Source organism: Arthrobacter sp. ISL-72 (assembly GCF_018613755.1).
Lineage (GTDB): Bacteria > Actinomycetota > Actinomycetes > Actinomycetales > Micrococcaceae > Arthrobacter.
This window is the reverse complement of the sequence record NZ_JAGGPP010000022.1, coordinates 55,696-110,449: the sequence shown is the minus strand read 5'-3', so window position 1 is coordinate 110,449 and position 54,754 is coordinate 55,696. Positions and strand designations below refer to the sequence as shown.

Genomic DNA, 54,754 nt, shown 5'->3' with positions numbered 1-54,754 from the left:
GCCACCCGTTTGGGGGTGTCCAGGAGCCCGCCGCGGTCCGGGTCTTCCCCGATGGCCAGCAGGATTTCCCTGACGGCCGCCTCGATCCGCGGGCGGTCGACCTTGGTCGCGGAGCTCTTGCCTGCGTGCCCGGAGTGGCTCGCAGCGGAGTGACCGGCGGTGGCGGAAACGTCGTCGTCGTCGAAATGATTCACAGAAGAAGCTTAGCCGTGCTGCGGTCCGTCGGCGCCGACGTCCGTAACACCGCCGTTGAAGGCCTCCTGGCTGCCGACGCCCTGCGGGTGCGGCGGCTGGGCGTCCAGCGGCTCTTCCAGCCGGGCTTCGGTGGCTTCTTCCTGGGCCTCCCGTTCGGCCCGCTCCTGCCGGGATTCCACCGGGCCGGCGGTCTGCACGGGGCGGGTTTCCTTGGAGAGCCAGACTTCACGGAAGTCGCGCTTGCGGATGTCCTGGAAGACCTGCGCGATTTCCGCCTGGTTCAGCGTTTCCCGCTCCAAGAGTTCCAGGGCCAGGGAATCCAGGATGTCGCGGTTTTCGGTGAGGATCGCGTAGGCCTCGTCGTGGGCCTGGTCGATCAGGCGGCGCACTTCCTCGTCAACGATGTACGCGATCTGGTCAGAGTAGTTGCGCTCGTGGCCGGCGTCGCGGCCCAGGAACGGCTCGCCGCCGCCCTGGCCGAGGCGGACGGCACCGACGCGTTCGCTCATGCCGAACTCCGTAACCATCTTGCGGGCCGTTGCGGTGGCCTTCTCGATGTCGTTGGAGGCACCGGTAGAGGGATCGTGGAAGACGATTTCCTCGGCGACGCGGCCGCCCATGGCGTAGGCCATCTGGTCCAGCAGTTCGTTGCGGGTGATGGAGTACTTGTCGTTCTCCGGGACCACCATGGTGTAGCCCAGGGCGCGGCCGCGGGGCAGGATGGTGATCTTGGTGACCGGGGCCGAGTTCCGCAGAGCGGCGGCCACCAGGGCGTGCCCGCCTTCGTGGTAGGCCGTGATCTTGCGCTCGTGCTCCTTCATGACGCGGCTGCGCTTCTGCGGGCCGGCCATGACGCGGTCGATGGCTTCGTCGAGGGCGCGGTCGTCAATCAGGTTGGCATTGGAACGGGCCGTCAGCAGTGCGGCTTCGTTCAGAACGTTCGCAAGGTCTGCACCGGTGTAGCCCGGGGTCTTCTTGGCAACGGCCTTCAGGTCGACGCCTGGTGCCATCGGCTTGCCCTTGGCGTGTACCTGCAGGATCTGGTCGCGGCCCACGAGGTCCGGGGCTTCAACGGTGATCTGGCGGTCGAAGCGGCCCGGGCGCAGCAGCGCCGGGTCCAGTACGTCGGGGCGGTTGGTAGCGGCGATCAGGATGACGTTGGTCTTGACGTCGAAGCCGTCCATCTCCACCAGCAACTGGTTGAGCGTCTGCTCGCGTTCGTCGTTGCCGCCGCCGATGCCGGCACCGCGGTGACGGCCGACGGCGTCGATCTCGTCCACGAAGATGATCGCGGGCGAACTGGCCTTGGCCTGTTCGAAGAGGTCGCGGACGCGTGACGCACCCACACCGACGAACATTTCGACAAAGTCCGAACCCGAGATGGAGAAGAAGGGCACTCCCGCTTCACCGGCGACGGCGCGGGCCAGCAGGGTCTTACCGGTACCGGGAGGGCCGTAGAGCAGCACGCCCTTGGGGATTTTGGCGCCCACGGCCTGGAACTTGGACGGCTCCTGGAGGAATTCCTTGATTTCCTGGAGCTCTTCCACGGCCTCGTCCGCGCCGGCGACGTCGCCGAAGGTCACCTGGGGCATGTCCTTGTTGACCAGCTTGGCCTTGGACTTGCCGAACTGCATGATCTTGGAGCCGCCGCCCTGCATGCGGGAGAGCAGGAACCAGAAGAGGACGCCCAGCAGCAATACGGGAATCAGGAGGGAGAACAGCCCGGAGAACCAGTTGTTTTCGATCGGCTGGTCGGTGTAGCCGTTCGAGGGGTTGGCGTCGGTGACGGCCTTGACCACGTCTGCGGCGCGGGCATTGACGAAGAAGAACTGGACGTTCTTGCCCTTGTCCTGGCCGTCGATGACGAGGTTGTCCTTGAGAATCAGGTCCACGCGGTTCTCCGCGTCGAAGATCTTGGCCTGCTCCACCTTGCCGCTGTCGGCGAGGAGCTCGAGGCCCGGCTTCGTGTCGATCCGGGTCGAACCGCCGGGAGCGAGCGTGGCAAAGGCCAGCAGAAGCATTCCGACCACAACAACGATCCAGATACCCGGGCCCTTGAAGAAACTCTTAGCTTTCATCTGATCGGGGGCTGGCCCCGTCCCTCCTGGTAGTGCTGCACGGCGACTGGTCTGCGCGCGTGTGGTGCTGCGTCAGCTTCTAGCTATACACCGTTCCGAGTGAATCACGCACGATGCAGGTCAAAAGTTCCCTCTAGGCGTAGCGGTGCAGGGCCGCCGCCCCTCTCGGGCGCGGCCTGTTCCGGGAGGGATCCCGCGGTGATGCCTATTCGTAGACGTGGGGCGCCAGCGTGCCCACGAAGTCCAGATTGCGGTACTTTTCGGCGTAGTCCAGGCCGTAACCCACCACGAATTCGTTGGGGATGTCGTAGCCGACGTATTTGACGTCGATTTCCACTTTGGCTGCCGTGGGCTTGCGGAAAGCGGTGCAGATTTCCACGGAGGCGGTGCCGCGGGATTCCAGGTTGGTCTTGAGCCAGGAAAGGGTCAGTCCGGAATCGATGATGTCCTCAACGATCAGCACGTCCTTGCCCATCAGGTCCGTGTCGAGGTCCTTGAGGATTCGCACCACACCGGACGACTGTGTGCCGGAACCGTAGGAGGACACTGCCATCCAGTCCATGGAAACGTGGCTGTGAAGTGCACGTGCGAGGTCGGCCATGACCATGACCGCGCCTTTCAGAACGCCGACGATGAGGAGCTCCCGGCCCTCGTAGTCCTTGTCGATCTCTGCAGCGAGCTCGGTAATCCGCTGCTGGATCTGGTCCTTGGTGTAGAGAACGTGCTTGAGGTCTGCCTGGACGTCGTTTGAATCCACCAATGGCTCCTGTGTAGATGCGGGTGCGACTATTTGCGGGGCGGCTTTTGCGGCCGGAATACTAGCTTCCCACAGCGCGCGGCTTCGCGGGGACCGCCGTCGGAAGCATCCTGGGCCGTGCCCGGCTGATTCCGGCCTTCGCCGGCAAGGATTTGCGCGAGGGAAAGCCGGTAGGCGTTCACTCCGCCGGGAAGTTCAACGGGCCCCGCGGAACCGCGCCTACGCAGCAGCGCCTCCGCGGCGAGCAGCCGCTGGTAGCTAGGTTGCTGGCCCCCGACGGCGGCGACGGCCTTTGCGATGACCCGGAACCGGATGGCGGGGGCCAGGTCGCCCAGCTCTGTTTCGGGCAGGCTGATTTCTTCCCCTGACTGCTCCGCCAGCTGCGCGTACGTGCTGTTCGCCACCTCGTCGAGGTAATCCGCGTCCAGCTGCAGGATGGCGGCCGTCCTGGCCAGGGACTCCGCGACGCCGGGGCCGAGTTTTTCCTCCAGCATGGGAAGCACCTCCACCCGTGTCCGGGACCGGGCAAAGGACGGATCGGAGTTGCTCGGGTCGTGCCACGGATCCAGGCCCTCGGCCGCGCAGATCTCCAGGGTGTCGGCACGGCGGAGACTTAGGAAGGGCCGGAGCAGGAGTCCGCGGACCGGGCGCATCCCTGCCAGCGAGCGTGTCCCTGAACCCCTTGCCAGGCCGAGCAGCACCTGTTCCGCCTGGTCATCGAGGGTGTGGCCGAGGAGGATCGCTCCGGCGCCGGCCTGGGCGGCGGCGTCTTCCAGGGCTGCGTGTCGGGCGTCCCGCGCGGCGGCTTCCGGGCCGATTCCAGTGGATGCGACGTCAACCTGCCGCACTTCCACGGGGTGGAGCCCCAGGTCGCGGAGGATAACGGCGGTTTGGGCGGCCACCCCGGCGGAACCGGGCTGCAGCTGGTGATCGACGACGACGGCACCCACCGATACGGGGTGGCCGTCCACGTGGCCCCGGCGGCCGAAGTAGGAGGCAACGGCCGCGAGGGCCAGCGAATCCGGGCCCCCGCTGCAGGCGACGATAAGCCGTTCGGGGTAGCCGGCCCCGGCGAGGGCGTTCTGCAACATTTTGCGCGCCTTGCCGACGACGGGAGACAGCCGGCCGGGCCGCCGTCGTCCTGTTTGAACCTGCCCTGCGGGAACCTGGGCCAACTAGAGTCCCATCCGCTCGAGCCACAGCTTCGCGTCATGGATTTCCGGTTCCGTGGGGAGGTTCCCGGCGGATTCCCAGACCCGGTTGAAGCCGTCCATGCCGACCGCTTCCACCACGGCCCGCACGAACTTGGCGCCGTCGGTGTATTGCCGCATCTTGGCATCGAGGCCCAGCAGGTTGCGGATGAACTTCTCCACCACGCCGCGATCCTTGCCGCGGGCGTTGAAGCGCTGCCGGATGGTCTTGACCGACGGAACGATGCTGGAGTCGACTGCGTCCATCACCACATTCGCGTGCCCCTCGAGCAGGCTCATCACGGCGGTCAGGTGCGAGAGCGAAGCCTTTTCCTCCGGGTCCTGCAGCAAGTCCAGGATCGCCCCGCGTCCCGGAGCCGCTCCGGTGGCCGTGCGGTCCTTGAGCGAGCGGGCCGCAGCCGATGCGCGTTCGAGGAGGGAGTCGACGTTGCCCAGCAGGTGCCCGCTGAGGTTGTCGATTTCGTTGAGCATGTGGTGGCGCAGCCACGGTGCGGCGGCAAACTGCACCCGGTGGGTCTGTTCGTGCAGGCACACCCACAGCCGGAAGTCCTCGGGCGCCACACTGAGCTCACGCTCCACCTGGACGATGTTCGGCGCAACCAGCAGCAGCCGTCCGGCCGGCGGCGCGTCGGAGTCTTCGGCGAGCGCCGAGAAGGGATCGTACTGGCCCAGCACCTTGCTGGAAAGGAAGGCGAGCACCGCACCGAGCTGGCTTCCGGTGATGGCTCCGCTGACGGCAGCAGCACCGGGGCTCATGGTTCCGCGGCGGCCTTGCAGCATCTTTTCCATGGCCGGTTTCAGCATGACGGCAAAGCTTTGGGTGTTGGCCCTCGCCCAGGAGGCACGGTCCACCACCAGCACCGAGGAATCACGGAGGTCCCGCGCCGCCTCCAGCCCGGTGATGTCATGGACGTGCGGCACGGAAATGTCCGCCATGAGGCGCAGGTTCTCCACAGCCGACCCGATCTCGGCGGACCCCAGCGAAGGTCCCCCCGGAGCCAAACGGGCGGCCGTTGATGCCGCGAGCTCCCAGTTGATCAATGCCTGGGCCGGTGCTGATGAATCGCCTGCAGTTGACTCCATAGCGTCCATCAGATCACAGCCTGCCGGGGTTGCGCCTTAAGTTCGCTGACCGGCGAACCGGCTGCAACGCACAGGGGAGGCACAGGATCGGGACAGAAGAATGCAAATGTTCCGGGCCAGAGTTGGTACAGAAGTCCACACGACCGAGGAGAGTCCGATGATTGCGTACCGACCGATCCCGCCGCTGAACCTGGGCAGGAGCAACAGCTGGAAGTCCGTCCTGTCCGCCGTCGTCATGGCGGCGCTTTTGGGAACCACTGCCTTTGGCGCCACGGAGTCAGCCACGGGGGCCGGAGTTCAGCTGAGTTCCGCCGCCGATGCCGGCTCCGGAGGTGCTGCCGGGGATGCCTTCAGGGATACCACCGGGGATACTGCCGGGGATGCCGCCTAGCGGCAGCCGCAGGATGCCAGGACCGACGCCGTGCGGTCCAGCGCCGCCCTGTTTCCCGCCGCGCCCGGCTCCAGTCGGTTCCCTATAAAGGAGAACACCAGAAGGCGGCCGTCGGCGTCCACAACATAGCCGCTCAGCGCAATCACGGAGTTCAGGGTCCCGGTCTTCGCCCGCACCAGCCCGGCACCGCCCTCGGTGGACGGATCGGTGTACCTGCTGCCCAGCGTGCCGGTGAGGCCGGCGACCGGAAAACCGCCGATGGCGGCCCGCAGGACGGGTTCGGTGCCCGACGTGATGGCCCGGACGATCTCCGCCAACTGCCCGGCCGAGACCTGGTTGCCCAGCGACAGGCCGGAGACGTCATCTACACGCAGGCCGTCGGTGGAGATCCCCGTGTCCTGCACCTGCCGGTACACCACGGCCGTGGCGCCGTCGTTGCTGCCGGGGCCCCCGGCGGCGACGGCTGCCATCCGTCCCAGCACCTCGGCGAGGTAGTTGTCCGAGGTCTCAAGCATCAGGTCCACCTGCTGGCCGAGGGTGGCGGACTGGACTTCGGCGAGCATCTGGCCGGGTATGACGGCGGCGGGGGCCTGGCTGGCGCCGTCGGCCGGCTTTTCGGTTGATTCTCCCGCCGGCTTTTGGGCGGCCTGCTTTTCAGGCGCGGGCGCCTTGCCGCGCACGACGCCGGGAGTGACGGTCAGCCCGGCAGCGGCGCCGGCCGCGGTGAGCTGGGCGGAGAAGGCCTCGGCCGCGCTCATGGCGGCGTCCTGCGGCCGCGGACCCGTGGTGACGGCGGGGTCGTACCGCGCCGAGTTGAGCGCGAGCGGGAACAGGGGTGCGGTCTCGCCGGCGGCCACGTCCTCCGGATTCCACGTCGGGTTCAACGCCGGGCCGGAGAACAAGGAGTCATCCAGCTGAACGCGGAGCGGACCCTTGACGCCCTTTTCCTGCAGGGACTGCACCGTGAGCCGGGCAAGGGTGGCCAGCCCGGCATGGCCCATCACGGTGTCCCGGGACGACTCCCCGGCACCAAGCAGGACGTCGCCGCCGCCGGTCAGCACGATTGACCCCGGCTCTGTGCCAGCCACCACCGTGGTGCTGAAGCGCCGGTCCGGGCCGATGGCGCGGACGGCTGCGGCAGCAGTAAGAAGCTTCATGTTGGAGGCGGGCACCCTGCTTTTCGCGCCCTCCCGGTCAAAAAGCACCTGACCGGTGGCGGCGTCCTGCACGACGCCCGTAAAGGTCCCGCCGCCGTCGGTCTTCAAGGTGGCGCTTAGCTGGGCGGCGAGCGTATCCGGCCACGGGACGGGCGCCGAGTCCTTCAGCGGCGAGATTCCCTGCGGGAGCGAAAGGTCGCGCGGAACCTGCTGCCAGGCGGGGACGGCTTGCTCGGTGAGTTCCTGATCCGGCCGTTGTCCGGTGAACGCGGGGACGGCGATGTTGGCCACGGGGACGGCGAGGGCAACGACCAGAATGGTCAGCAGGACCAAGGGCAGTTGCCGCCTGATAACGGCGAACCAGGGGTGGCTGGCCGCGCGGCTCATCATGCGTTTCATGCTGCTGTTGGTCCTTATAGTCCTGAAATGTCCCCACTAGTTCATGAAACCTGGGCCTATCGCTATATCCTCAATAGTAGTCGGCGGCACCGACACTCCTTTAGTCGTACGTCAAGTGTGCCGCGAACACCCCTGAATTCGAGGAGCATTCCATGAAGCATGACGTGACCATCGAGATCCCCAAGGGATCGCGCGTCAAGTACGAAGTCGATCACGAGACCGGCCGCGTCCGCCTGGACCGCGTCCTGTTCACCTCGATGCAGTACCCCACCCACTACGGTTTCTTCGAGAACACGCTCGGCGAAGACGGCGACCCGCTGGATGCACTGGTGCTCCTGCAGGACTTCGATCTGCACCCGGGCGTCATCGTTGAAGCCCGCCCCATCGGCGTCTTCAACATGACGGACGACGGCGGCGGAGACGCCAAGGTCCTCTGCGTGCCCACTGACGCCCGTTTCGACCACATCAAAGAGGTCAGCGACGTCAGCGAATTCCTGATCAAGGAAATCGAGCACTTCTTCACCCGCTACAAGGACCTGGAGCCGGGCAAGTGGGTCAAGGCCGAAGGCTGGGGCGACCGCGCCGCCGCCGAGGCCGAGCTGGAAGCCTCCATCAAGCGCTACGTTCCGGCAGCGCACTAAGTCCCACCCCACGCCAAGCGCGAACGGACACTTGAGGCCCCCGTCCGAGGGGCCTCAAGTGTCCGTTCGGCGTTTCCAGCGGTATGTCAGGAATCCGTGAAATGGTTGGGGAAATGAACGCCGTTCCCGCTTTTGCTCCGCCCTGCGGCCCCGTCACCGGATGGCACGACGGCGGCGTTGAGCGCGCCACCGGGATTCCCTACGCAACCGCGGGCCGGTTCCAGCCGCCGGTACCTGTGCCCGACTGGACCGAAGCGCTTGAGGCAACCTCCCTCTCCCCGGCTTGCCCGCAGGGTCCGATGCCCTTCCTGGATGACATCCTGGGAACCCGCTACGGGGAACTCCCCGGCAGCGAGGACTGCCAGCGGCTCTCCATCACCGTTCCGGCCGGCCTCGACGACGGCGAGCGGGTTCCGGTCATGGTCTGGCTGCACGGCGGCTCCTATACTTCTGGTTCCGGCGACCTCGCAATCTTCGATCCCAGCGCCCTGGTAGCCGAGAACCGCGTCATCGTCGTCTCCGTAACGTACCGCCTGGGGCTCTTCGGGTATCTCGCTACCGGAACCGGGCGGCCCGCAAACCTCGGCCTGCTTGACCAGCTCGAGGCGTTCCGCTGGGTGCAGCGCAACATCGCCGCTTTCGGGGGCGACCCGGGCCGGGTCACTGCCTTCGGCCAGTCAGCAGGAGGCGACGCCGTCGCCCACCTCATGGCGACGCCGGAGGCGCCGTCACTGTTCCAGCGCGCCATCATCCAGAGTGCACCTCTTGGTATTTCCCGCGGGCGCGAGAAGATGAGCATCGCGATGGGCATCGCAGCGGAAGAAGTCACGGAGGACACCCCTGCGATGGACGTGGTGGCCGTTGAAGGGCGTGTTTCGCAGGTGGCCCGCAAGTTCGGACTCGTGGCCGCCATGCCCTTCGGCACGCAGTACGGACACCCGCCCTTGCCGCCGGAGTCCGGTATCGAGGCCGCCTGGAACGCCACGGCTCCGGGAATCGAGGTCCTCATCGGCCACACGTCCGACGAAGCGCGCATGTTCCTGCCCGGCAACCCCCTCGCCTCCCGGCTGGCGAAAATACCGGTTCTCGGCAACGCGGCAATAAGGGGCATCTGCTGGGCCGTGACTGAGGCGGTCTACGGCAGGTCAGCCCGGAGGTTCGCCCGCCGGCATGCCCAGGCCGGCGGCAAGGCGTACGGCTACGTGTTGTCCTGGGCGGCGCCGGGAAACTTCTTCGGAGCGGCGCACACGGTTGATCTGCCCCTGCTGTTCGGAAACCAGCGGACCTGGGCCGCCGCCGGGCTCGTTGAGGGTGCCACGTGGGACGAGATCAATGCCCAGGGCCGCGCGCTCCGTGCCTTTTGGGCCAGGTTCGCCCGTGGAGAAGGCCTTGAAAGCCGCGGTGAACTCCCCGGCACACTCCGGTACCGCGCGGCCTGACGCCCCTCCCTTGCCCTCGCCCTCACCCTTCCCCTCCCCCTCGAGTTTTTGTCCAGATAATGGCCGCAAAAGCGCGTCGAAGTCCCTTCATCTGGACAAAAACTCCTTGGGACGGCCGCACTTTAGCCGCCGAGGGACCAGTTGCTGATTTCCTCCAGGTCCTCGCCGTGGCTCCGGGTGTGGTTGTGGGCTTTCATGCGCCGGTCCTGCAAAGACTGGCGGAGCAGGGAGTGCCGCTCCGCCAGGCCCGGAACCCTGTCGATGGCGTCGATGGCCAGCTGGAAGCGGTCAATCCCGTTGAGCATGGCCATGTCGAACGGCGTGGTGGTGGTGCCCTCTTCCTTGTAGCCGCGGACGTGCAGGCCCTCCTGGTTGGTGCGCCGGTAGGCCAGCCGGTGAATCAGCGACGGGTACCCGTGGTAGGCGAAGATGATCGGCCTGTCCGCGGTGAAAATGCCGTCGAAGTCCCGTGAGGTCAGGCCATGGGGATGCTCGCTGGAATCCTGCAGCCGCATCAGGTCCACCACGTTGACCACGCGGATCTTCAGCCCCGGCGCCCCTTCGCGCAGCAGTTCGGCGGCCGCGACGGTCTCCACCGTGGGCACGTCGCCCGCGCAGGCAAGCACCACGTCCGGCTCTTCCCCCGGCACTTCCGAGCCCGCGAATTCCCAGATCCCCAGTCCCCGCTGGCAGTGGTGGGCGGCGTCGGCCGGACCCAGCCAGGTGGGTGAGGGCTGCTTGCCGCTGACCACGATGTTGACGTAATCGCGGGAATCCAGGCAGTGCTCCATCACGGACAGCAGCGTGTTCGCATCCGGCGGCAGATAGACGCGGATCACCTCCGCCTTCTTGTTCACCGCATGGTCGATGAAGCCCGGGTCCTGATGCGAAAATCCGTTGTGGTCCTGCTGCCAGACGTGCGAGGACAGGATGTAGTTCAGCGAAGCCACGGGCCGGCGCCAAGGAAGCGTCCGGTGCACCTTGAGCCATTTGGCGTGCTGGTTAAACATCGAGTCGACAATGTGGATGAATGCCTCGTAGCAGCTGAACACGCCGTGGCGCCCGGTCAGGAGGTAGCCTTCCAGCCAGCCCTGGCACAGGTGCTCACTGAGGACCTCCATCACCCGGCCGGCGCGGGCGAGGTGCTCGTCGACGTCGTCGATCCGGTACTGCCACACCTTGTCGGTGACGTCATAGACGTCCTGCAGGCGGTTCGACGCGGTCTCATCGGGGCCGAAAAGGCGGAAGGTCTCGGGGTTCTGCGAAATGACGTCGCGCATCCAGCCGCCCAGCGTGATCATGGCGCTGACCCGCTCCACCCCCGGCCGTGGAACCTCGACGGCGTGCTTACGGTAGTCGGGCAGTTTAAGGTCGCGTAGAAGTATGCCGCCGTTGGCATACGGCGTCGCGCTCATCCGGAGCTCCCCGGCCGGAGCGTTATCGGCGACGTCGGGCCGGAGCCGGCCCTGGTCGTCGAAAAGTTCGCCCGGCCGGTAGGACCGGAGCCACTGTTCGAGTTGGGCGAGGTGCTCAGGGTTGGTACGGACTTCCCCGAGCGGCACCTGATGGCTCCGCCAGGTGCCCTCCACCTGCTTGCCGTCCACCTCTCTGGGCCCCGTCCAGCCCTTGGGTGACCGCAGCACGATCATGGGCCACCGGGCAGCGCCTGCATTGTCCGCCGACGGCCCGCCCGAGCCGCGGCGCTCCGCCTGGATCGCAGGGATTTCCTCCAGGCATTCGTCCAGGGCTGCTGCGAACTCCCGGTGCGCGGACAGCGTGTCGTCGGGATCGGCCACCGTGACGAAATGCGGTTTGTGGCCGTAACCGCGCAGCAGCTGTTCCAGCTGGGCTTCCGGCATCCGGGCCAGGACAGTGGGATTGGCGATCTTGTAGCCGTTCAGGTGCAGAATGGGCAGCACTGCGCCGTCGGCCACCGGATCAAGGAAGTTGTGTGAATGCCAGCTGGCCGCGAGAGGCCCCGTTTCCGCCTCGCCGTCACCGATCACGACGGCGGTGATCAGCTTCGGATTGTCGAAGACGGACCCGTAGGCGTGGGCCAGCGAATACCCGAGTTCGCCGCCCTCATTGATGGAACCCGGGCTCTCCGGTGCGGCGTGGCTGGGGATCCCGCCCGGGTAGGAAAACTGGCGGAAGAGCACCGCCAGCCCTGGTTCGTCGTCGCCGACATTGCTGTAAATCCCGGAGTAGGTGCCTTCCAGCCAGGCGTTGGCCACCACTGCGGGTCCGCCGTGGCCCGGACCTGCGATGAACAGCATTTCCTGCCGGTCCCGGCGGATGACCCGGTTGAGGTGGGCGTACACAAAGTTCAGCCCGGGAGTGGTGCCCCAGTGACCCAGAAGCCTGGACTTGGTGTCTTCAGCGCGGAGCGGCTCACGCAGCAGCGGGTTGGAGCGAAGGTAGATCTGGCCTACCGAGAGGTAGTTTGCCGCGCGCCACCACCGGTCCACAAGCGTCAGATCGGCGTCGTCCGTTTCCCGGGCCCGGGCACCGCCGGTTCTCGTCTTAGCGGCTGTTTGGCTGCTTTGGGCGTTGGCCATGGCTGTCCTCCGGTTGCGTCAGTGCCGCCGTCGGCAGCGTCCTCCCCCATCGCAACATCTTTCGCCTGAGGTGCACAAGGCATGGGCTGCACTCCCCATCGCTGGAAAAATCGCCACAGGGTAGGGTCAGTCTGGTTTTGATTCGGCGCTGGACAAGGGGAAATCACCGTGGCAGGACTGTACGGAGCGGATATTGCGCAACTCAGATCACTTGCGAATGACTTCCAGCGGGCTTCCCAGGTACTGCAGCTTCAGGGTAAGTCCCTGACGAACCTCATCGGCTCGTCGACGGCGTGGACGGGGAACGACGCGAGGGCCTTCAAGGAAGAATGGAACGCATCGCACCGCAAATCCCTGCTGGCCGCCTCCCAGCTTCTGGAAAAGGGTTCCAAGGAACTGCGGGCGAACGCCGACGACCAGGAACGTGCCAGCACGGGCGGCAGTGCCGGTGGCACCGGCGGCAGCGGCGGCACCAGCGAGGACGGCAACTGGCTCAAGGACGCGTTCGACTGGGGAGCGGCCGGTGGGGGCATGTTCTTCAAGATCAAGGACGCAGTCGGAATGCTCAACAACTGGCAGGGACTCCTGGCCAGCAAAAAGATTCTTGACTCAACAGGGACCTTCCTGAAGCCCGCCTTCAAGCTGGCCGACGACTTCACGGGCGCCACGAAGCTGCTGGGCAAGTGGGGTCGGCTCGCAGGCCCCGCACTCGCTCCGTTCGCCATCGCCGGCGGCATCAGTGACATGTTCAACCCGGAACACGAGGGCTGGCGCGGAACCGGGGACCGGATTGGCGGCGGCCTCGGGGTGATCGCCGGCGGCGGCTCACTTCTCATGGCCGCCGGTCTCCTGACCAACCCGGTCGGCATTGGTATCGTGGTGACCGCAGGCCTGGTGGCCGGCGGCTGGGCCCTGGGCAACATGATTGCCGACAGCGAGTGGGGCCAGGCTGCCGGGAAGTGGATCGGAAACACGGCCAGCGATGCTTGGAACGGGACCAAGGAACTCGCAAGCACTGCATGGAACGGAGCCAAAGACGCCGTGAGCGACACCTGGAATGGCGCCAAGGAAGTCTTCAGCAATCCCGTTAAGAGCCTAGGAGGGCTTTTCTCATGACCGAAAGCATCATCTCAAGATTGACCCAGCATGATGTGGAGTGCGCCAAAACCGTGCTCAGCCGCGGTCAGGAGGAAACTTTCAACCTCCCTACGCTGACCGACGAGGAAATAGTCGCCCTGGACGGCATCGACCAGCACCAGGCCGTCGAGCTGCCCTGGCTGTCCCGGCACCCGGACCAGAAGGAACTCCTGTGCAACGTGGCGCTGCGCAGCCTCCTGTCGAAGGGGTTCGCCTTCCCGCTGGTCGCCGAAGGGGACACCGTGCCGTCGAAGCTCGGAGCAACCGAAGAGATCACCGGCATCATGGCCCTTCGCCGGCTCGGAGAACGGGTCGTCACGGTGGAATTGACCAAGGAAACCGACAAAGTCTGGCTGTACGGCTACGTGCATGACGACAAGGTGCTGGAGGAGCTGGTGGATTCCAGCGGATCGCACACTTTCACTGTTGTGGACCGTTCAGATTTCCCGGCCAGGATCATGGAACTGGCGAATGCGGCCAAGGTGCAGTCCGCCGACGAGGCCACTCGGACCTTGAGCGGGCCGGAGTTCGAAAAACTCGCCCCGCAGGTCCTGGGCAGCACCCTCGGGGTGACCGTGATCAGGGCAATCAGCCTGACTGTAAGCACCTTCAGCGCGCTGACCATCTATGCTTCCGCCGATGAGCTGCACGGGCTGACAGCGCACGATGAAAACGGCGAGGCGCGGCTGGAGCTGACAAAGATCTCCGGCCGGACCGCCGAGGAAAAGGTCCGCGCGCTGGTGGATCTGGGTGTTTGAGATGGATGCCAAACTGATCGAAAGTGTCCGCAAAAGGACCACGCGGCTGGGCAACGGCGCGTCCGTGGTCAAAGCCAGCGCCTGGCAGCAGCTAGGAGCATGGTGCGTGGATTTCGGCGTCGTCGTTATATTGGCGGCCGTGGCCTACTTTGTGGTTGCCGGTTCCGATTCGGGCACCATGGGTAAAGCTGTAACCGCCGCCATCGCCGCGTGGCTGGTGACACCGTGGCTATACGGCTTCTGCTGTGCGGGCGGCCGGTCACTGGGTGCAGTGGCCGCGGGTACACGCATTGCCCGGTTCTCGTCCGGGGAAAAACCCGGGTTCTGGGGGTCCGGATGGGTCATGTTTTCCCTGACGGTGCTGTTTCCGATGGTGGGCCTGTTCCTGCTTCTCGCTGCGGCAGGAGGATCCAGTCCCACCATGGATGGTCCCAAGGCCCGCCACATCACTGTTGACCAGCGGTTCCCAGCGGTTCCCGCACCCGTCCGCTAAACATGCCGTGAACTCAACGCAGAAAAAATCCGGCAGCAGCACCGGACTAATCGACGCCGTCAACGGTCGCGCCGTCCGCATTCACCCGCCGTCGGGCGCCTACTACGTGCCGAAGACTGGCTGGGCGCACTTCTGGGGCAGGTGTCTGGACGCCCTGGTTGTCATCGTTGTGGCCGTCATCTTGATGACCGTGCTCAATTCTCTGGTCCAGAACCTGGCGCTGGGTTCGCTCTCCCTGACCCTGCTTCTGAGCGATGGGCTGTTCTTCGCGTCCCTGGCCGGAATCTGGTTCGTGGTCCTCTTTGTCTACGGCATGTTCTGCGGGACGGTGGGCAGCGCCGGTGATGCTGCTGCCGGTATGAGGTCCGTCAGGATCGCGGACGGCACGACGTCGGGAGCCTGGCTCGGCGGGTGGCGCGCCGTCTGCTGGTCCTTCGCGCCGCTGTACCTCCTGATGGCTTTCGCCTCCGCGCTCAGTGGAGGCAGCGGGGACACCTTTGACGAAAAGTTCACGGCGGTAGATCTCCGCTCCGGTGTTGGCCGGGGCGCCGCTCCGATCCGGGATCCGGAGCCGGCTGCCAGTTGAGCACCGGGTAGTCTGTGATCCAGAATGTTCACGCTGACCATCAACCAAACGGACAGCCGGCGCGACGGTGACCGGGTGCCGCAGTTGCTCAAGGACCTGCGGCACATACCCGCGTGCCTCGATTTCGACCGCTCCGTGGAGGACGAGGTCCAGGGCATCGTGGACTGTCCGCACCAAGCGGTGGAGGCAGCCCTGGTCGCTCTCCGGTCCGGCAGTTGGTTCGTGGGAATCGGTGTAGGGCCGGTGAACGAACCGCTGCCCAACCAGGTCAAGGACGCCACCGGGCACGGCCTGATTTACGCCCGCCGGGCTGTAGACCGGCTGCGGAACGGCAAGGAGCGCGTCCCCGTTGCGGTTGACGGTCCGCTGGCCGATCTCGCCGCGGAATCAGAGGCCATCCTGAAGCTTCTCGGCCACATCGTCCATGGCCGCAGCGCTGCTGAGTGGCGCGTGCTGGATCTGCTGACGCCCGGCGTGCGCGGGCAGCAAAAGGCTGTCGCCCACGAACTCGGCATCACCACCCAGGCGGTCAGCAAGGCGGTGGCCAGGGCGCAGTGGAACGAGGAGCATGCGGCCCGCCCGGCCGCGGCCCGGCTGCTGCAGCTAATCCTCGAGGTCCGTTAGAAGATGCCGGAGCCCCGCGTTGGACCCGGGTTAGAGGAGGCTGCGGAGAACGTGCGCGGCGCCGTCATTGTGAACTGACATGGTGACTTCGTCCGCGGCGGCGATCACCTCATCGGGGGCCTGGCCCATGGCGACGCCCCGGCCGGCCCAGGTGAGCATCTCGATGTCGTTGCGGCCGTCGCCGATGGCCACGGTCAGGTGCGACTCGATGCTCAGGTGCCCGCGAAGGTGCTCGAGGGCGCTGGCCTTGGTGACGCCTTCGGCGGCGATGTCCAGCCACGCGGTCCAGCCCACGGAATACGTGACGCCGGCCAGGCCGATGTGCTTGATGGCCTCGTTGAAGTCTTCGGAGGTGTTCTCGGAGCTGAAAACCACTACGCGCACGGCGGTGGACTCAAGCATGGTCTGGAAGTCCACACCGATGGCCTCCACGCCGAAGCTGGCATCCTGGAAACGCTCGGTGGAGAGGAAGTTGCCGTCCTCGTCCTCCAGCGCGTACTTGGCCATGGGAAGCCGCTTGCGGAGGGCGCGCAGTGCAGGGCCCGGATCGAACGTGGCCTTGCGGATAACTTCGTAGCCGTCGGGCCGGGCCGGATCCAGCCGGAGGGTCACGCCGCCGTTGCAGCAGACCGCGTAGCCCGTGTCGATCCCGATCTGTTCGATGATGGGCAGGGTGGCATTCAGGGAGCGGCCGGTCGCAATCAGGACCTCGTGGCCTGCGGCGACAACCGCCTGCGCCGCCTCACGGACGGGCGCCGACATGTGCCCGTCATGGTTCACCAGGGTGCCGTCGACATCCAGTGCCACCATGAGCTTCCGGGTTGTGCTGGTCTTGCCGTTGTTTCGCCGGTCATCGTTGCCAGCGACTGAGGTTTCAGTCAATGTAGTCATCCACCTAGTAGACCAGACACGTCCGGGGCCCGCTAGGATCCGCGCCACAGCCGCCATGAAATTGTGGTAAACACCCACAGCTTGTCCACAGTGTGAGTGTTTACCGGCCGGCCACCCGGGGCTGCCCGCCGGCTTCCTAGGCTTGTTCGCGTTTCGAGCCCTTCGGCGTTCGGATGCGCGAACTAGCCCGGGTTTGGTTGTTTCCTGGAATTCCCTGGGTTCCGTGGGTGCAGTCCTGCCGCCATGAGCTTGCGACGGAGGCGGTCCGGGTTATCCACATCGGCCCAGCTCCAGCGGACGAAGCCGTGCCCCAGCGCGCGGATCCGGTCTTCGCGCAATTTCTCGCGGTACACGGCCTCCTCCGCAGTTATCCCGCCGCGCACTGCCGGGTCCACGTACTTCCCCTTGCCGTCAAACTCTCCCACCACGCCCTGCGCCGGCCACCAGAAATCGCCCCTGCCAATGATGCCGGCCCGGTCGTGGAACGCGTGCTGAAGTTCCGGTTGCGGGAAGCCCAGGAATTCGATAGCGGCACGGCTGTACGACTCGCCCACGGACTCAACGAGCGGACTGGCGAGCGCAGCCACCAGCCCGGCACGGCTCCGGAATGAGGCATAGGGCTGCTCGGCGATACCCGCAGCAATCTCCCGCACCGCGAGGAGATTGGCGTTTGCGGCAAGGGCGCCCTCGGCAAACAATTTCCGTGCCAGGCCGTCGGCAACCGCCAAGGCACTGCTCAGGTTTCCGGACACCATGACGTCCATCGCGGTCTGGATGAGGCCTGTGCAGCGGAATTCGCCGTGCAGCACGGGCTCAGTCGCCGTCTTGAGGCAATACCGGAGAGGATAGGAACGTTTCTCCCGCGCCTCCCTGGCAGAGCCATCCGCTCCCAGCACCAGAAATGGTGAACGTCGTATTCCGCTGCGTCCAGGCAAGGTAGTGGCCAGTTCAACACAAGTCGGCGTCCTGAGAATGGGCAGGCCACTGAACAGCGCAGCCGTCTCCCCGCACAACACGGCACCCCTCACCGACCGGGCAACCGCCGTCGTCGACCAAGCGAAGCGCACGGACGGGCGGGCCAAAAGCCAGTCCTCAGTCCGGACGTAGAAGCCGCGGCGGAGGCGCACCAACTTTCCAGCGCTGAACTCGCGATGGATGAAGTCGGTGCCGCGCTGCGTACGCAGAATGGCGGCGGTATCGATCAGTCCAGGCGGGATTTCCATGCCAACAGAATGAAACGCCGGGCAGCGGGCGGTGACCAGGGAGCCGGGCTATGTGGATAGTGCCCTTTGTAGAGGAGTGCTCGCGGGGAGGGCCTGCACCGCCGAGCGGTGGAATCCTGGGCTTGTCCGCGGATCCGGCCCGTGAAGGGAAGGATCCGCGAACAGGCCCGGGAAGCTACAGGACCGGCAGCACTTCCAGCCCGCCGAGGTACTTCTGCAGGGCCCTGGGGACGTTGACCGAGCCGTCCTCGTTCTGGTGGTGCTCAAGGATGGCCACGATCCAGCGGGTTGTTGCCAGCGTGCCGTTGAGGGTGGCGACGGCGCGGGTCCCCTTGGGTGCGCCGTCCTCGTTCAGCACGCGCTCACGGATGTTCAGGCGGCGCGCCTGGAACGTGGTGCAGTTCGAGGTGGAGGTCAGCTCACGGTACGCACCCTGCGTGGGCACCCAGGCCTCGCAGTCGAACTTGCGGGCAGCCGAGTTGCCAAGGTCGCCGGCAGCGGTGTCGATCACGCGGTAAGGCAGCTCGCACTTGGCCAGCATCTCCTCTTCCCACGCGAGCAGGCGCTCATGCTCGGCGGCAGCCTCTTCCACCGTGGTGTAGATGAACATTTCCACCTTGTTGAACTGGTGGACACGGATGATGCCGCGGGTGTCCTTGCCGTGCGACCCGGCCTCGCGGCGGTAGCAGGAGCTCTGGCCCGCGTAGCGGATGGGGCCGGCGGACAGGTCCAGAATCTCGTCCGCGTGGTACCCGGCCAGGGGCACTTCAGAGGTGCCCACAAGGTAAAGGTCGTCTTCGGCGAGACGGTAGATCTCGGCGTCGTGCTTGACGTCGAAACCGGTGCCCTGCATCGTTTCCGGACGGACCAGCGTGGGGGTGATCATGGGGATGAAGCCGGCGTCGATGGCCTGCTCCATGGCCATCTGCAGGAGCGCCATTTCGAGCCGGGCGCCCACGCCGCGGAGGAAGTAGAAGCGGGCTCCGGACACCTTGGCGCCGCGCTCCATGTCGATGGCGCCGATCAGCTCACCGATTTCCAGGTGGTCCTTCGGCTCAAAATTGGGGAATTCGCGGGGTTCGCCGACGGTCTTGACCACGATGTAGTCGTCTTCGCCGCCTTCCGGCACGCCGTCCTCGATGAGGTTGGGGATCCCCCGGAGCAGCTCCTCCTGCTGAGCCTGCGCAACGTCGGCTTCAGCAGAGGCGGCCTTGACCGATGCTGCCAGGACCTTGACCTCGGCCAGCAGTGCCTGCTTTTCCTCGCCCTTCGCCTGGGCCACCTTCTTGCCGAACACGTTCTGTTCGGCGCGCAGGTTTTCGAAGCGGATCAGGGCCGACCGCCTGGAAGCGTCTGCCGAGATGATCGCATCCACCAGGGACTCGTCGGCGCCGCGGGCGCGCTGGCTGGCACGGAACTTGTCCGGATTTTCGCTGAGGTCTTTTACGTCGATCACCAGACAAGAGTATCGAATCCGCCCGCCATGACGCGGTGGCGCTGCGCGTCGCCGCCGGATACTCGCCGCGGGATAGTGTTGGAGCACCATGAACGATTGGCTGCTGTACCTCATCCTTGCTGCGGCCCTGGCTTTCGCGGTCTCCAGCTGGTGGGGCGTGCGGAGGCTCAAGGCGCTCCATACACGCAGTGCAGTCCAGGAGGACACCTACCATCCGGGCCTGGGGCGGCAGCGGGTTGCCGTGGTGATGAATCCGGTCAAGGCCAAATCCTCGGAAGCCCGCGCCCTGATCCAGCGGGCGTGCCTGCGCGCCGGCTGGGAAGCCCCGCTCTTTTTTGAAACAACCGCCGAGGATCCCGGATATTCGCAGTCCAACGCGGCACTCGCGAGCGGGGCCGACGTCGTTCTGGCGTGCGGCGGGGACGGCACCTTTCGGGTGGTGGCTGAGAAGCTGGCCCACACGGATGTGGCGATGGGCCTGATCCCGCTGGGCACCGGGAACCTGCTGGCCAGGAACATCCACCTGGACGTCAACGACCTGAACGGCAGCATCCAAACGGCCCTGTTCGGGCACCAGCGGCACATTGACACCGCCCGGATGGGTATCAGGAACTCGCGGACGGGTGCGTCGTCAGAGCATGTGTTCCTGGTGATTGCCGGCATGGGAATGGACGCCGAAGTGGTGGGCGACACGAACGACGGACTGAAGAAGGCCGTGGGCTGGCTTGCCTACACCGAGGCCGGGGTGAGGCACCTGCCCGGCCGGCGCAAGAAGGTGAGCATCTCCCTGGACGACCAGCCGGAACAGTCCCGGAAAATCCGGAGTGTGCTGTTCGCGAACTGCGGCCTGATCCCGGGGGGCATCGATTTCATTCCCCAGGCGATGGTGGACGACGGCATGCTGGACGTCGTGGTGATGAGCCCGCGCAGCGCCATCGGATGGATTGCTATGTACGCCAAGATCATGTTCAAGCACAAGAGGAACCTGCCTGTGATGAGCTACTACCGCTCCGGCAAGATCGTCATCAAGTGCGTCGAGCCGGTGGCCACCCAGATCGACGGCGATCCCTCCGGGGCGGCGACCGACGTCACCGTCCAGGTGGAGCCGGGATCGCTGTTGGTGCGGGTGGCGGAAAGTTAAGCGCTGGCCTTTTTCTCTTCGGCCTCGGCTGCAGCCTTTGCCGCAGCGCGGGCCTCGGACTGCTCGCGGATCATGGCTTGTTCCTCTTCGAAGCGCAGGCGGTCCGCCCGGTCTGCATCGTCGCCGTCCCAGTCCTGGTTATCGTCCTTCGGTTTGGGGTTGACTATCATTCCCTGGCCGTCGTTATCACTGCTGGATCCTGACATGACCCGCTCCTTCCGGTAGAGGTCTTCCCCAATGGATCAGGCAAGCATACGCACTGCTGTGCAGGCGGGGAAGTACCCGGAAGGGCATTTGCCTAAGCTGTGCGCGAACCCTGCGGGGCATGAACGGGCTCGACTGATGCCCCTTTCAGTATCCGTGCCACCCATTCATGTGCAGCCTGGAATGCTTGGTCGGAGGTGTGCGGTTCCACGTCGGGACTCTGTTTATCTGCTCGCGGATAGGACCCCAAGAAGCGTGTGGCGGGGCTGATCCGGTGCAGTCCGGCAAGCGCGTCGGCTACGCGGGCGTCCTCCACGTGGCCATCGGCGTCGATGCTGAAGAAATAGTGGCCCAGATACTGCCCGGTGGGGCGGGATTCGATGCGGCTGAGGTTTACGCCGCGGGTGGCGAACTGGTCCAGGATTTCCATCAGCGCGCCAGGGCGGTCCTCGGGCAGCGGAACCACCACTGTGGTTTTGTCGGCTCCGGTGGGGTGCGGCAGCGCTCCGGGCCGGCTGACCAGGACAAACCGGGTGACGGCGCCGGGGTTGTCCCCGATGTTCTCAGCGAGCACGCGGAGTCCCTGCTGCTGGGTGGCCACAATCGGTGCACAGATGGCGGCGTCGTAATGGGCGCCTTCCTCATGCAGCAAGCCCATGGCACCCGCAGCGGTTGAGGACGCCGGAATGTATTCCACCTGGGGCATGTTCGCTTCAACCCAGAGCCTGCACTGCGCCCAGGCGTGGCCGTGGGTGGAGATGCGGCGGATACCGGCAATGTCCACGCCGGGACGGGCAACGAGGACAAAGCTGATGGGCACCAGCGCCTCGCGGACAATCCTCAACTCCTGGCCCGAGGCTATGGCGTCCAGCGTGGCCGTGACCCCGCCCTCTACCGAATTCTCGATGGGCACCATGGCGGCATCGGCGGATCCGTTCCGGACTTTGTCCAGCGCCGTGTTCACGTTGGAGGAGGGGAGGCGGACTGCGTCCACGGCGCCCGGCACCTGCATCAGCGCGGCCTCGGTGAAAGTGCCTTCCGGGCCAAGGAAGGTGTAGGTGGCGGGTGAGGCGGGCATGGACGGTCCTTGTGATCATGTCAGTGGCCGTCCGGGCGGGCGGCTTGGAATGCGGGCGGCGTGGAAAGCGGCTGCTGGGAGGGCAGCCGGTATGGGTACTACAGGATGACCGGCTTAAGGCCGTTGTCCGAGACGAGCGGCATCCCCGACTCGAGCCACTGGTCCATTCCTCCGGCCACATTCGTCGCAGAATATCCCTGCCCCGCCAGCCATTGGGCAGCCCGGAAGGAACGGCCGCCGGTGCGGCAGATGACATACAGGTCCTCGTCCGGATCCAGCTCCTCGAGCCTTCCCGGCAGCTGGTCCAGCGGAATGTGCAGCGCACCTTCGGCATGCCCGGCCGCCCACTCGTAGTCCTCGCGCACGTCAAGGATCTTGGCGTCGGCGGGAACGTCGGTCACGGTCACGGTTTCGAAGTCGCTCATGGAAGTCCTCTCCGGAAAATGAAGGTCTGGTTCCAGCGTATCCTCCGCCGCGGCCCGGCATCGCGAATCCAGGGCACGTTACGCTTCAAGGGGACCGCAAAGGAGAATCGTCGATGGCAGCCCAACAGCCCACCATCCTGGCCACGTCCGGCGGGTACAAGGCAGGCCTGCGTTCACGGCTGGAGTTTGACGCACTGCTTCACCACGCCGTCGAACTTTCCGGTGTCACCGGGCGGGCGCCGCGTGTGACCCATATCGGGACGGCAGGAGGTGACCAGCGCTGGTTCAATGCGGAATTGGATCAGGCGGCGAAGGCGGCCGGCTTCGATTTCAGCCATCTCAACCTGTTCACCATGCCCAGCATCGACGATCCGGAAGCGCACCTCCTGAAGCAGGACGTGGTGTGGGTCAACGGGGGTTCGGTGGTGAACCTGCTGGCGGTGTGGCGCGCGCACGGCCTGGACGAAATCCTGCGGCGGGCCTGGGAACACGGGGTGGTCCTCAACGGCGTTTCGGCAGGATCCATCTGCTGGTACCAGGGCGGCACAACGGACTCGTTCGGCCCGCAGCTGCGTCCCGTGACCAATGCGCTGGGCTTCCTGCCCTACGGCAACGGCGTCCACTACGACTCGGAGAACCAGCGACGGCCGCTGGTGCAGCGGTTAGTAGCTGACGGCACGCTGGGTGAAACCCACTGCACGGACGACGGCGTTGGGCTGGTTTACTTTGGCACCGCCCTTGTGGAGGCGGTCAGCGAGGTTCGCGGCAAGGCCGCGTACCGTGTCACCCGCCGGACGGCCGGAGGGGCCGGCGGCGCCGCTCCACAGGCCCTCGAAGAGCGGCTGGAGCCTCGTTTCCTTGGCTGAGATCCACGAACTGTCCGCTGTCGGGCTGCGGAATGCCCTTCGGTCCGGCGAGGTCTCCGCGCGCGAGGTCGCCCGGCATTTCCTCGCCCGGATCGAAGCCCGGAACCCGGGCCTCGGCGCCTTCATCACAGTGACGGCCGAACAGGCACTGGCCGAGGCCGCGAGCGCCGACGCCCGGCATGCCGGGCATGCCAGGTCGGCCGGTCATACCGAACAGCTCCCGCTGCTGCACGGCCTGCCGGTGGCGTTCAAGGATCTGACGGACGTTGCCGGTGTGGTCACCACCCATGGCAGCGCGGCCCTGGACCGGAAGCCCGCTCCCGTGGACGGCGCCCTCGCCGCTGCCGTGAAAGGCGCCGGTGCCATCTCCCTGGGCAAAACCCAGGTTCCGGAGTTTGGCCTGACAGCCTACAGCGAGAACCTGATTGCGCCGCCGTCGCGCAACCCGCATGCACTGAGCCGAAGTTCAGGGGGATCCTCGGGCGGAAGCGCGGCGGCCGTTGCCGCGGGCCTTGTTCCGTTCGCTCCGGGGTCCGACGGCGGCGGCTCGGTCCGCATTCCGGCGGCGGCGTGCGGCCTGGTGGGGCTGAAACCGGGGCGCGGGCTGGTACCGGCCGGCGAAAACACCGGAGACCCAGCGCGCCTGGTGGTGGCCGGACCCCTGGCCCGGTCTGCGGAAGATGCCGCCCTGATGCTTGACGCACTGACGGCCGGCTCAGGCTCCGGCCTCGAGACCGGACCCGAAGCCGGCGGGTACCTGGCATCGCTGTCCCGGCCAACCCGCCGACTGCGGATCGGCGTGAGCCTGGACAGCCCCTGGCAGGCCATCTTCCCTTTCACCCCGGACCCTGAGGCGATGGAAGCCCTCAATGAGGGCGTCCGGCTGCTGGAAGCGGCCGGACATTCCACTGCCGAAGCCGGGATCCGTTTCGACAACCGCTATCCGGACGCCTTCACCACAGCCTGGACGGCCGGCGTTGGCAGTGCCCGGATTGCACCCCAGCGTGAGGCGCTGCTGACTCCGCTGACGCGCACGTTCCGGCGCCGGGCACAACAGCGGAGCGCGTCGAAACTCAACGAGGCTCTGGCGTTCCTGCGGCAGTTTGAGCGCGACACGATCTCCCAATACGCCCAGTGGGACCTCATCCTGACGCCCGCGCTGGCCCAGACGCCACGGCCCGTGGGCTGGTTCACCGGAGCCTCCCACGGGGACGGGTACTGGCCGGCCGCGGAATGGGCGGGGGACGCCGACGGCGACTACCGGAAACAGTGCGAATACGCGCCGTGGTCCAGCATGGTCAATGTGTGCGGCCTTCCCGCCATCAGCATTCCGGTGCACTGGACCGGAGGTTCTTCCGGCGCCGGCCTGCCCATGGGCATCCAGGTGGTGGGACCGATGGGCTCAGAGGCACTGCTGCTGCAGGTCGCGGCGCAGCTCGGCTTCTAGGCACCTCCTGCCCGGCGTACGCTGGCTCGATGAGCAACCACCACCCCCGTCCGGCCGCGCAGGGACCGGTTGAATCCCGTGTCTACCGCCCCGCCGCGGACGAGGCGTCCGACGTCGAACTCATGCCCGCGGGCGATGTCACCGAAGGCGTCGTGCGGGTGGGCGGAACTGTCCGCCGTCCGCACCAGCGGCAGAGTTTCGCGGTGGCGGACTACCTCGACTGGCTGGAAGAGGCCGGATTCGAGGGCTCTCCCCGGTTCCTCGGGCGTGACGGCGAAGGCCGCGACGTCCTCACCTTCGTGCCGGGGACCTGCGCCGGGGCGCTGCCTGAACCCTGGGTCCGGTCGGAGGACCTCCTCGCGTCCGTGGGCCGGCTGGTTCGGCGGCTGCATAAAGCTTCGGCGGGATTCGTCCCGGCGGCATACCCCTTCCCGCCGCGGCCAATTCGGCAGGACACCGTGAAGGGCGACCCAGCAGGGCTGGTCTGCCATCTGGATGTGACGCCGCAGAACGTGGTGGTCCGGAACGGGCTGGCCGCAGGGCTGGTGGACTTCGACCTCGCCGGGCCAAGCACGGCCTTCAAGGACTCCTTCAACACCGCAATGCACTGGGTTCCGCTCAGGGACTCAGTGGACGGATGGCCAGGCTGGGAGGAACTGGATCCGTTCCGGCGGCTCCGGATTTTCGCTGACGCCTACGGCTGGACCCTGGACGAACGACGGCGGCTGCCGCACTTCAGCGCGGACGCCGTCCGTCTGTCGTACGAACGGATGGAGTACAACGCGCAGACGGTGGGAGGCGGTTGGGCCCGCATGTGGGCCGAAGGCGTGGGGGGACTGATCGAACGCCGGGCCGCCTGGCTGGACGAAAACGCCGCCCGCCTGGTCCGCGCGCTGACGCACTGACCCGTGCTGGGCGGGTAGGACGGGGGTCAGTAGTACCCGGCGTTGGCCGCCGAGAAGATGGCCACCACAACGAACGTCAGCACGATGGCCGTCAGCGCCAGGCCCAGGTAGCCGAGGACCAGGCCTGCGATGGCGAGTCCCCTTCCGGCAGGTTCCCGGAGCAGGGCCAGGTGGCCCAGGACCACGGCGGCAATCTGGGGAATAATGAAAAGGCCCAGTCCGATAAACACCGCAATGCCGCAGCACAGGCTGGCGATGCTCAGGCTCTTCGGCTCGGGCGGCATGCCGTAATAGGAGGGCTGCCCGTAAGCGGTTCCGTACGGCGGGGGCTGCTGGCCAGAGGGACCGTAGGGCGGCAGGGGGTGTGATCCCGGCGGCTTTGATCCCTGGGGCGGCGTTCCCTCCGGCGGAATGTACGACGGCGGTTGGTAGCCCTGTGGCGTCCCCTCATCGCCGGGGGCAGGCTGGTTCGTCATGGCAATTCCCCTTCGGAGTGGCTATAACCCAGACTACCAACGGCACCGAAGCTGCGCTCCCGGAATCCTCCGCGTTTCCCCGTGCCGGCAGGCGCTACTGGATCCAGAGCGCCGCGGAGAGGGCGAGGGCCATGATCCCAAGGATCAGCAGGCTCCACAGACCGACCGCCAACCGGCGGCCTTGCCTTCGCGGCGTACCCGGCGTGTGCATAGCGGACAGCCTGCCCGTGCGGTCGGCCGCGGACCCGTGGTAGCGGCTGGGAAGGGGCGGCGGGTACATCGGCCCGTTCCCCGGGTGCCGAAGGTGCTGCGCCTGGTTGTGCTCCGGGTTCCGCGGCAACTTCTGTGCCCGGTGCTGCGACGGGTCATGCATCCGGTTCGGCGCCTGGGTCCCTGGCGGGACGGGCTTGCCCGGAGCGACGGGCCCGTGGTTTTCGACTGCGGGCGACTGCGTCAGCTGTTGTCCCAACTGGGAGTAGAGGCCCACCACCGCCGGTGGATCCAGCACTGCCGGGAGCGCCGCCACCCGCTCAGCAACGAGGTTGATGCCCAGCACTTCGACGCCGGAGCCTGTCACCCCTGCGAAGTCGGGCTGACCGGCCAGACAGATGATGGAGCGGACCAAATGCCGGTGCGGCGGGTCCAGCAGCGCAGCAACAGCAGCCGCCTGGCCCAAGGCACCGTCCACAGCAGGGTTCCGGGTATAGCCGTTCTGCCTGAGCTCGCCGGCCCTCACCTCGACCTTGCCGGACCAGCTCTTGACATCCACCACCACAACGCCGCCCGGTCCCACCAGCACATGGTCAATGTTGGCCAGCGGCCGGCCGGGCCAATGAACGTCATGCAGCAGGAACCAGCCCTGGGTGGTCAGCTGACTGAGCAGGTCGGCGCTGCGTCGCTCCCCGTCCGCGCGTCCGCCCCACGGGTCGCCGGCCCGTTCGGCGTGCTCCAACTGGCGCTTCAACCGCGCGATCCGCTCCGCCGCCAGCCGCGACTGCTCAGACGCGCCGTCGTCTGCTGCCATGGACTGGCCTCCCCTGGGATTCCGCGCAGCTGACGGCGGCCGGGTGCCGCCGTCGTAATTTGTTAGAAAATTAGCAGCAGGGGAACGGCCGGTATATAGGTACTTTCAGCGCCGGTACTCGCTTTTCCGCGGCCGAACTACTGGGCCTCCTAAATGCAAATGGCAATAAATCGGTAAATGCCGGATGAAATTCGGCGTCATAGGGACCGGAATCCGGACAAATCGTGTTGCGCCCTGCTGTCGTCTGGCATGCTGGTGCCATGGCTAGCCGCGCGGGCACAGTTGCCCAACCCCAAGACCTTGTTGACCTCACTGCGCTCCTGGATGCGTACTACGATGTTTCCCCGGATCTCAGCGATCCGGGCCAGCGCGTTGCGTTCGGCACCTCCGGGCACCGGGGGTCAAGCCTGAAGGCTTCGTTCAATGAATCCCACATCGTCGCCATCACCCAGGCCATCGTGGAGTACCGTGCCGGGCAGGGCATCACCGGCCCCCTGTACATGGCCAAGGACACGCACGGCCTCAGCGAACCGGCGCAGAACTCCGCACTCGAGGTACTCGCCGCCAACGGCGTGAACGTCCTGATCGACGCCCGCCACGGCTACACGCCCACGCCGGCGCTGAGCCACGCCATCCTCACGCACAACCGGAACGCCGCTGCGGGCGCGCCCCAGGCTGACGGCATCGTGGTTACTCCCAGCCATAACCCCCCCGGTGACGGCGGCTTCAAGTACAACCCGCCGCACGGCGGCCCCGCCGACACCGACGCCACCGGCTGGATCGCCAACCGGGCCAACGAACTCCTCGAAAACGGGCTCCGCGGGGTCAAGCGCATCCCCGTCGCGGATGCCTTGGCGGCTGATACCACCGGCAAGTTCGACTTCCTCAGCAGCTACGTGGACGACCTCCCGTTTGTACTGGACCTGAACGCCATCCGTGAAGCCGGCGTCCGGATCGGTGCCGACCCCATGGGTGGCGCCTCAGTGGACTACTGGGGCGAGATCGGCGAGCGCCACCACCTGAACCTCACCGTGGTCAACCCCACGGTGGACCCGCAGTGGGCCTTCATGACCCTGGACTGGGACGAGAAGATCCGAATGGACTGCTCCTCGCCGTCGGCGATGGCCTCCCTGATCAACCGGATGTCCGGCGGCGCCAATTTTGATGTCGCCACGGGCAACGACGCCGACGCGGACCGCCACGGCATCGTCACCCCGTTCGTTGACGGGCAGGGCGGGCTGATGAACCCGAACCACTACCTCGCGGTAGCCATCGACTACCTTTACCGCCACCGGACCGGCTGGAACCCGGCGTCGGTGATCGGCAAGACGCTCGTCTCATCCTCGATCATCGACAGGGTGGCCGGGAGCCTGGGCCGGAAGCTGGTTGAAGTGCCGGTTGGCTTCAAATGGTTCGTCCCCGGGCTGCTGTCCGGGGAGGGCGCCTTCGGCGGGGAGGAATCCGCCGGCGCTTCCTTCAACAAGATGGACGGCAGTGTATGGACCACGGACAAGGACGGCATCCTGCTGGCCCTCCTGGCCTCGGAAATCACCGCCGTCACGGGCAAGTCGCCGTCGCAACTCTACAAGGGCCTCACTGACCAGTTCGGAGATCCTGTCTATGCCCGGATCGACGCCGCAGCCACGCGTGAACAGAAGGCGGCGCTCGGCAAGCTTTCGCCGTCCGACGTCACCGCCACCGAACTGGCCGGCGAAACCATCACGGCCAAGCTCACGGAGGCTCCCGGCAACGGCGCCGCGATCGGCGGCCTGAAGGTGGTCACCGAGAACGCCTGGTTTGCCGCGCGCCCGTCGGGCACCGAGGACGTGTACAAGATCTACGCCGAGTCGTTCAAGGGCGCCGATCACCTCAAGCAGGTCCAGGCTGAAGCCAAAGCCCTGGTTGACGGGGTTATTTCGTAAGTTCCCAGAGCCGGAGAACGCTCCGGACGGAATGGTTTCCGTCCGGCGCCATATCCACCAAGGCGACGCGGTCCAGTACGACGGCGTCGCCTTGCTCCACGCGTTTGTCGCCGTGGTGCGACACGTGGGGGCGGTAGTTGTCCAGCGTGTGCTGCGGCGTGGGTACCCGCCCCTGCAGTTCGGCCACCGCCTGCATGAGTGATTCGTGAAGTTCCTGCAGGGTCCGGTCAGGCTCAACGAGGCTGACCGGGGTGGAGCCGAGCCGGCCGAACCCGGCGTCCGCACCGATGGTGAGCCTGGTGCCCAGGGCAGCCTGCACGGGCCGTTCGATGAGGCGGGCAATCCGGTCGGTGAGCTCCGCTTCCCCACCGCCGCCGTCGGACGCCGCAGCCGGCTTCACGTCGAACCTCACCAGGGTGATGTGAAGGGGCCAGTCCTCGCGGGGAAACACGAGCCCATCCGTGACGGGCTCGACAAAGGCCACCAGAATCAAGTTCCGCATAGGGCCAGTGTGCCACTGTGCCCGGCCCACACAGGCGGCCGGGAAATGTAGCCAGAGCGGCAATTTCGACTAAACTGGGAAGTGGCCCCGGATACATGCCGTGCATTTATTTGCAGAAATGTTGTCCAGAGTGCCTCCGGCGTGTCCCCCATCGTGCCGGGGGCCTCTTTGCGCAGATTTCCGGCCCCTTGGCGCTGTTAGACGGTGCGGACCACGTCTTCGTAAGCGAACTTCGGCTTGGCTTCGCCCCAGGCATCCGGACCCGGCTGGCCAATGTTGACCACCAGGAAGCTCTTCTGGTCCCCGGCCGGGAAGAAGGCCGCATCGATGGCCGGGAAATCCGCGCCGGTCATGGGGCCGGCGGCGAGGCCGAGGGAGCGGACCGCCAGAATGAAGTAGCCCGCCTGGAGGTGGGCGTTGTTGTTGCCCGTGCTTGCGGCAAGATCCGGCGCGGCATCGTACATGGCCTTGGGTGCGTTGTAGCCGGGCAGGAAGTTGTCCCACTGCTCCTGCCAGGCGGTGTCGTAGCTGAGGACCGCAACGAGCGGAGCCGACGCCGTCTTGGCGCGGTTGCCGGCCGAAAGGGTCTCCACCAGCTGGGCGCGGGCCTCTTCCGAGCGGACGTAGGTCACGCGCAGCGGCTGGGAGTTGAAGGCTGTGGGCCCGAACTTGGTGAGTTCGTAGATGGCGCGGGCCTGCTCGTCCGTGACCTCCCCGGCAAAGGCGTTGGCCGTGCGGGCTTCGGCGAAAATCGCATCCACTGCGGCTGCGTCGATCACTGCTTCTTCATGTGCGATTGTCATCTGCATCCCTTTGGCTGGGCCCGCACACCGAAGGTGGCCGGCGGTTTCTGCTTTCCATAGTTGCAACTTCAAGCGAATGTTTCCTCTTCCCGTGACCCTGCGTGACCTTCACCACAACCCGCACCACCAACGGCCGCCGCGCCCACGGCACCTGCATAAATGGCCTGCGCGGTAATGTTGCTCCGGAAGATTCCTTCCCCCTCCCTGCCCAAAGTTCAGTGAAAGGCTCCCGGCCATGAGCATGCTTGGTACCAAATGGAAGCTTCACGGCAACGGCAAGTCGGTACGTCCCGGCGAGGTGGTGGCCCCGGGCGAACGGCTCACCTGGCCGCTCACTGTGGGGATTGGAATGCAGCACGTGGTGGCCATGTTCGGCGCCACCTTTCTGGTGCCGATCATCACCGGCATGCCGCCGGCCACCACACTGTTCTTCTCCGGCATCGGGACCCTGCTGTTCCTGGTGATCACGCAGGGCAGGGTGCCCAGTTACCTCGGCTCAAGCTTCGCGTTCATCGCGCCCATCATGACGTCCCAGCAGCAGTTCGGGATCCCCGGCGCGCTGGGCGGCGTAGTGCTCGCCGGCGCCGGGCTGGCCGTCATCGGCGCCGTCGTCCAGAAGTTCGGGGCCGGCTGGATCAACCGGCTGATGCCGCCCATCGTCACGGGCGCCATCGTGGCCCTGATCGGGTTGAACCTCGCCCCGGCAGCGAAGAACAACTTCGACGCAGCCCCCGTCACTGCGCTGGTCACCCTGGTAACCATCATCCTGGTGAGTGTGCTGTTCAAGGGCATCCTGGGCCGCCTCAGCATTCTGGTGGGCGTGGTGGCGGGTTACCTTGTGGCCATGATGCGCGGCGAGGTGAACTTCGCCAAGATGGACGCGGCCGCGTGGGTGGGCCTGCCGCACTTCCAGACGCCGGAATTCCATCTCGGCGTGTTGGGGCTCTTTGTCCCCGTGGTGCTGGTGCTGGCGGCCGAGAATATCGGTCACGTGAAATCCGTCTCCGCCATGACGGGCCAGAACCTCGACGGCGTGTCCGGCCGGGCCCTGATGGCGGACGGCGCCGCCACTGTGCTGGCCGGCGTTGGCGGCGGCTCAGGAACCACCACGTATGCCGAAAACATCGGTGTCATGGCCGCCACGAAGGTCTATTCGACGGCGGCCTACTGGGTTGCCGGGATCTTCGCGATCATCCTGAGCTTCTCGCCCAAGTTCGGCGAACTGATCGCTACCGTTCCCCCGGGCGTGCTGGGCGGCGCTGCCACCATGCTCTACGGCATGATCGGCATCTTCGGCGTCAAGATCTGGGTGCAGAACAAAGTCAACTTCTCCAACCCGGTCAACCTGACCACCGCTGCGGTGTCCCTGATCATCGGCATCGCCGACTACACCTGGACCGCCGGCGAGCTGACCTTCACGGGCATCGCCCTTGGTTCCGCCGCTGCACTGGTGATCTACCACGGGATGACGGCCGTCGCGAAGGCCCGGGGCAGCGTAGCGGAACCGGCGACCGATCAGACGGGCCTGCCCCCGGCCGCCAAGGCTGCAATCAATGCGGCCGCCAAGCGGGCACCGAAAAAACGCGGCTAGCACTTGCCAACGGCCCAGCAGTTAAACGACCTGAGCGTCGTCGCTACCCCGCGTCGAACGTATCGTCGTCGCGGTCCTTGGGGGCCTTGCTGTCCGGCAAGTCCGTGCCGCTGCCGTCCGGAATTCCTGCCGCGTCCTGGTTCGGTTCCGAGGAGAACGGACGCCCGGCGTCGGGATCCTCCGTGTTGGATTCGTCCATTTCGGCTTCCGAGGACGGGACGTCGACGTCGCCGGCGCCTGCAGCGTCCGTCCCTGCCGTGCCCTGCCCTGCTGTGTCCGGCTCTGCCGTGCCCTGCTCTGCCGCATCCGGTTCCGCAGAGTCCTGCTGGAAGCCCGGGGCGCTGCTGTCGGATTCTGCGTTCATCTGGTCCTCCGTTCCCCCGAGCCGTCCGGCTCCGGGTTCGCCTGCACTGTCCTGGTCTTCACTGCCGAACTGGCTAAGGTCCGGAGCGCCGGCCGGGTAGGTTTCGCCGTCGGGACTGTCCTGGCTGAGGCCAGCTGCATCGAAGGCCTCTTCCTCGCGGGGCTGGGCAAATTTCTTGCTATCCGCGCCTCCCATTTCCTGCTCGACCGTCGGGGTGCCGTAACCGCCCTCTTCCTCGATGGGAGCTCCCTGGGTGTCGTTCGTCATGTCATTCCTCCTTGCTAGTCGGGTCTGAATGGAAAGTCTGCGGTTCCCGCCGGCTGGGCTCCGCGGTGGCGTCAACGGGATCAGAGGCCCTTGCCGCCCGTTACCGGAAGCACCGCCCCGGAGATGTAGGAGCCGTGGTCGGATGCCAGCAGGACGTAGGCGGCCGCGAGCTCCGCGGGCTGTCCGGCCCGGCCCAAAGGAGTGTCCTGACCGAACTTCGGCAGCTTTTCCGGCCACTCGGTGGCGGGAATCAGGGGGGTCCAGATGGGGCCGGGGGCAACGGCGTTGACCCGGATCCCCTTGGGACCCAGTTCCTGGGCCAGCGCCTTCGTGAAGGCAACCTGGGCGCCCTTGGTCATGGCGTAGTCAATCAGTCCCGGTGACGGATTGAAGGCCTGGATGGAGGCCGTGGTGATGATCGAGGCGCCTGCCTTCAGGTGCGGCACTGCAGCCCTGGCCGTCCACAGCAGCGAGTACAGGTTGGTCTTAAACACGCGGTCGAATTCCTCGGTGGGAAGCGACTCGAAGCTGTCCCGGTTCTTTTGGTACGCCGCGTTCAGCACCACCACGTCAAGCCGGCCGAACTCCGCCAGCGTGTCCTCCACGATTTTGGTGCTGAACTCTTCCGAGCGGCCGTCCCCGGGCAGCAGAAGCGGACGCTGGCCAGCCTTGCGGATCCACGCCGCGGTGTCCTGGGCGTCTGCTTCCTCCTCTGGCAGGTAGGAAATGGCGACGTCGGCTCCTTCACGGGCGAAAGCGATGGCCACGGCCTTGCCGATGCCCGAGTCTCCGCCGGTTATCAGCGCCGCTTTCCCTGCAAGGGCGTTGCTCCCCGTGTAGCTTTCCTCGCCGTGGTCCGGCTGGGGCTCCATCGGGGCAGTCATCCCGGGCTGTTCCTGCACCTGCTCCGGGAAGGGGCCGTCGTGGTAGCCGCTCCGGGGGTCTTGGGGCTGATCTTGTTTCCTGCCAGGATCACTCATAGTCCACCTCGCTTGCGTGTCGGATTTCCATCGGTTCCGGTGCGCATCCGGCCCTTCGAAACTATCCCAGCCCGATGTCCACGTCCACCGTTTTGGACCAAATACTCAGTAAACTTAGTATTAGTTGAAGTTGTGAGGCTTCAAGCCTAGGTTGGGATTCAGTTGCGCGCGGCGGCGTGCGAGGCCCGGAGGTGAGCCCATGTCGGATCGCGAGGCAGTGATTAATGACGGCAGGAACGAGTCCGTCAACCAACAGATGGACCGTAACTGGGGAGAGCTGCTCCAGGAACTCCGGGTGCTGCAGACTGGCGTGCAGATCCTGGCGGGCTTCCTCCTGACCATCCCTTTCCAGCAGCGGTTCGAGACCCTGGATGAATATCAGGTGGGGCTGTACCTCTCCAACGTGATACTCGCCGCCCTCGTAACAGCGCTCATCCTCCTCCCGGTCAGCGTGCACCGCAGGCTGTTCCGGAAGCAATTGAAGGCAACTCTCGTAGCCAGTGCGGACCGGATAGCGAAAGTGGCTCTGGCCGGCGTCGCGTTGCTGAGCGCAGCGACGGCGTCACTCGTGTTCGACGTGACCGCAGGAAGGGAAGCCGGGCTGCTCGCAGGCGGCGGACTTCTCACCATGATGATCCTGTTGCTCGTCTTCGTTCCCATCTGGCTCCACAAGAGAGCATCGAGGAGGTAGCCGGGCAGAACGGCGTAAGGAAACAGGGGCTTAGGCGAGGGGAAGCGGTGAAACCCCGTCTCCGCGTCAGGCCCCTTCCAGGACCTGGCTGGTGGCCAAGGTGAGGTACTTGGCAGCGTTGGCCACGGCATCGTCGGGGCTGGATGCGACGTCCAGCAGTTGCGCCGCCGCCACCACTCCGTGCTTGGCAAGGTCCTCCGGAGTAACCAGGATGCGGCCAGCCACCACAATGACGGGGATGCCCCGCTCACGTGCCGCGTCCGCCAGGGCAATCGGCGCTTTGCCCTCCAACGACTGCGAATCCATGGAGCCCTCGCCGGTGATCACCAGGTCCGCGTCGGCAAGCTGCGCTGCAAGGCCCGTCAGGCCCGCCACCAAGTCAAAGCCGCCCTCGAGTGTGGCGTTGCTAAAGGCCAGGAACGACGCCGGGAAGCCGCCGGCAGCGCCCGCTCCGGGAACATTGACGTCGCGCTCCGTAGCCTGCATGAGAGCGCGGGCCCAGTTCCTCAGCCCGTCGTCCAGCTGTTCCACAGCGTCTGCATCGGCCCCCTTCTGCGGGCCGAAAACGTGCGCGGCGCCGTTGGGTCCGAACAGCGGGTTCTGAACGTCCACGGCAATCCGGAACTTTACGGCTGCCAGGCGGGGGTCCAGTCCGGAAGCATTCACCGTGACTACATCCCTCAGGGAACCGCCACCCAGGGGAACCACGTTCCCGGCGGTGTCCAGCGGTTTGAGGCCCAGGGCGCGCAAGGCGCCGCTGCCGCCGTCGGTCATGGCGGATCCGCCCACGCCCAGGACGATTTCCGTTGCCCCCGCATCCAGCGCGGCGGCGATCAGCTGGCCGCAGCCATAGCTGTGGGCACGCAGCGCGTTCGCCGGCGTCGGCTCCATGTGTGCCAGTCCGCACGCCTGGGCGGTTTCAATGACGGCGGTTGCACCGCCGAAGGCATCATTGCGGAGGGCCCAGGCCGCACCGATCGGGGCCAGGATGGGGCCGACGACGGCGTTCAGCCGCTCCTCGTAACCGGCGGCCACGGCGGCCTCAAGAGTGCCTTCACCGCCGTCGGCCACCGGGAATTGGGTGGCGACAGCATCCGGATAGACGCGCAATGCCCCCTCGGCGATGGCGCTGGCCGCCTGCGCGGCAGTCAGGGATCCCTTGAACTTGTCCGGAGCGATGAGAATACGCATGGGTCCATCCTGCCAGCATCGGAAGGAAAGCGCTTGCCATTCCGTAATGAAATACGAAATGGCACGTCGCATACCGGGCGGGCACAGGACCAGGACTACACGCCCGGCAGTTTTCCGGCGTTGGTAGAGGCCTCCAGCCCGGCGAAACGCACGATCGCGTCTGAAACCTGCGTGGCCCCGGTGTACTGCGCCACGTGGCCGCATCCGGGGATTTCCACCAACTGCCCGTCGGGCGCCCGGCCCACCAGGATCCGGCACCACTCACCCGACGCGATGGGGTCCGACGCGCCCCGCAGCACCAGGACGGGCCCGCGCCAGTCCCGGATCCGGTCCTCGGTGGGATAGTTCATCATGACCTTCAACTGCTTGAGGTACCAGCCCGGCCAGCACCGCGCGTAATCCGTGAAGACCACCATGTTTGATGCCGGCGTCTCATACAGGAGGGCGTCCTTTGCCAGTCCGAGGGCCTGGCGCAGCACCGTGCGGCGCCGAACATCGACTACGGGTCCCATCAGGACGAGGTGCGGGACCATCTCCGGCCGCTGCAGCGCCGCCTCGAGGACGAACTGGGCGCCCATCGAATGACCGACCAGGACGCGCTGGCCCACGCCCGCTTCGTCCAGGACTTTATGGATGAACGATGCTTGATCTGCCACCGTGAGCTGGCGGTCCGGATGCGGGGTGGAGCCAAAACCGGGCAGGTCAATGGAAACAGTGTCAACGATGGCGGCCAGCTGGTGATGCAGCCGGGACAAGTATCGGTGGGAGACGCCGATGCCGTGGATGAGCACCACCGTCACAGGGGGCCTCGAAGGGACAGGGGGACTCGAAGTTGCGGGCCCGTCCATCGAACCGGCACGCGAAGCGTACATGCGGCCACGAAAGTCCCCGGTCCCTACGTCAGTTGCTGCGGCATCCTTCATCTGCCGAGGATAGCGCGGACCGTGACTCTTTCAGCTATTCCTCGTGGCCTTGGTCCCCGCTCATCGAGTCCTCGGCGGGAGGAGTCTCTCCCGGCGGAACCCCTCCACCGGGCTCCAGTCCGGTGACGTTGCCTTCGAGCGGATCGGGGTTTGGCGTGGCGGCCTGATCCTTACCGCCCGCCGCCTTGCTGCCGGCGGCTTTGACAGCGTCGGGGTCTCCCGGCTTGTCCGGATTCGAAGGATCGCGTTCCGGATGGTAACTGCTCATGGTTGGTCCGTTCTTCCGAGCGAGCGCTTGAAAAGTGCAGCCTCATGGGGTGGCCAGCCTAGCCGCCCCAGGCTGCCGCGACAAGGACGCGGGCCGGTAGTAACGTGGGGGATTCCTGAGCTATCGGCCGCCAACGCGGGCAATGCGGCACCTCAAACGCCCGCCCGGACAAGGGGGTAAGCAATGCGGCGATTCGACGACCGGGATGTTCCCGGTAACGGACTGACTGAACTTTTGCTCGTGCGCCATGGCGAGAGCCAGGGCAACGTGGCCGCCACATTGGCCGGGGATGCGGGAGCCCATGTCATCGAAGTGCCTGCACGGGATGCCGATGTGGAGCTGTCCGCGACAGGGCGTGACCAGGCGCTGGCCCTCGGCCGGCTGCTGGCTGATTTCTCCGAGGAGCAGCGCTCTGCGGCAGTGTGGTGCTCCCCCTACGTGCGCGCCCGCCAGACGGCGGAGCTGGCCGTGGAGACCGGCGGCTGGGCCACGGGCGTCAAGATCGACGAGCGGCTCCGCGACAGGGAACTGGGCATCCTGGACATGCTGACGTCCGCCGGCGTGGAAGCACGGCTGCCCGAGGAAGCGGCACGACGGCGCTGGCTGGGGAAGTTCTACTACCGGCCGCCAGGCGGGGAATCATGGGCCGACGTCGTCCTGCGGCTGCGCTCCCTGCTGGCCGATCTGGAGCGGCAGGCAGGGAACCGGATCATGCTGGTGTGCCACGACGCCCTCATCCTGCTCTTCCGCTACATCCTTGAGGGACTTACGGAGCGGGAGATCCTGGATATCGCGGCCACCTCCACAGTTCTCAATGCCTCCCTGACGCGCTTTGTTCGTCCCGACGGCGCCGGCCCCTGGGTCCTCGAGAGCTTCAATATGGCGGACCATCTGGTCAGCGAAGGTGTTGCGGTGACCGAACATGCAGGAGATGCCAATGTCCACCCCGCGTAGCAGTCCGGCGGCCGTACCCGTAACCCCCACGCTGCTTCGGGACTGGCCCCTTCCAGGCGGCGGCTCCAGCAAGGACGACCGCGGATCGGTGCTGGTCGTCGGCGGGGCCCGCAGGACGCCGGGCGCGGCGCTCCTCGCCGGCACCGCGGCCCTGCGCGCCGGTGCGGGCCGGCTGACACTGGCAGTGGCGGGTTCGACGGCGGTCCAGGTGGCGGTGGCGCTGCCGGAATCGGGCGTCGTTGGCCTGGCCGAAACGGAGAGCGGAGCCGTCAGCGGAGCCGGGGCGTCGGCCCTGGTCCACGAGTTGGAGAAGTCCGCGGCAGTGCTGGTAGGCCCGGGGCTGGACGACCTGGACGAAGCAGAGGCGTTACTCAAGGAACTGCTCCGACTGGCCGCCGGCAACAGCGGTGACGGCAACAGCGGCGACGGCGACAGCGGCGACGGCGACAAGGACAGCTCCGGCGGTCAACCGGCGATGGTCCTGGACGCGTACGCCCTGGGATGCCTCCCGAAGCTCCAGGACGAGCTGGGCCCCTGGGCCGGGCGCATGATCCTGACCCCCAACGTCACCGAATGCGGGATCCTGCTGGGGCGCGACATCAAGGAACTCCACGACGACGTGCGGGAGGTTGCGGAGCGCTACAAAGCGGTGGTGAGCTGCCAGGGCTTCATCGCCACGCCGTCCAGCGAGGACGAGGGAGGACCGGGCGGATCCGAAAGCCCTTCCGGAACCGGAGGACGTGCCGGAGGACCTGCCGGAGCCAAGCTCTGGGAAATCACCACGGGGTACGGCGGCCTGGGCACGTCCGGAAGCGGCGACATCCTGGCCGGCGCCATCGCGGGGCTTCGCGCGCGGGGCACCCCGGATGCGCAGGCCGCCTGCTGGGGCACCCACCTCCACGCCGCCGCCGGGGACCGGTTGGCGAGCCGGCTCGGCAGCCTCGGCTACCTGGCGCGCGAACTGGCCGACGAACTGCCTCCGCTCATGATGGAGCTGGGCAGCTGACGGACCTGGAAAGCAGACCCGGTCCGTCCCACGGCGCACGGGCTCCGCAGGTGCTCGGAACCCTTGCGGGTGCTGCAGCGCGGTGCCAAGCTGGGAGCGGGGCCAACCCTGCGAACCGGGAACTAATCGGAGGTTATTGTCATGGCAAATTTCCTGGACCGCGTCATGCGGAAGTTCATGAAACACATCGATGTGGAACCGAACAAGCCGGAGAGCGAGGTCCGGCAGAACGCGCAGGCAGCCGGCCCCGAGACCACACGTGCGGCAGGCTTCCACAACCGCACACCCGGAAATACGGCCCCGCGGCTCCAGGGCAGGGCCCGCCACGCGCACAGTAAGTTTTCGGGCCTGTTCCACCGGGGACACTGACCGGCCAGCCCGTACGAGGGCCGGTCAATGCGACGGCCTCTGGCCAGATGACGCTGGTGTATCACCCCGGGGCTAATACCTCTGGACTAATTGTAAGCATGCTGATAAATCTGGAATAACGATCAGTACGCTCGGGCTTGCGCGAGTGGAAAGAGCCGCGCGGAAAGAGAGGAGCACGTCGATGGGAATCGGAGACAGCATCGAGGAAGCCGCCAAGAATGCCATGGAGGACCTTGCGGGGACTGCACCCAAGAGCGACGATGCCCACACGCCGGATCCTGGCGATCCGAAGGAGGACATCCGGGTCCACTCCTCCATTAGCGAGGGCTCCAATGCCACGGACCCGGTTGATCCGGTCGAGAACCCGCCGGGAACCGCTCCCGAGCGGCCACAGACCAGGCCCGACGACACTCCGCCGCTGGACGCTCCGGCCGGATCGCCGGCGCCGGGCGAAAGTCCCGCCCCCCAGCGCGATGACGCCGGCCAACGCGATGCGGCAGCTCAGCATGTGCCGGGACCTGCGGGCCTTCCCGACTCCGACCCCGGCGAGCTCCGGGCGGATCCTTCCGAGGCAGGCGGCGACCCGACCACCAGCACGGGCCGCGGCTGAGGGCTCACGGTCCGCCTGCCTAGTCAGCCTGCCTGGTCCCGGGCTTTCAGCACCGCGAAATAGCCCGGGATGAGATCGGCCCGTGTGGGGTGCGACAAGGGCACTGTTTCGAGGGTGGTGGGCCCGTCCTCGATCAGCTCCCAACGGGTGGCGGGAAAGGCCAGGGTCCGCTCCTTCGGGCCGAAGCGTCCGGGCATGGGCAGCCCTTGGATTGCGTTTTCGAGCGGCGCGGGGATGGACCGGAAGGTGGCGCCAAGATGCGCCACATAGTCGAGGGCGTTTCCTTGGAAGTCGGTCTCGGCCAGGAACACGCGTCCGTTGGCGCCGGTGATGGCCCGGACGTTTTCGGCCAGCGCGCGCCGGTCGCGTTCCCCCAGGACGTGCAACACGCCGCGGATGAAAACATTCGCCCCGCCTCCCGCGCCCAGTACGGGGAGCTCATCCATCAGTCCGGCACCTGCACCCTGGGCCGTCATGTCACGAACGGTGTAGGAGACGTTAGCCAGTCCGGCAGACTCGGTCCGGGCGCGCTGCACTGCGTGGAGGGATACATCCACTCCCACGGCATGCGGGAAGTGCCCGGCGAGCTGGCGCGTGAAGCTGCCGTTTCCGCAGCCGATGTCCACCACGGGCAGGCCTGCGTCCAGATGCTGGCGGAGCCTGTGCACGTACCCCTTCATCTCCCGGTCGCTGCCGGAGTCCCACAGTACGTCTCCCTCAGCTCCGGTCGCCTTTACCGTGGACCAGAACTTGTCCCAGGCCACGCGCTGGTCACGGGGTGCCCCTGCTGACAAGCGAACCAGCTTGGGGATCATCAGATATTTCTTGAGGGCGGACAGCATTGTCCAAATATAAGGGCATCGCAGCGAACACCCGGGTAATGGCGAACACCCGGAAAATCAGGTCAAGGCAAGCCACGCCAGGGCATCAGGCTCAGATATGAAGAACTTCGTGGGGCATGGCACCGCGCTGATCCCCAGGAAGAAGTTGGCCAGGACGCGATCAACCGGCGAGGTCCCCAGCAAAGCGATCCGGGAGGCCTGGCAACGGCGGCCGAACACGGCGCGCGCGCCGCGGCTCACTTCGGCCGCTGTGGCCATGTCCACCAGCATCGGGTGCCGGTCATCGCCGCACAGTTCGTTTACCCTGAGCATCGCCCGCTCTGCATCCGCGGTGGTTATCACAGCACCCCGGGGCCACGTCAGCCGCAGCATTCCATCGGCTCCCAGGGTCAAGCCCGCTTCCACGCCCGCCTCGCGATTTTCGGACATGTTCACCCGTCCTCCCCCCCAAGGTTAGCCCGCACGGGATGCGTGCTACTCATGTCACCCTACAATGTACTCAACCGGGACCGAAGGGGGAACGTGGTAATTCAATCGGCGGAGAAATCGCTCCTACCACGCACGGCCATCGTGGCGGATCCGGACGGCAGGCGCCTGGCGGCCATCGCCGATGTCCTGGCGGCCGCGGGCTTCCAAGTGGCCACGGCGTCCAGCCATGAACGTCTGGCCGGGCTGATGGAAAGCCATACTCCCAGTGTCGTCGTTGCGGATCATTCATTTGCCAGCCTGCCCGTGGCCGCACCCCTGCTTCTCCTGATCGACCTGACTGACGAAGCGGAGGCTGAAAGCGTCCGGACGCTGGGTATGGCCGACTACATCGTCAAGCCCCCCGCGCCGGCCGAACTTGTCCACCGGGCAGATTCCCTCATCTGCCGGGCGGAACAGCGCTCAGAGGCACGGCAGAGCGCCGAACGCCTGCGCGAAAGGCTCCGCGAAGTCTCCGCCGCCATCCGCGCGACCCACGACCCCCACCTCATTGCGGATCACGTGGTGAAGGGGTTCGGGGAGACGTTCAGCGCAGACCGTGTCCTGTTCACCACGTTCGACGACGATCGCGTGCCCGGGATTGCCGCCCAGTGGCACCGCCCCGGCCTTGACCCGGTCCCGGACGGGCTGGGCAGCCATGAATTCGGGGCGCACCGCGTTGCGGACAGGCTGTGGGCGGACGCCGAAGTGCTCGCAGTTGACGACCACCATTTGCACGAATGGTCCGCTGAGGACCGGGAACTGGCCGAATGGGCTGAACCCATGGGCCCGTGGGCCTCCGCGTTCGTTCCAGTCGGCGAGGGAAAGTCTGCCCTTGGCGCCATCTGGATTGCACAGCTGGACGGACCGCGGGTCTGGACACGCACCGAGATCTCACTGATCCAGCACGTCGCCGGCAACGTTGCCTACGGGCTGATCCAAAGCCACTTGATGATCGCGCAGCAACAGGTGGTCAAGCAGCTGCGGCAGCTTGACCAGGCGAAGACCGACTTCCTGGCCACCGTTAACCATGAGCTGCGGACGCCACTGACGTCAATCTCCGCCTACCTGGACATGATCCAGGACGGCATGGGTGGGCCGGTGCCGCCGGAGGTGGCCCGCATGCTGGACATCATCGTCAGGAACTCCGAGCGGCTTCGCCGGCTGATCGAGGACATGCTCACCGTGACGCGGCAGGATTATGAGGGCGCCAACCTGCATCTGGCCCCTGTCCGGCTGGCTCACACACTGCACATCGTGACAGTGGCGTTGCGTCCGCTTGCAGAGCTGGGTGATGTCTCCATCGTGCTGGAGCTCGGCGATGCCGATCCGGTGATCATTGCTGATGAAGTCCAGCTGGAGCAGGTATTTACGAACCTGGTTTCAAATGCGATTAAATTCACGCCACGTAAAGGCAGGATTATTGTCAGCTGCCGTTTTGACGCAATGACGGATGGGGAACCAGGCGTGAATGTGGATGTGCGTGACACCGGGGTTGGAATCCCGGACGAAGAAATCCCCCACCTCTTTACCCGCTTTTTCCGGGCGTCAAACGCTACGTCCACTGCAGTCCCGGGCAGCGGCCTGGGGCTCGCCATTGCACACGACATCGTCAAGGCCCATTGCGGGTACCTGGCGGTCAATTCCGAGCTTGGCGCAGGCACCACGATCACTGTTCAGCTGCCCGTTTCCGGCCCTTAAACAGAGCTGCCCCCGGACGCAGTCCGGGGGCAGGCTTGGCGCGGTGGAGCTTAGTCTGGCCACCAGCCGATTTGTGCCTGGTTGGTGGGCGCCTTGCTTGACGTGCTGACGGTGGTATCCGACTTTGGAGCGGCCGTGGCGGGCGCAGCGAAACCTGCGACAGCCAGGACGCCGGTGAGCAAGAATGTAGCGGCAATTTTCTTCATCCCGCGGGTCCTTTCAATCAATTAGGCGCGAAATCTCATTACAAGCGCTAGTATACGGCCACGAGATCAATTTCAACTCCAGTAACAGCGGGAAACTTTAGCCCCAGTGACGTGTGCTGATGCGTTCCGGGGGATAATTGAAAAATGCCGATTCCCGGGAAATTGTTACAGCATGTAGTCGCGGCCCTCCAGGCCCGGGACAGCTGGAAAAGCCGCGAGTATGCAAAGGCCCGCGACGAGGCGCGCAAAGCAGCGGAACTGGCTCTCCTCGAGGGGGACCAGACCGCCTGGTGGAACATGACGCTTTTCCAGGCCGAATGCCTTAAGGACCAGGGCCTCATCCAGGAATGTATGGAGCTGACCGCATACCTCGCCAGCCACCCGCTTTCGACGGCGGAACCCGCACTGGGCGCACGGGCCTTCATCCTCCTGGCACTTTCCCAGCAGGGGCTGGGGCGGCTCCCCGACGCCGCCCGCGCTGCGACGTCCGCCGCCCGCCTGGTTGCCGGCAACCCCGAATACGTCTATCTCCACGTCCAGGCGCAGCGGGCGCTCATCGCGGCCCTCGCCGAAAGCCGCCGGCTTGATGAAGCCTGGGAGGAATGCCTCCTTCTTGAAGGCCTGCTGACGGAGCTCGTGGACGAGGACACCGCCGGCAAGGCCTACTGGGTGATAGGCAACGTCGCCTTCCTCACCGGCCGGGTGAAAGACGGCGGCCGGTACCACGACATGGCAGCGGAGAGCCTGTCGCCGTCCAAGGATGTGGACCTCTGGGCCAGGTTCAACCGGGCGTCTGCCGTGATGCGACTGGAGGCCGAACTGACTGAACCGGCAACGCTCCGCTGCATCGAACGGGCCGAACTGGCCACCGAGGTGGTTGGCGGCAGCGACCGCGACCTCCTCGAGATGTCCTTCGTCAGGGCACATTGGCATTACCTGACCGGCGACATGGCCACGGCCATCAGCATGCTCAGGCCGTTGTGCACGAAGGCCGGAATTTTGGCTGCCCAGACGGCCGGTGAGGCATCATTCCTGCTGGGTAAGTCCCTTCTTGCCAACGGTGAACACGACGAAGCAATGCAGCGGCTGGAAGAAGCGGCCGCGCTCTTTGACAACGCGGCCGCCTCCGAACGGAGTGCCCAGGTCCGCGAGTTTGCGGCCGGTGCAAGGTAACAGGCTCCGGGCGCGGCCTGACGGTGTATTTTTAGTCACACAGCCTCGGCGGACGTTGGGTGCTGTTAGAGAGGCCAAACGGCTCCTCTTATATAGTTGGGGGAAATGATGTCCAGGCCGCTTGGATTGATGCAGGAACAAATCGTCAGGATCGTGCTGCCCCGGGACCAGCATCTGGATGAACGTTCCGCGCAGCGGCTGGCTGCCCACCTTCAGGCCCCCCGCTCCGGCTCGCCCATTGCCGTGTTGATGGATGTGACGGACGTTGCGTCCGTAAGCCGGGCAGCGAGGACTGTTTTCAGCAACGTGAGCACAGTTGCCGCCTGGGCACTGTTGGGCAGGACCCCCGTGGACCGGATCCTGGCCCACTTCATCCTTGGCGGAGACTTCAAGTCCGGACCCGCGAGTTACTTTACGTCCGAACCTGAGGCCGTCGAATGGCTGAAGGAAAACGCCCATGTTCACTGACGGTGATCCGCGCCTGGGCAAGCTGCTGGATGGGATTGTCCGCCTTGCCGCCGGCGAGCTCCACTCAAGGATCGAAGTATCCCCCGCCAGGGATGAGCTGGATGCCGTCATTATGGGCACCAACCTCCTCGCCGAAGACCTGCAGATCATGTACCAGGAACTGGAGCAACGGGTGGAACTGCGCACCAGGCTGCTCAACGAAGCACATCTTGAAATGCAGAAGATGGCGCTGACGGACTCCCTGACGGGCCTTGCGAACCGCACAGCGCTGGTCCATGCCCTGAACGACGCCCTCGCCGAGGCGGAGCAGGGCGGGCTGCCACCCGCCATCCTCCTGCTGGACCTGGATGCCTTCAAAGGTATCAACGACACCCTCGGCCACGCCGCCGGGGACCAGGTGCTGGCGGCAGTCGGGGCCCGCATCATGGACTCGGTCCGGGAAACAGACACCGTGGCCCGGCTGGGCGGCGATGAGTTCGCCGTCCTGATGCCGGCCACCACCTTGACCCGTGCCGCGGGAGTGGGTAACCGCGTCCTCGCCTCACTGGAGGGCCCGGTCGAGCTGGAGAACGATTCCGTCCAGTGCGGTGCCAGCATGGGGCTCTGCGTCGGCGGAGCCGGACAGAGCGCGGAGCAACTGCTGATGGAAGCCGACGTGGCCATGTACGCGTCCAAGGCCGCCGGCCGCAACAGGCTCAAGGTGTTCGAACCGACAATGCTGCATGCCCGCCAGCTGCGCAGCCAGCTCATTGAGGACCTGCGGACAGCCATCTCCGCGTCCGAGTTCGTGCTGTACTACCAGCCTGTGGTTGAGCTGGCTACTGGCAGGATCGAGGGCGCGGAAGCCCTGGTCCGCTGGAAGCATCCTGCCCGCGGAATGGTGATGCCGGATGAATTCATTCCGCTCGCTGAAGAAGCCGGCCTCATATCCGAGCTGGGCGGCTGGGTCCTCCGAGCCGCCGTCGGACAGCTCCGCGATTGGCGGGCGGAGTCCCGGGCAGGCGACGACTTTTCCATGCGCATCAACATCTCGCCCACGGACCTGCAACGCCTTGAGTTCATCGAAGAGGTCCGGGACGCCCTGAGCGGCGCCGGGCTCGGCCCGGAACTGCTGGTCCTCGAGCTGACGGAAGGCGCAATCGTCAGCGGCAACGAGCTGGACCGGTACTCCCTGAACAGTCTGCGGAAGCTGGGGGTGGGACTGGAAATCGACGACTTCGGCACGGGCTACTCCTCCATCAGCTACCTGCGCAGGCTTCCCGTGGACAAGGTCAAAGTGGACCGATCCCTGCTTAAGGACCTGGGAACGGACCCGGCCCAGCCGGCCCTGATCGCCGCGATTCTCCAGCTGATCCGCGCCTGCGGGCTCGAAGCTGTCTGGGAAGGTGTTGAGACCGCTGAACAGGCGCAGCACCTGGCCAGCATTGGTTGCGTCAGCGCGCAGGGGTATTACTTCGGGCGTCCCGTCCCGGCCGACGAGTTCGCCGCCGTCCTGGACGCGCAGCAGGCATCACACCACAGCAGCTAGTCCCACTGCCCCCGGTCCTGAAGTACCTTCTTGAGAAGGTCCGCCCGGTCCGTGACAATGCCGTCAACGCCAAGGTCCAGGAGCCGGTGCATTTCCCCCGGATCGTTGATGGTCCACACGTGGACTTGGAGGCCATGCCGGTGGGCGCGGCGGATGAAGCCAGGCGTCACCACCCGGACGGCACCGTAGCTGACCGGCACCTGCAGAGCCTGTATGTCCCGCAGCGCCCATTGGAGCAGCGGCGCCGGAAGCACCGGACCCAGCACCGTGAAGACCGCGTTGGACACAATGCCTGCCGATGCCGCCACCGGCCGGCTCAGCCGTTTGAGGACGGCCCGCCGCCGCCAGTCCGAGAAACTGGCAATCAGCACCTGGTCGTGAACGCCGTGCTTCTCAATCGCGGCGGCGAGGCTCGATACCGAATTCCAGTCCTTAACGTCCAGGTTCAGCCGCACGCCGGGGAATGCCCGCACCATCTCCGCGAAGAGAGGGATGTGCTCCACTCCCCCGATCCTCGCCTGGGCCACGATTCGGGCGGGAAGCCTGGAAATGCGGCCGTGCCCGTCGGTGACCCGGTCCAGGGAGTCGTCATGGAACACCAGCAGCACCCCGTCGGCAGTGGTGTGGACATCCGTCTCCAGGTACCGGTAACCGAGGTCGACGGCGGCGCGGAACGCCGGCATCGAATTCTCCAGCCCGTCCGGTGAGAATCCGCGGTGGGCCATCGCAATCCGTGCCGAGGCGCTGCCGGCGGCGAAGAAGGGCCGGAGCTCAGCCATTCCAGCGTGCCCTAGAGGGGTTTGACGGGATTGACTCGGACGTCGGCCAGTTTGCTTTCGAGGATCTGGGCCACGCCGTCGTCGTCAAAATGCGGGGCCTGCTGCCCGGCGGCACGGATGGCCTCCGGGTGGCCGCTGGCCATGGCGTAGCCGTCGCCGGCCCAGCGCAGCATTTCAATGTCGTTGGGCATGTCCCCGAAAGCCACCACGTCAGCGGCGTCAATTCCCAGCGTTGCTGCGTATTCGGCCAGGGTCACGGCCTTGTTGATGCCCGGGACGGCAAGCTCCAGCATGGCCACGGTGGGTGCCGAGTGGGTGGCCGAAACGAGGTGTGAGACGGCGGGTGACACCTCGGCAAGGAAATCGTCGGCGGTGCCTTCGCGGACAATTGCCAGGAACTTGACCACGGCGTCGTCGGCCGTGAGCGTGCTGGCCAGCGGCGCGGGCGTGAACTCGGAGAGCAATTCGCTGGAGTCGTTTTCGATGAAGCCCGGTTCGAGGTGGAAGCCGGTGAGCGTTTCCGCGGCGAACAAGGCGGAGGGCCGCAGCTGCTTGATGAGGCGGCGCGTTTCGAAAACCGCATCCAGGGTAAGGGTCCGCGCCGAGACGAGGCGGCCTTCCTCCAGGTCCCAGACAACGGCGCCGTTCGAGCAGATCACGGTCCCGGTGTGCCCCAGCTGCTCCTCCAGGGGGTGCAGCCAGCGGGGCGGGCGTCCGGTCACGAAGACCAGTTCGACGCCGGCGTCGCGGCAGGCGTGGAAGGCGCGGATGGTACGGTCACTGATCTTGCCGTCATGCCCGAGGATCGTTCCGTCAATGTCACTTGCTACCAGCCGCATACTCCCCAGTCTACGTTGGGCGCGCAGGCGCACCGGCCCAAGCGCACCGGGCGAGAGCATCGGCCCGGCGCACTGGCCGAAGCGTTCAGCGCTCGAAGATGCCCGTCAGCGTGCCTCGTCCCAGCACGTGCGGGCTCAGCTTCGCTTCCAGCTTGGCGGGGCTGAACCCGGCGTCCAGTCCCAGGCTCTCGACATCGAGGGCGTAGACCGTGACCACGTAGCGGTGGGGTCCGTGCCCGGGCGGCGGTGCTGCCCCCAGGTAGCCGTGGAAGCCGCCGTCGTTCTTCAACTGCAACGCGCCGGCTGGAAGGTGCGCGCCGTCCTCGCCGCCTGCGCCCGCGGGAAGCGACGTTACGCCTGCCGGAATGTCCAGCACTGCCCAGTGCCAGAAGCCGCCGCGGCCCGGGGCGTCCGGATCGAACATCGTGATCGCATAGCCCTTGGTGCCGGCCGGGGCGCCGTTCCAGCTCAGTTGCGGCGATTCGTCTTTGCCGCCCGCACGCATCTTGCCGCTGAGCTGGGCGGGCGGCAGGGCTTGGCCGTCCTGGAAGGAATCGCTGCTGAGGTGCAAGGAAGAGGAATCGTGCGGGGACATCTGCTGCCTTTCAGTTAGTGGCGGAGTCTGCGTTCCTAAGGTCATCTTCGGCGAGTCCGGCACCGCGCGCCAGGCTTCCGAGTTCGAAGTGGTTGAGCTCGGCCCTGGTGGGCGGGTTCGCCCCGGGACGGGATACGGTTACGGCTGCCGCCCACGCGGCGTGGGCCAGCAGTTCACGGAGCGTTTCGGCCGGCATCTCGCGCAGCTCCTTCCGGTTCTGCGCACCGTCCAGGCCCCGGTCCACCAGTCCGGAAATCAGCGCCGCCATGAAGGAATCGCCGGCGCCAACTGTGTCCGCGACCTCGACTGTGGGCGCGGCGAACTCGGCTTCACCGGCAGCGGTGATGCCCCAGGGGCCGGCCGCGCCCCGGGTGACCACCACGGCTGCGGGGCCTCCCGGACCCCCAAGGGAAAGCCACCGCCGGGCCGAATCCTGGACGTCCACGCCGGGGTAGAGCCACTCGAGGTCTTCGTCGGAGGCCTTCACGACGTCCGCGAGCGCGACGAACTTCTCCGCCTGCCGGCGGGCGTGGTCCACGTCGGTGATGATGCTGGGCCGGCAGTTGGGGTCGAAGCTGATGATGGCGGACGGGCGGGCATGCTCGACGGCGGCCAGCACGTCGGCGGCGCCCGGTGCCAGCATGGTGGCAATGGAACCGGTGTGCACCAGGGTTGTGCCCTGCAGCATGAACGGCAGCCGGGCCGCAAGGCCGGGCAGCTCCCAGGTGAGGTCGAACGTGTAGGTGGCGGCGCCGTCGTCGTCGATCAAGGCGGTGGCCACACTGGTTGGCAGGGCATCCGGGCCCTGGGGCACCATCACGGAACTGGACTTCAGGTGGGCGGCCACGGATTCCCCGTAGGCGTCGCGCCCGAACCTGCCGATGAACTGCACCGGGTGGTCCAGCCGGGCCAGTCCCACTGCCACATTGAGCGGGCTGCCGCCCACGTGGGCCTCGATTCCCGAGGAGCGTTGGACAACGTCAACCAGGCCTTCGCCAATAACTGTGAGCATGCTCATACTCTGCCAGAGAACACCGCCGGGCGCTCCCGGTCAGGCTGAAGGATCCTTGTCCAGGGGAACTCCGGGCTCCAGGGGAACTCCGGCCGGCTCGGCGTCGCCGAACCTCGCGTCCACGTGGACCACGTCCCGCCCCGCCCGCTGCAGCAGGCTCGCCGCGACTGCGGCCCGGTAGCCGGTGGCGCAGTGGACCCACAGTTTCCCGGCAGGCACGTCGTCCAGCCGGGCCAGCAGCTGATGCACCGGGACGTTGACGGCTCCGGCCACGTGGGACGCCGCGAACTCGTCCGCTCGGCGCACGTCAAGGACCGTGTCAGCGCCGGAGCGGGCGGCCAGCAGGCCGTCCCAGCCGACGCGCGGATAGGAGGCGACGGCGGCATCCGGCGCCAGCACCTTCGGTTCGGTTCCGACGGCGGCATCCGGCGAATCGATGCCAATGCGGGAGAGGTCGCGGATGGCTTTCTCAACATCCTCGCGCGAGCCCGCCAGGGTGAGCTTTTCATTCCATGGCAGGACCCAGCCCAGGTACGTGGTGAAGTTCGAGCCGCGGCCGTATTCGAAGCTGACGCTGCCTTTGAGGTGGCTGCTGGCGAAGGCTACGCGGCGGCGGAGGTCGATCACCCATCCGCCGGCCTCAAGGCGCCGGGTGAGTTCTGCGGGGTCCACCGACTCAGGGACAGCGAGGTCTGCCGGCCCCGGGCCTTTGGCGTTCCGGGCGCCCATGTGTGCGTAGTAGGACGGATACGCGGACAGGTTGGCGATGAGTTCCTGGACGAAGTGGTCCTCGTCCGGATCGATCAGGGCGTGGTTTGCGGTGAGCTGCTCGCCGACTGTGGAAGAGCGGGCGCCCGTGGCGGGACCTGAGGAGCAGAACGATCCGAAGCCGTGGGTGGGGAAGAGCGCTGCGTCGTGCCGGGCTTCGGCCACGAGCCGGCGGACGGAGGCATACTGGTCACGGGCCAGGCCCACGGTGTCGGACTCGGACACGAGGTCCGTCCGACCTACTGAACCGTAGAGCAGGCTGCCGCCGGAGAAGACGGCCTGCTCTACGCCGTCGTCCACGATGAAGGACAGGTGGGTGTGGGTGTGGCCGGGGGTGGCGATGGCCCTGACTGTCAGGGATCCCACACTGACCGTTTGGCCGTCGGTGATGGCGGTGCGTTCAAACTCGACCGTGTCCGCGGCATTCACCAGGTAAGTGGCGCCATGGGCTCTGGCCAGTTCCAGGCCGCCGCTGAGGTAGTCGTTGTGCAGGTGCGTCTCCGCAATATGGGTGATGGTCACGCCTGCTTCGCGGGCGGCGGCTTCCACACGGTCGGTGTCCCGCTGCGGATCGATGACGAGGCCCGCCTTGCCGTCGTGCACCAAATAGCTACGGTCCCCCAGCTGAGGGGTATCGACGACGACGACGTCCATGCCTTCCTCCTCGCCGGGCGCGCGGGCTTCCCGGCCCTACCCAAAAACCGTACGCCCGGGGGCGTGGGGCGGCAAGGGTCCTTGTCCTCAGCCGCGGTTCCCGTGCTGATAGACGTCCGGGATGCCGTCCTGGTCCGAGTCCACCTTCTCCAGTTCTTCGGCCTGGCGGTACTGGCGGTTCCTGGTCATCAGCACAGACGTTGCCAGCAGGGCAGCCAGGAGTGACGCTGCCAGGATGCCGACCTTGGCATGGTCGTCGTGCAGGCTCCCATGGCCGAAGCTCAGTTCCGCGACCAGCAGGGACACGGTGAAGCCGATTCCGGCCAGGAGCGAGACTCCGAACACGTCGATCCAGTTGAAGGAACCGTCCAGCCTGGCCCTGGTGGCCTTGGTGAGGACCCAGGTGGTGCCCATGATGCCAATAGGTTTGCCGAGGACCAGGGCCATGATGATGCCGACAGCCACGGGGTCCGCCAGGGCCGAGCCCAGGCCTTCCCAGCCGCCCACCGCCACGCCTGCGGAGAAGAAGGCGAAGACGGGAACGGCAACCCCTGCGGAGATGGGGCGGAACCGGTGCTCGAACGTTTCGGCAAGGCCCGGCCCGGCCTCGGGGCCGCCGCCGGCCTTGGAACGGAGCACCGGCACGGCGAATCCAAGCAGCACCCCGGCCACCGTGGCATGGATGCCGGAAGCGTGCACCAACGCCCAGGTGGCAATGCCCAGCGGCAGCAGGATGGCCCACGCGGCCATGAAGTGGGCACCGAAAAAGCGGCTGTACTTGTGGGCCAGGAAGGCATACAGCGCCAGCGGCATGAGGGCGAGCAGCAGCGGGGCCGGCTGGACGTCGCTGGAGTAGAAGAACGCGATGATGCTGATGGCGATCAGGTCGTCCACCACGGCCAGGGTGAGCAGGAAGATGCGCAGTGCGCTGGGCAGGTGGGAACCGATGATGGCCAGGACTGCCACGGCAAACGCGATGTCAGTGGCTGTGGGGATGGCCCAGCCGCGCAGGGTCTCGGGACTGTAGATGTTCACCGCGGTGTAGATCAGCGCCGGGACCAGCACGCCGCCGGCTGCGGCCGCCACGGGAACAATCGATGTGCTGATTTGGCGCAGGTCCCCCGCTACGAACTCGCGCTTGAGTTCCAGGCCTACCAGGAAGAAGAAGATGGCCAGCAACCCGTCCGCAGCCCAGGCCCCCAGGCTGAGATCCAGATGCCAGGGCTCGTAGCCGATCCGGAAATCCCGCAGGGCGAAATAGCTGTCCGAGACAGGCGAATTTGCCCAGACCAGGGCGATCACGGCGGCGGCCACCAGCAGCACGCCGCCCACCGTTTCCTTCCGCAGGATTTCTCCGATGCGGAGCGATTCCGCGTAGCTGCCGTAGCCAAGGACGGTGCGCGGTTTTGCGTCGGGGGCGGGCGGGGGCGAATAGCTCATGAGGCGTCCTAAACGTTGGGTCGACAAAACCATGCCGACCAGACTTCCCGGCGCACCTCCGTCCAGCCTAACCGAAAACACGGTTCCGAAAATACGGTGACCTCCCCCGATTAGGCAGGGGCCTCGGGAGGGTTTAGCCCAGGAGTTCCTGCACCAGGTCCCGGCACTTTCGGTAGGCGGGCGCTTTGGGATCGATCAGGCAGAAGTGGTCGCCGGGCACCATCAGCAGCTGGACCGGCCCGCCCACGGCCTTGGCTGCGCGGGCATAGGCGTCGGACTGGCTCGCGGGAACGGTATCGTCCTCGCTGCCGTGGACTGCGTAAACGGGGACCCGCAGCGGGACTGCACTCATGGGGTCGACGTACTTGTGACGCTTCGGGTACTTCGCCGACGAGCCGCCCAGCAGGTTGCTGACCGCGCCGTTGCTGAGGTTCAGCTTTTCGGCATCGGCCAGGTTCAGGAGCCCGGCCTGGCTGACCACCCCGGTGAGGTGCACCGCGCCGTCGTCGTTCTTCCGCTGCAGCTGGCGGTCCGCGTCAGGCGCGCCGAGCTGCCCGAGCCGTTCCCGCCCGGCCGCCCAGACGGCCAGGTGCCCGCCGGCGGAGTGGCCCAGCGCCACCACTTTGTGCAGGCTGAGGCCGTGGGTCCCGGCGACGTCCCTGAGCTTGTCGATGCCCGCCAGCACGTCTTCGAAAGTGTGCGGCCAGCCGCCGCCGTTCCCGGCGCGCCGGTACTCCAGGTTCCAGGCGGCCATTCCGTGCATGGCGAGGTCCCTGGCGAGCGGCTCGCCCAGTTCGGCCCCGTACTGCGAACGCCAGTACCCGCCGTGGATCACCACCACCACGCCACGGGTGCCCGGGGCGTCCGGCAGGAAAAGCTCACCCCACTGGCTGGGGTCCTCGCCGTATTGGTACTTGTGCCGCTTCACCATGTCCTCCTCCTGTGCCGAGCCTACCTTGGGCGCCGGGCTGCTTGCGCCCTGCGGGTTCGACGGCGGCCTGCGGGGGTGTCTTCCCCCGCAGCTGTCGTACGCCACCCGTAAGCTGGAAACATGGCAACCAATTGGGACCGCCTGGACGCAGGCCTGCGCCAGTCCGTGCAGGAAAACGTGGACCTCTACGAGCGAGTCCGCCCTGCCCTGAAGCTGGTCACCCGGGAAGTCCTGCTCACGCTGCGGAGCATGCTCAAGGACACCGAAGTGACACCCCTTTTCGTCACCGGCCGCACCAAAACGGTGGAATCCTTCAAGGAGAAGATTTCCCGTACGGAGAAGCCGTTGGAACCCGGCGGACCGCCGGTCCTGAAATTCCCGGATCCGTTCCGGACCCTCAATGACATGGTCGGCGTCCGGGTGATCACCAAGCTGCCCGCGGAAAATGCGGTGGTGGCCAACCTCATCAAACGCCAGCGCCAGCTGTTTGACTGCCGCGGCGACCGCGAAAAGGACATCGGTTCCATCGAGTCCGGCACGTACGGCTATTCCAGCCGCCACCTGATCCTGCGCACCATCCAGAATGAGGCGGTCAAGGAGTACCAGCAGGTGTTCAACCCGGACATACAACCCAACGGCAGCTACTTTTTCGAATGCCAGATCCGCACCGTTTTTGCCCACGCCTGGAGCGAGATCGAGCATGACATCCGCTTCAAGGCCGAGGACCCCCGCGCCTGGACCCCGCACTTTGACCGCCAGTTCACTGCCACTGCGGCAATGCTGGAGACGGTGGAAAGCGCCTTCGCGGACCTGCATGAACGCTACGAGGAAGTCCGAGGCTACTGGGACATGGACGGTGAGGGCGCCGCACAGCTCACGCCCAACCGGATCCGCGACGTCTGGCGGACGCTCCTGCCGCACGTAGACCGTAAAGTGGATGATGACTGGGGCTGGGCGGCCGAACTCATGGCGGCACACGGCCTCAACCAGACGGTGCAGCTTGCCGGGCTGCTCAGCGCCAACCGGATCACCGAAGTCCGCAAGGCCCTGGACCACAGGTACTCCCCCGGCCCCGACCGGCTGCTGGACGACCTGCTGCTGTGGCAGTACGGCACCAAACACATCGACCTCACTGCGGAGGCGCCCGACGTCGTCCCCCACTCCCGGCGCGACAGCCTCCTGCGGCGGCTGAAGCAGATCGAGCGCTACCGCCAGACCAAACAATAGGAACAAATGAAGCCCGAACAACTCCAATCCGTCCGGGCTACGCTCCGTTCCCCGCGCCGCCTCAAGACCGAAGCCCTTGCCGGGCTGGTTGTGGCGCTGGCGCTCATCCCCGAGGCGATTGCGTTCTCCGTCATCGCCGGAGTGGATCCCCGGATCGGGCTGTTTGCGTCCTTCACCATGGCCGTCACCATCTCCTTCGTGGGCGGCAGGCCCGCGATGATCTCGGCAGCCACCGGCGCGGTTGCCCTGGTGATCGCCCCGCTGATGAGGAGCCACGGGCTGGACCACCTGATCGCCGCGGTGATCCTGGCAGGGGTCTTCCAGATCCTGCTGGCGGTCCTGGGCGTCACCAAACTCATGCGCTTCATTCCCCGCTCCGTGATGGTGGGATTCGTGAACGCGCTGGCCATCCTGGTGTTCATGGCGCAGTTGCCCGAGCTGATCGGTGTTCCCTGGCTGGTCTATCCGCTCGTGGCTGCCGGCCTGGTGATCGTTGTTGCGCTCCCGCGGCTGACGTCGGCCGTGCCCTCCCCGCTGGTAGCGATCGTGGCCCTCACGCTGTTTGCGGTGCTGGCGAAGGTGGACGTTCCGGCCGTCCAGGACAAGGGCGAGCTACCCGAGAGCCTGCCTTCCCTCTTCATTCCCAACGTCCCGCTGACACTGGAAACCTTCCAGGTCATCGCCCCGTTTGCGCTGTCCATGGCGCTGGTGGGCCTGCTTGAATCGCTCCTGACGGCGAAACTGGTTGACGACATCACCGATACGCGCTCCAACAAGACCAGGGAATCCTGGGGCCAGGGGGTCGCGAACATCGTCACCGGCTTCCTGGGCGGCATGGGGGGCTGCGCCGTGATCGGCCAGACCATGATCAACGTCAAGGGATCCGGCGCCCGCACCCGGATCTCCACGTTCCTCGCCGGCGTCTTCCTCCTGCTCCTGGTGGTGACTTTGGGCGACATTGTGGGCCTGATCCCCATGGCAGCACTGGTGGCCGTGATGATCTTCGTCTCCGCAATCACCTTCGACTGGCACTCCATCGCGC

Annotated in this window: 57 protein-coding genes (2 of these 57 running past the window's edge); 25 read left to right on the top strand and 32 right to left on the bottom strand. The window is 66.3% G+C overall.

Features of this window, described 5'->3' with window-relative positions:
* From folE to J7I92_RS17855, 5 genes are all read right to left on the bottom strand, one after another.
* On the bottom strand, positions 1–194 hold the 5' end (the start) of the coding sequence (gene folE, locus J7I92_RS17875) for a GTP cyclohydrolase I FolE (RefSeq protein ID WP_214842702.1). Its footprint begins 460 nt before the window's first position; only the first 194 of its 654 coding nucleotides appear in the window; the start codon lies at positions 192–194; the stop codon falls past the left edge of the window.
* A 9-nt stretch (positions 195–203) separates the two neighbouring features.
* Positions 204–2,273 carry an ATP-dependent zinc metalloprotease FtsH gene (gene ftsH, locus J7I92_RS17870; protein ID WP_214842700.1) on the bottom strand — a complete coding sequence of 690 codons (2,070 nt, stop codon included), beginning with the start codon at positions 2,271–2,273 and terminating at the stop codon, positions 204–206.
* A gap of 205 nt (positions 2,274–2,478) precedes the next feature.
* On the bottom strand, positions 2,479–3,030 hold the full coding sequence (gene hpt, locus J7I92_RS17865; protein ID WP_214842698.1) for a hypoxanthine phosphoribosyltransferase: 552 nt from the start codon (positions 3,028–3,030) through the stop codon (positions 2,479–2,481).
* A gap of 29 nt (positions 3,031–3,059) precedes the next feature.
* A complete protein-coding gene (tilS, locus tag J7I92_RS17860; protein WP_214842697.1) occupies positions 3,060–4,121 on the bottom strand; it encodes a tRNA lysidine(34) synthetase TilS in 1,062 nt (353 codons plus the stop codon).
* Between the two features lie 84 nt (positions 4,122–4,205).
* Entirely contained in the window at positions 4,206–5,324 is a 1,119-nt protein-coding gene (locus J7I92_RS17855; protein ID WP_214842696.1) for a zinc-dependent metalloprotease, read from the bottom strand.
* Positions 5,325–5,481: 157 nt separating this feature from the next.
* On the opposite strand from J7I92_RS17855, the gene J7I92_RS17850 reads away from it, so the two are divergent.
* On the top strand, positions 5,482–5,715 hold the full coding sequence (locus J7I92_RS17850) for a hypothetical protein (protein ID WP_214842695.1): 234 nt from the start codon (positions 5,482–5,484) through the stop codon (positions 5,713–5,715).
* On the opposite strand, the gene dacB is transcribed toward J7I92_RS17850, so the two are convergent.
* Positions 5,712–7,262, bottom strand: a complete 1,551-nt coding sequence (dacB, locus tag J7I92_RS17845) for a D-alanyl-D-alanine carboxypeptidase/D-alanyl-D-alanine-endopeptidase (protein ID WP_251040109.1) — start codon at positions 7,260–7,262, stop codon at positions 5,712–5,714. The two genes, J7I92_RS17850 and dacB, sit on opposite strands and share 4 nt — an antisense overlap.
* A 161-nt stretch (positions 7,263–7,423) precedes the next feature.
* Between dacB and J7I92_RS17840 the strand changes: the two genes are divergently transcribed.
* Together J7I92_RS17840 and J7I92_RS17835 are read left to right on the top strand one after the other, a co-directional pair.
* Positions 7,424–7,912, top strand: coding sequence for an inorganic diphosphatase (locus J7I92_RS17840; protein ID WP_214842693.1), 489 nt, complete (start codon positions 7,424–7,426; stop codon positions 7,910–7,912).
* A 101-nt stretch (positions 7,913–8,013) separates the two neighbouring features.
* Positions 8,014–9,351, top strand: a complete 1,338-nt coding sequence (locus J7I92_RS17835; protein WP_251040100.1) for a carboxylesterase family protein — start codon at positions 8,014–8,016, stop codon at positions 9,349–9,351.
* A 122-nt stretch (positions 9,352–9,473) separates the two neighbouring features.
* Here J7I92_RS17835 and J7I92_RS17830 read toward each other — a convergent pair whose 3' ends face one another.
* Complete coding sequence (locus tag J7I92_RS17830) at positions 9,474–11,909, bottom strand: phosphoketolase (RefSeq protein WP_214842691.1); 2,436 nt, start codon at positions 11,907–11,909, stop codon at positions 9,474–9,476.
* 168 nt (positions 11,910–12,077) lie between these two features.
* Between J7I92_RS17830 and J7I92_RS17825 the strand changes: the two genes are divergently transcribed.
* From J7I92_RS17825 to J7I92_RS17805, 5 genes are read left to right on the top strand one after another with little or no spacing between them, the layout of a single operon-like run.
* Positions 12,078–13,025: a hypothetical protein gene (locus tag J7I92_RS17825; RefSeq protein ID WP_214842689.1), complete on the top strand. Its 948-nt coding sequence runs from the start codon at positions 12,078–12,080 to the stop codon at positions 13,023–13,025.
* Entirely contained in the window at positions 13,022–13,804 is a 783-nt protein-coding gene (locus tag J7I92_RS17820; RefSeq protein WP_214842687.1) for a hypothetical protein, read from the top strand. Before J7I92_RS17825 ends, J7I92_RS17820 begins: the two co-directional genes overlap by 4 nt.
* Position 13,805: 1 nt before the next feature.
* A complete protein-coding gene (locus tag J7I92_RS17815) occupies positions 13,806–14,297 on the top strand; it encodes an RDD family protein (RefSeq protein WP_214842685.1) in 492 nt (163 codons plus the stop codon).
* A 7-nt stretch (positions 14,298–14,304) separates the two neighbouring features.
* A complete protein-coding gene (locus J7I92_RS17810) occupies positions 14,305–14,883 on the top strand; it encodes a hypothetical protein (protein WP_214842683.1) in 579 nt (192 codons plus the stop codon).
* Positions 14,884–14,907: 24 nt separating this feature from the next.
* Positions 14,908–15,507 carry a hypothetical protein gene (locus J7I92_RS17805; RefSeq protein ID WP_214842681.1) on the top strand — a complete coding sequence of 200 codons (600 nt, stop codon included), beginning with the start codon at positions 14,908–14,910 and terminating at the stop codon, positions 15,505–15,507.
* Between the two features lie 30 nt (positions 15,508–15,537).
* Here J7I92_RS17805 and J7I92_RS17800 read toward each other — a convergent pair whose 3' ends face one another.
* The 3 genes from J7I92_RS17800 to serS all read right to left on the bottom strand — a co-directional run bounded on the left by J7I92_RS17800 (position 15,538) and on the right by serS (position 19,077).
* Complete coding sequence (locus J7I92_RS17800) at positions 15,538–16,398, bottom strand: HAD family hydrolase (RefSeq protein ID WP_214842680.1); 861 nt, start codon at positions 16,396–16,398, stop codon at positions 15,538–15,540.
* A gap of 182 nt (positions 16,399–16,580) precedes the next feature.
* A complete protein-coding gene (locus J7I92_RS17795) occupies positions 16,581–17,621 on the bottom strand; it encodes a hypothetical protein (protein WP_214842679.1) in 1,041 nt (346 codons plus the stop codon).
* A 175-nt stretch (positions 17,622–17,796) separates the two neighbouring features.
* The gene (gene serS, locus J7I92_RS17790; protein WP_214842678.1) at positions 17,797–19,077 is read right to left on the bottom strand and encodes a serine--tRNA ligase; all 1,281 of its coding nucleotides are present in this window, start codon (positions 19,075–19,077) and stop codon (positions 17,797–17,799) included.
* Between the two features lie 88 nt (positions 19,078–19,165).
* On the opposite strand from serS, the gene J7I92_RS17785 reads away from it, so the two are divergent.
* Positions 19,166–20,218, top strand: coding sequence for a diacylglycerol kinase family protein (locus tag J7I92_RS17785; protein WP_214842677.1), 1,053 nt, complete (start codon positions 19,166–19,168; stop codon positions 20,216–20,218).
* Here J7I92_RS17785 and J7I92_RS17780 read toward each other — a convergent pair.
* From J7I92_RS17780 to J7I92_RS17770, 3 genes are all read right to left on the bottom strand, one after another.
* Positions 20,215–20,424, bottom strand: coding sequence for a hypothetical protein (locus tag J7I92_RS17780; RefSeq protein WP_214842676.1), 210 nt, complete (start codon positions 20,422–20,424; stop codon positions 20,215–20,217). The two genes, J7I92_RS17785 and J7I92_RS17780, sit on opposite strands and share 4 nt — an antisense overlap.
* A 92-nt stretch (positions 20,425–20,516) precedes the next feature.
* Positions 20,517–21,500, bottom strand: coding sequence for a prephenate dehydratase (pheA, locus tag J7I92_RS17775; protein ID WP_214842675.1), 984 nt, complete (start codon positions 21,498–21,500; stop codon positions 20,517–20,519).
* A 98-nt stretch (positions 21,501–21,598) separates the two neighbouring features.
* Positions 21,599–21,925, bottom strand: coding sequence for a rhodanese-like domain-containing protein (locus tag J7I92_RS17770; protein WP_214842674.1), 327 nt, complete (start codon positions 21,923–21,925; stop codon positions 21,599–21,601).
* A 113-nt stretch (positions 21,926–22,038) separates the two neighbouring features.
* On the opposite strand from J7I92_RS17770, the gene J7I92_RS17765 reads away from it, so the two are divergent.
* Genes J7I92_RS17765 through J7I92_RS17755 form a run of 3 tightly spaced genes read left to right on the top strand, consistent with a single transcriptional unit; the run spans position 22,039 to position 25,143 of the window.
* Positions 22,039–22,791 (top strand): peptidase E, encoded by a 753-nt coding sequence (locus J7I92_RS17765; protein ID WP_214842673.1) that lies wholly within the window; start codon positions 22,039–22,041, stop codon positions 22,789–22,791.
* The gene (locus tag J7I92_RS17760; RefSeq protein WP_214842672.1) at positions 22,784–24,238 is read left to right on the top strand and encodes an amidase; all 1,455 of its coding nucleotides are present in this window, start codon (positions 22,784–22,786) and stop codon (positions 24,236–24,238) included. The genes J7I92_RS17765 and J7I92_RS17760 overlap by 8 nt, the downstream gene beginning before the upstream one ends.
* A 29-nt stretch (positions 24,239–24,267) precedes the next feature.
* Positions 24,268–25,143 carry a phosphotransferase gene (locus J7I92_RS17755; RefSeq protein WP_214842671.1) on the top strand — a complete coding sequence of 292 codons (876 nt, stop codon included), beginning with the start codon at positions 24,268–24,270 and terminating at the stop codon, positions 25,141–25,143.
* Positions 25,144–25,169: 26 nt separating this feature from the next.
* On the opposite strand, the gene J7I92_RS17750 is transcribed toward J7I92_RS17755, so the two are convergent.
* Positions 25,170–25,619, bottom strand: a complete 450-nt coding sequence (locus tag J7I92_RS17750; protein WP_214842669.1) for a DUF4190 domain-containing protein — start codon at positions 25,617–25,619, stop codon at positions 25,170–25,172.
* 94 nt (positions 25,620–25,713) lie between these two features.
* A complete protein-coding gene (locus J7I92_RS17745) occupies positions 25,714–26,643 on the bottom strand; it encodes an NERD domain-containing protein (RefSeq protein ID WP_214842667.1) in 930 nt (309 codons plus the stop codon).
* Between the two features lie 260 nt (positions 26,644–26,903).
* Between J7I92_RS17745 and pgm the strand changes: the two genes are divergently transcribed.
* Positions 26,904–28,565 carry a phosphoglucomutase (alpha-D-glucose-1,6-bisphosphate-dependent) gene (pgm, locus tag J7I92_RS17740; protein WP_214842665.1) on the top strand — a complete coding sequence of 554 codons (1,662 nt, stop codon included), beginning with the start codon at positions 26,904–26,906 and terminating at the stop codon, positions 28,563–28,565.
* Here the strand turns inward: pgm and J7I92_RS17735 are convergent.
* Entirely contained in the window at positions 28,555–29,067 is a 513-nt protein-coding gene (locus J7I92_RS17735) for a 2'-5' RNA ligase family protein (protein ID WP_214842663.1), read from the bottom strand. The genes pgm and J7I92_RS17735 overlap by 11 nt on opposite strands.
* A gap of 197 nt (positions 29,068–29,264) precedes the next feature.
* The gene (locus tag J7I92_RS17730; RefSeq protein ID WP_214842661.1) at positions 29,265–29,870 is read right to left on the bottom strand and encodes a malonic semialdehyde reductase; all 606 of its coding nucleotides are present in this window, start codon (positions 29,868–29,870) and stop codon (positions 29,265–29,267) included.
* Positions 29,871–30,105: 235 nt separating this feature from the next.
* Between J7I92_RS17730 and J7I92_RS17725 the strand changes: the two genes are divergently transcribed.
* Positions 30,106–31,461 carry a uracil-xanthine permease family protein gene (locus J7I92_RS17725; protein WP_214842659.1) on the top strand — a complete coding sequence of 452 codons (1,356 nt, stop codon included), beginning with the start codon at positions 30,106–30,108 and terminating at the stop codon, positions 31,459–31,461.
* Between the two features lie 43 nt (positions 31,462–31,504).
* Here the strand turns inward: J7I92_RS17725 and J7I92_RS17720 are convergent, their stop codons facing one another.
* Positions 31,505–32,092 carry a hypothetical protein gene (locus J7I92_RS17720; RefSeq protein ID WP_214842656.1) on the bottom strand — a complete coding sequence of 196 codons (588 nt, stop codon included), beginning with the start codon at positions 32,090–32,092 and terminating at the stop codon, positions 31,505–31,507.
* Positions 32,093–32,172: 80 nt separating this feature from the next.
* Positions 32,173–33,072: an SDR family oxidoreductase gene (locus J7I92_RS17715; protein WP_214842655.1), complete on the bottom strand. Its 900-nt coding sequence runs from the start codon at positions 33,070–33,072 to the stop codon at positions 32,173–32,175.
* Between the two features lie 199 nt (positions 33,073–33,271).
* On the opposite strand from J7I92_RS17715, the gene J7I92_RS17710 reads away from it, so the two are divergent.
* Complete coding sequence (locus J7I92_RS17710; RefSeq protein ID WP_214842653.1) at positions 33,272–33,763, top strand: DUF6328 family protein; 492 nt, start codon at positions 33,272–33,274, stop codon at positions 33,761–33,763.
* Between the two features lie 66 nt (positions 33,764–33,829).
* On the opposite strand, the gene J7I92_RS17705 is transcribed toward J7I92_RS17710, so the two are convergent.
* From J7I92_RS17705 to J7I92_RS17695, 3 genes are all read right to left on the bottom strand, one after another.
* A complete protein-coding gene (locus J7I92_RS17705) occupies positions 33,830–34,954 on the bottom strand; it encodes a glycerate kinase (RefSeq protein ID WP_214842651.1) in 1,125 nt (374 codons plus the stop codon).
* Positions 34,955–35,049: 95 nt separating this feature from the next.
* Complete coding sequence (locus J7I92_RS17700; RefSeq protein ID WP_214842649.1) at positions 35,050–35,877, bottom strand: alpha/beta fold hydrolase; 828 nt, start codon at positions 35,875–35,877, stop codon at positions 35,050–35,052.
* Between the two features lie 34 nt (positions 35,878–35,911).
* Complete coding sequence (locus tag J7I92_RS17695) at positions 35,912–36,145, bottom strand: DUF6480 family protein (protein ID WP_214842647.1); 234 nt, start codon at positions 36,143–36,145, stop codon at positions 35,912–35,914.
* A gap of 183 nt (positions 36,146–36,328) precedes the next feature.
* Here J7I92_RS17695 and J7I92_RS17690 point away from each other — a divergent pair, with 183 nt between their 5' ends.
* The 4 genes from J7I92_RS17690 to J7I92_RS17675 all read left to right on the top strand — a co-directional run bounded on the left by J7I92_RS17690 (position 36,329) and on the right by J7I92_RS17675 (position 39,084).
* A complete protein-coding gene (locus J7I92_RS17690; protein ID WP_214842646.1) occupies positions 36,329–37,099 on the top strand; it encodes a histidine phosphatase family protein in 771 nt (256 codons plus the stop codon).
* Positions 37,083–38,105 carry an ADP/ATP-dependent (S)-NAD(P)H-hydrate dehydratase gene (locus J7I92_RS17685; protein WP_214842645.1) on the top strand — a complete coding sequence of 341 codons (1,023 nt, stop codon included), beginning with the start codon at positions 37,083–37,085 and terminating at the stop codon, positions 38,103–38,105. The genes J7I92_RS17690 and J7I92_RS17685 overlap by 17 nt, the downstream gene beginning before the upstream one ends.
* A 141-nt stretch (positions 38,106–38,246) precedes the next feature.
* The gene (locus tag J7I92_RS17680) at positions 38,247–38,474 is read left to right on the top strand and encodes a hypothetical protein (protein ID WP_214842644.1); all 228 of its coding nucleotides are present in this window, start codon (positions 38,247–38,249) and stop codon (positions 38,472–38,474) included.
* Positions 38,475–38,655: 181 nt separating this feature from the next.
* Positions 38,656–39,084, top strand: a complete 429-nt coding sequence (locus J7I92_RS17675; protein ID WP_214842643.1) for a hypothetical protein — start codon at positions 38,656–38,658, stop codon at positions 39,082–39,084.
* A gap of 23 nt (positions 39,085–39,107) precedes the next feature.
* Here the strand turns inward: J7I92_RS17675 and J7I92_RS17670 are convergent, their stop codons facing one another.
* Together J7I92_RS17670 and J7I92_RS17665 are read right to left on the bottom strand one after the other, a co-directional pair.
* The gene (locus tag J7I92_RS17670; RefSeq protein ID WP_214842642.1) at positions 39,108–39,926 is read right to left on the bottom strand and encodes a class I SAM-dependent methyltransferase; all 819 of its coding nucleotides are present in this window, start codon (positions 39,924–39,926) and stop codon (positions 39,108–39,110) included.
* A gap of 57 nt (positions 39,927–39,983) precedes the next feature.
* The gene (locus tag J7I92_RS17665) at positions 39,984–40,355 is read right to left on the bottom strand and encodes an STAS/SEC14 domain-containing protein (RefSeq protein ID WP_214842640.1); all 372 of its coding nucleotides are present in this window, start codon (positions 40,353–40,355) and stop codon (positions 39,984–39,986) included.
* 93 nt (positions 40,356–40,448) lie between these two features.
* Here J7I92_RS17665 and J7I92_RS17660 point away from each other — a divergent pair, with 93 nt between their 5' ends.
* On the top strand, positions 40,449–42,092 hold the full coding sequence (locus J7I92_RS17660) for an ATP-binding protein (RefSeq protein ID WP_311380410.1): 1,644 nt from the start codon (positions 40,449–40,451) through the stop codon (positions 42,090–42,092).
* 50 nt (positions 42,093–42,142) lie between these two features.
* Here the strand turns inward: J7I92_RS17660 and J7I92_RS17655 are convergent, their stop codons facing one another.
* Positions 42,143–42,298, bottom strand: a complete 156-nt coding sequence (locus tag J7I92_RS17655; RefSeq protein ID WP_214842636.1) for a hypothetical protein — start codon at positions 42,296–42,298, stop codon at positions 42,143–42,145.
* A 144-nt stretch (positions 42,299–42,442) separates the two neighbouring features.
* Here J7I92_RS17655 and J7I92_RS17650 point away from each other — a divergent pair, with 144 nt between their 5' ends.
* From J7I92_RS17650 to J7I92_RS17640, 3 genes are all read left to right on the top strand, one after another.
* The gene (locus tag J7I92_RS17650; protein ID WP_214842634.1) at positions 42,443–43,471 is read left to right on the top strand and encodes a hypothetical protein; all 1,029 of its coding nucleotides are present in this window, start codon (positions 42,443–42,445) and stop codon (positions 43,469–43,471) included.
* A 129-nt stretch (positions 43,472–43,600) separates the two neighbouring features.
* Positions 43,601–43,939 carry an STAS/SEC14 domain-containing protein gene (locus J7I92_RS17645; protein ID WP_214842632.1) on the top strand — a complete coding sequence of 113 codons (339 nt, stop codon included), beginning with the start codon at positions 43,601–43,603 and terminating at the stop codon, positions 43,937–43,939.
* Positions 43,929–45,467, top strand: coding sequence for a bifunctional diguanylate cyclase/phosphodiesterase (locus J7I92_RS17640; protein ID WP_214842630.1), 1,539 nt, complete (start codon positions 43,929–43,931; stop codon positions 45,465–45,467). The genes J7I92_RS17645 and J7I92_RS17640 overlap by 11 nt, the downstream gene beginning before the upstream one ends.
* Here J7I92_RS17640 and J7I92_RS17635 read toward each other — a convergent pair.
* The 7 genes from J7I92_RS17635 to J7I92_RS17605 all read right to left on the bottom strand — a co-directional run bounded on the left by J7I92_RS17635 (position 45,464) and on the right by J7I92_RS17605 (position 52,482).
* Positions 45,464–46,246: a glycerophosphodiester phosphodiesterase gene (locus tag J7I92_RS17635; protein ID WP_214842628.1), complete on the bottom strand. Its 783-nt coding sequence runs from the start codon at positions 46,244–46,246 to the stop codon at positions 45,464–45,466. The two genes, J7I92_RS17640 and J7I92_RS17635, sit on opposite strands and share 4 nt — an antisense overlap.
* Positions 46,247–46,257: 11 nt before the next feature.
* Positions 46,258–47,085 (bottom strand): HAD family hydrolase, encoded by an 828-nt coding sequence (locus tag J7I92_RS17630; RefSeq protein WP_214842626.1) that lies wholly within the window; start codon positions 47,083–47,085, stop codon positions 46,258–46,260.
* Between the two features lie 85 nt (positions 47,086–47,170).
* Positions 47,171–47,680, bottom strand: a complete 510-nt coding sequence (locus tag J7I92_RS17625) for a YbhB/YbcL family Raf kinase inhibitor-like protein (RefSeq protein WP_214842624.1) — start codon at positions 47,678–47,680, stop codon at positions 47,171–47,173.
* A 10-nt stretch (positions 47,681–47,690) separates the two neighbouring features.
* Positions 47,691–48,692 (bottom strand): carbohydrate kinase, encoded by a 1,002-nt coding sequence (locus J7I92_RS17620; protein ID WP_251040099.1) that lies wholly within the window; start codon positions 48,690–48,692, stop codon positions 47,691–47,693.
* 39 nt (positions 48,693–48,731) lie between these two features.
* Positions 48,732–50,114, bottom strand: a complete 1,383-nt coding sequence (locus J7I92_RS17615; RefSeq protein ID WP_214842620.1) for a rhodanese-like domain-containing protein — start codon at positions 50,112–50,114, stop codon at positions 48,732–48,734.
* An 87-nt stretch (positions 50,115–50,201) separates the two neighbouring features.
* A complete protein-coding gene (gene nhaA, locus J7I92_RS17610; RefSeq protein ID WP_214842619.1) occupies positions 50,202–51,554 on the bottom strand; it encodes a Na+/H+ antiporter NhaA in 1,353 nt (450 codons plus the stop codon).
* Positions 51,555–51,687: 133 nt separating this feature from the next.
* Positions 51,688–52,482 carry an alpha/beta hydrolase gene (locus J7I92_RS17605; protein WP_214842732.1) on the bottom strand — a complete coding sequence of 265 codons (795 nt, stop codon included), beginning with the start codon at positions 52,480–52,482 and terminating at the stop codon, positions 51,688–51,690.
* A 123-nt stretch (positions 52,483–52,605) separates the two neighbouring features.
* Between J7I92_RS17605 and J7I92_RS17600 the strand changes: the two genes are divergently transcribed.
* On the top strand, positions 52,606–53,712 hold the full coding sequence (locus tag J7I92_RS17600; RefSeq protein WP_214842617.1) for a GTP pyrophosphokinase family protein: 1,107 nt from the start codon (positions 52,606–52,608) through the stop codon (positions 53,710–53,712).
* Positions 53,713–53,718: 6 nt separating this feature from the next.
* Positions 53,719–54,754, top strand: the 5' portion of a protein-coding gene (locus J7I92_RS17595) for a SulP family inorganic anion transporter (RefSeq protein ID WP_214842615.1). Its footprint extends 467 nt past the window's final position; only the first 1,036 of its 1,503 coding nucleotides appear in the window; the start codon lies at positions 53,719–53,721; its stop codon lies off the right edge, out of view.

Coding starts and splice junctions, on each gene's coding strand:
- J7I92_RS17745 (WP_214842667.1), bottom strand. CDS start 26,643: ATGGCAGCAGACGACGGCGCGTCTGAGCAGTCGCGGCTGGCGGCGGAG.
- J7I92_RS17685 (WP_214842645.1), top strand. CDS start 37,083: ATGTCCACCCCGCGTAGCAGTCCGGCGGCCGTACCCGTAACCCCCACG.
- J7I92_RS17815 (WP_214842685.1), top strand. CDS start 13,806: ATGGATGCCAAACTGATCGAAAGTGTCCGCAAAAGGACCACGCGGCTG.
- J7I92_RS17725 (WP_214842659.1), top strand. CDS start 30,106: ATGAGCATGCTTGGTACCAAATGGAAGCTTCACGGCAACGGCAAGTCG.
- J7I92_RS17735 (WP_214842663.1), bottom strand. CDS start 29,067: ATGCGGAACTTGATTCTGGTGGCCTTTGTCGAGCCCGTCACGGATGGG.
- J7I92_RS17600 (WP_214842617.1), top strand. CDS start 52,606: ATGGCAACCAATTGGGACCGCCTGGACGCAGGCCTGCGCCAGTCCGTG.
- J7I92_RS17805 (WP_214842681.1), top strand. CDS start 14,908: ATGTTCACGCTGACCATCAACCAAACGGACAGCCGGCGCGACGGTGAC.
- J7I92_RS17720 (WP_214842656.1), bottom strand. CDS start 32,092: ATGACGAACGACACCCAGGGAGCTCCCATCGAGGAAGAGGGCGGTTAC.
- J7I92_RS17750 (WP_214842669.1), bottom strand. CDS start 25,619: ATGACGAACCAGCCTGCCCCCGGCGATGAGGGGACGCCACAGGGCTAC.
- J7I92_RS17770 (WP_214842674.1), bottom strand. CDS start 21,925: ATGAGCGACTTCGAAACCGTGACCGTGACCGACGTTCCCGCCGACGCC.
- J7I92_RS17690 (WP_214842646.1), top strand. CDS start 36,329: ATGCGGCGATTCGACGACCGGGATGTTCCCGGTAACGGACTGACTGAA.
- J7I92_RS17795 (WP_214842679.1), bottom strand. CDS start 17,621: ATGGAAATCCCGCCTGGACTGATCGATACCGCCGCCATTCTGCGTACG.
- J7I92_RS17765 (WP_214842673.1), top strand. CDS start 22,039: ATGGCAGCCCAACAGCCCACCATCCTGGCCACGTCCGGCGGGTACAAG.
- J7I92_RS17665 (WP_214842640.1), bottom strand. CDS start 40,355: ATGTCCGAAAATCGCGAGGCGGGCGTGGAAGCGGGCTTGACCCTGGGA.
- J7I92_RS17630 (WP_214842626.1), bottom strand. CDS start 47,085: ATGCGGCTGGTAGCAAGTGACATTGACGGAACGATCCTCGGGCATGAC.
- J7I92_RS17650 (WP_214842634.1), top strand. CDS start 42,443: ATGCCGATTCCCGGGAAATTGTTACAGCATGTAGTCGCGGCCCTCCAG.
- J7I92_RS17625 (WP_214842624.1), bottom strand. CDS start 47,680: ATGTCCCCGCACGATTCCTCTTCCTTGCACCTCAGCAGCGATTCCTTC.
- J7I92_RS17780 (WP_214842676.1), bottom strand. CDS start 20,424: ATGTCAGGATCCAGCAGTGATAACGACGGCCAGGGAATGATAGTCAAC.
- J7I92_RS17840 (WP_214842693.1), top strand. CDS start 7,424: ATGAAGCATGACGTGACCATCGAGATCCCCAAGGGATCGCGCGTCAAG.
- J7I92_RS17715 (WP_214842655.1), bottom strand. CDS start 33,072: ATGAGTGATCCTGGCAGGAAACAAGATCAGCCCCAAGACCCCCGGAGC.
- dacB (WP_251040109.1), bottom strand. CDS start 7,262: ATGATGAGCCGCGCGGCCAGCCACCCCTGGTTCGCCGTTATCAGGCGG.
- J7I92_RS17830 (WP_214842691.1), bottom strand. CDS start 11,909: ATGGCCAACGCCCAAAGCAGCCAAACAGCCGCTAAGACGAGAACCGGC.
- J7I92_RS17855 (WP_214842696.1), bottom strand. CDS start 5,324: ATGGAGTCAACTGCAGGCGATTCATCAGCACCGGCCCAGGCATTGATC.
- J7I92_RS17675 (WP_214842643.1), top strand. CDS start 38,656: ATGGGAATCGGAGACAGCATCGAGGAAGCCGCCAAGAATGCCATGGAG.
- tilS (WP_214842697.1), bottom strand. CDS start 4,121: ATGTTGCAGAACGCCCTCGCCGGGGCCGGCTACCCCGAACGGCTTATC.
- J7I92_RS17835 (WP_251040100.1), top strand. CDS start 8,014: ATGGTTGGGGAAATGAACGCCGTTCCCGCTTTTGCTCCGCCCTGCGGC.
- J7I92_RS17670 (WP_214842642.1), bottom strand. CDS start 39,926: ATGCTGTCCGCCCTCAAGAAATATCTGATGATCCCCAAGCTGGTTCGC.
- J7I92_RS17635 (WP_214842628.1), bottom strand. CDS start 46,246: ATGGCTGAGCTCCGGCCCTTCTTCGCCGCCGGCAGCGCCTCGGCACGG.
- J7I92_RS17645 (WP_214842632.1), top strand. CDS start 43,601: ATGCAGGAACAAATCGTCAGGATCGTGCTGCCCCGGGACCAGCATCTG.
- J7I92_RS17710 (WP_214842653.1), top strand. CDS start 33,272: ATGTCGGATCGCGAGGCAGTGATTAATGACGGCAGGAACGAGTCCGTC.
- J7I92_RS17700 (WP_214842649.1), bottom strand. CDS start 35,877: ATGAAGGATGCCGCAGCAACTGACGTAGGGACCGGGGACTTTCGTGGC.
- J7I92_RS17800 (WP_214842680.1), bottom strand. CDS start 16,398: ATGACTACATTGACTGAAACCTCAGTCGCTGGCAACGATGACCGGCGA.
- J7I92_RS17730 (WP_214842661.1), bottom strand. CDS start 29,870: ATGACAATCGCACATGAAGAAGCAGTGATCGACGCAGCCGCAGTGGAT.
- J7I92_RS17785 (WP_214842677.1), top strand. CDS start 19,166: ATGAACGATTGGCTGCTGTACCTCATCCTTGCTGCGGCCCTGGCTTTC.
- J7I92_RS17655 (WP_214842636.1), bottom strand. CDS start 42,298: ATGAAGAAAATTGCCGCTACATTCTTGCTCACCGGCGTCCTGGCTGTC.
- J7I92_RS17620 (WP_251040099.1), bottom strand. CDS start 48,692: ATGCTCACAGTTATTGGCGAAGGCCTGGTTGACGTTGTCCAACGCTCC.
- J7I92_RS17820 (WP_214842687.1), top strand. CDS start 13,022: ATGACCGAAAGCATCATCTCAAGATTGACCCAGCATGATGTGGAGTGC.
- J7I92_RS17680 (WP_214842644.1), top strand. CDS start 38,247: ATGGCAAATTTCCTGGACCGCGTCATGCGGAAGTTCATGAAACACATC.
- nhaA (WP_214842619.1), bottom strand. CDS start 51,554: ATGAGCTATTCGCCCCCGCCCGCCCCCGACGCAAAACCGCGCACCGTC.
- J7I92_RS17640 (WP_214842630.1), top strand. CDS start 43,929: ATGTTCACTGACGGTGATCCGCGCCTGGGCAAGCTGCTGGATGGGATT.
- pgm (WP_214842665.1), top strand. CDS start 26,904: ATGGCTAGCCGCGCGGGCACAGTTGCCCAACCCCAAGACCTTGTTGAC.
- J7I92_RS17755 (WP_214842671.1), top strand. CDS start 24,268: ATGAGCAACCACCACCCCCGTCCGGCCGCGCAGGGACCGGTTGAATCC.
- pheA (WP_214842675.1), bottom strand. CDS start 21,500: ATGCCCGCCTCACCCGCCACCTACACCTTCCTTGGCCCGGAAGGCACT.
- J7I92_RS17850 (WP_214842695.1), top strand. CDS start 5,482: ATGATTGCGTACCGACCGATCCCGCCGCTGAACCTGGGCAGGAGCAAC.
- ftsH (WP_214842700.1), bottom strand. CDS start 2,273: ATGAAAGCTAAGAGTTTCTTCAAGGGCCCGGGTATCTGGATCGTTGTT.
- J7I92_RS17705 (WP_214842651.1), bottom strand. CDS start 34,954: ATGCGTATTCTCATCGCTCCGGACAAGTTCAAGGGATCCCTGACTGCC.
- J7I92_RS17615 (WP_214842620.1), bottom strand. CDS start 50,114: ATGGACGTCGTCGTCGTCGATACCCCTCAGCTGGGGGACCGTAGCTAT.
- J7I92_RS17695 (WP_214842647.1), bottom strand. CDS start 36,145: ATGAGCAGTTACCATCCGGAACGCGATCCTTCGAATCCGGACAAGCCG.